This is a genomic window from Nocardia sp. NPDC051750 (assembly GCF_044453135.1).
Taxonomy (GTDB): Bacteria; Actinomycetota; Actinomycetes; order Mycobacteriales; family Mycobacteriaceae; genus Nocardia.
Window position 1 is genome coordinate 456,290 of record NZ_JBITCK010000003.1, and the last position, 57,671, is coordinate 513,960.

Sequence of the window (57,671 nt, forward strand, 5' to 3'; positions counted from 1 at the left end):
CCCTGGTGGTTTCTGGCGCCGATCGGTATCGCGCTGCTGACCCTGGTGCTGCGCGTGGACACTCGGCTGCGTTCCGGTTTCGGGTACGGCCTGCTCGCCGGTTTCGGGTTCTTCCTGCCGCTGCTGCCGTGGACCGGGATCTATGTGGGGCCGGTGCCGTGGCTCGCGCTGTCCACGGCGTGCGCGCTGTATCTGGGGTTGTTCGGGGTGCTGTCCCGGCTGCTCGGCCGGCTTCCCGGGTGGCCGATGTGGCTTGCGCTGGCGTGGGCGGCGGCCGAATGGGGCCGGTCCAGTTTCCCGTTCGGCGGTTTTCCCTGGGGTCGACTGGCTTTCGGTCAGGCGGATGGATGGTTTCTGCCGCTGGCCGTGCTGGGCGGGGCGCCGCTGGTGAGTTTCGCTGTCGTGCTGAGCGGAACCTGCGCCGCCGCGGTCGTGCTCGCCGTGTGGCGGGTTCGCCGCGGCGCCGGTGATCCGGCGGAAACTTCCGGTGTCCCCGGCCCGGTGCCGCGCGCACGCCGGGTGGCCCCAGCTGCTGCCGCTCTGACCTGCGTATTGCTCCCGCTGGCCGGGCTCGGGCTGCGGGCGGCGCTGCCGGGCCCGCTGGAGGGTGACAGCACCATCACCGTGGCGGCGATTCAGGGCAGCGTGCCGCGATTGGGTCTCGACTTCAACGCTCAGCGGCGGGCCGTGCTCGATAATCATGTCCGCCGGACCGAACAGCTCGCCGATGAGGTGGCGGCCGGTCGGTTTCCGGCCCCGGATGTGGTCGTCTGGCCCGAAAATTCCTCCGATATCGACCCGTTGCGCAATCGCGACGCGGCCGCGGTGATCTCGGAGGCGGCGCGCCGGATCTCCGCCCCGATTCTGGTGGGTGCCGTGCTGGTGAACGGGGATCGCACCACCACGAATTCGGTAATGGTCTGGACCGCTGACGGTGGCCCGGGGGACCGGCACGACAAGAAAATCGTCCAGCCCTTCGGCGAATACCTGCCGATGCGCGGTTTCTTCCGGCTGTTCTCCGACTATGCGGACCGGGCCGGTTACTTCGTTCCGGGTCACGGTGACGGAACAATTCGGGCTTCGGGTACGGAAATAGGGATAGCAACCTGTTACGAGGTTGCTTTCGACCGGGCTTTCCGGGATTCGCTCCGGTCCGGCGCACAATTGCTGGCAGTACCGACGAATAACGCGACTTTCGGTGACAGTGAAATGACTTACCAGCAACTTGCGATGTCCAGGGTGCGGGCGGTGGAGCACGGGCGGTCGTTGGTGGTCGCCGCGACCTCCGGCGTCAGCGCGATCATCGCTGCCGACGGAAGCGTCCGGCAGGAAAGTGCGCTGTTCGTGCCGGAAGCGCTGGTCGCGGAGGTTCCGCTGCGGAGTTCGACCACTCCGGCGACGGCTCTGGGGCCGTGGCCGGAGCTGGCCGCCGTGTTCGTCACCGTGGTGGGTGTGGTCGTCGCAGTGGTCCGCCGGCGGGCCGATCGCCGGTTGTCGGATGAATTCGTGGCGACGGCCGGAAGCTGACTGCGGAACGTGTCGGCAGCCGTCGAAGGCGGGTTTGCCCGCACTTCGCCGGAGGTCGAGGTGGTGACCGGAAGTGACCGGTTTATTTTTTGCCCGTCGAGGGTAAACAGAGGCACTCTATGTGCGTAGTATCTAGGCAGCGCTCGGGCTGCCGGGCATGAAGTGAGGCGGTATTCCGCCTCGAAGCGTTTGACTGCGCCGGAATTCGGACACCGTCGTCCGAAAGCTGTTCCGGCTCCAGGTAACCATTCGGTTTCGACTGCCAATCCATTCAAGGTGATGCTCCGAATAACCAGTCGTGAATCACACCCCACGACCGGTATCGGTCGGCCGTGGGCTGTTCGGGGAGTGTCGAGCTGTAGAACGGAGTGATTGATGAGATCGTCGGCCACCGGGGTCGATAACGGTTCGTCGGCAGAACTTTCGGCCGAACCCTTTCCACTCACACCGGCGCAGACCGCGATGTGGTACGCCCAGCGGATCCAGCCGGAGATTCCTCTCATCATCGCCGAGTACGTGGAGTTCCACGGTGATCTGGACACCGGGCTGCTGCTGTACGCGATCGAACGTTTCGGAGTGGAGACGGAGGTCGGGCAGCAGCGCATCGTCCAGATCGACGGAGTACCGCATCAGGTAGTCGATCCCACCTTGCGGCCCGGCTGGGCCCGGGTGGATCTGCGGGACGAGGCCGATCCGCACGCCGCGGCCCTGCGCTGGATGCACGACGACGCCCGGACGCCGACCGATTTCGACCACGACCCGCTCGTTTTCAACGCCGTACTGCGCACCGGCGACCGCGATTACATCTGGTACTCGCGGGCCCATCACATCGTCATCGACGGCTACGCAGCGATGAATGCCCTGGTCCGCACCGCCGAGATCTACACCGCCTACGCCGAGGGCCGGGAGCCCGTGGTCTCGCGCGCCACGCCGCTGGCCGAGTTGTACGGCGGCGAGATCGAATACCGGAACTCCCAGCGCTGCGCCAACGACGGTGCGTACTGGCGCGAGGTGCTCGACGGGGCCGGCGAGGTGGTGAGCCTGTCCACCGTGACCAATGCGCCCGCGGCGGTCGCGGGACGCCGGCTCGCGACCGCCACGTTGAGCGATGCGACCGAGGCCGCCGTCGCCGTGGCGGCCGGACAGCGGGATACCTCGAACCCGGTCCTGTTCACGGCGGCCATGGCTTGTTACGTGCGGTCGATGACAGGGGAGAACGATGTCGTTCTGAGCCTGCCTGTTTCCGCACGCACCACGGTGTCACTGCGCCGATCCGCGGGTGTGGTGTCGAATGTGGTGCCGCTGCGGATCCGGTTCGATACGAGCACCACCGTCGACGACGTCGTGAACGCGGTCTCCCGCCAGATCACCGGTGCGCTGCGGCATCAGCGCTACCGCCACGACGATATCCGCCGCGATTGCGGATACGACCGGGACACCCGCGGTTTCTTCGGCCCGATGATCAACATCATGCTGTTCGCCCGGCCGCTGCGGTTCGCCGGGCTCGAGGTGGCGGCGCACGTCCTGGCCACCGGGCCGGTCGAGGACCTCTCGGTGAACCTCTACAACGCGGACGGTGGCCGGTATCATCTCGATTTCGAGGCCAATCCGCAGCTGTACAGCGAGGAAGAGCTCCGGGTGCACCACCGGCGCTTCCTCGATTTCCTGGACCGCTTCCTCGCCACCGACGTCGACACGCTCGTCCGTGACCTGCCCACCCTCACCGAGGCCGAACACCGGCAGGTCCTCCACACCTGGAACGATACGGCCGTCGAGGTCGAAACCGCCACGCTGGCAAGTCTTTTTGCCGATCGTGCGCAACGTTGCCCCGACGCGGTGGCCCTGAGTTACGAAGGTGCGGCGCTGACGTACCGGGAACTCGACGCCCGCGCGAACCGGCTGGCCCGTCTGCTGATCGCCGAGGGCGCGGGACCCGAGCGCGTGGTCGCGCTGTGCCTGCGCCGCAGCCTCGACCTGGTGGTCGCGATGTATGCCGTGATAAAAACCGGCGCCGCCTACCTCCCGCTGGATCCGGAACATCCGGTGCAGCGGCTGGAACAGATCGTGGGCCGGGTCGGGCCGGTCGCGCTCCTGGTCGCCGCCCGCGATGCCCTCGAACTGCCGGACAACGCCGCGGCACTGGCCGTCGACACGGTCGAACTGTCCGCCCTGGACCCGGCCCCGGTCACCGATGCCGACCGGATCGCCCCCCTGCGTCCCGACCACCTCGCCTATCTGCTGTTCACCTCCGGTTCGACGGGCACACCGAAGGGTGTCGGGGTCACCCATCGCGCGATCATGAACCGGTTGCGCTGGATGCAGCACGAATACCGGCTCGACGGCACCGACGTGGTGCTGCAGAAGACCCCCGCGACCTTCGACGTCTCGGTCTGGGAGTTCTTCTGGCCGTTGCAGACCGGGGCGCGGCTCGTGGTGGCCCGGCCGGACGGCCACCGCGATCCGGCCTATCTCGCGCGGCTCATCCGGGCGGAAGGCGTCACCACGGCGCATTTCGTACCGTCCATGCTCTCGGTGTTCGTCACCGATACCGAGGTGGGCGAGTGTGCCACGCTGCGCCGGGTTTTCTGCAGCGGTGAGGCGCTGCCACCCGCGACGGTCCGGGCATTCCGGGCCGCACTGCCCGGACCGGAACTGCACAACCTGTACGGGCCCACCGAGGCCGCCGTGGATGTGACCTATTGGCAGTGCCCGCCGGACCCGGCCACCGTGCCGATCGGTGCGCCGGTGTGGAACACCCGGACCTATGTCCTGGACAGCACGCTGCGGCCGGTCCCGCCCGGGGCCGTCGGCGAACTGTATCTGTCCGGTGTGCAGCTGGCCCGCGGGTATCTCGGGCAGGCGCCGTTGACCGCCGAACGATTCGTGGCCGATCCGTTCACCCCCGGCATGCGGATGTATCGCACAGGCGATCTGGCGCGCTGGCAGGTCGACGGCGGGACCGCGCGCCAGGGGGTCCTGGAATATCTGGGGCGCACCGATTTCCAGGTGAAGATCCGCGGTCTGCGGATCGAGCTGGGGGAGATCGAGGCGGCGTTGCTGGACGACGAGCGGATTGCGCGTGCGGTCTGTATCGCTCACGCCACCCCCGCGGGTGATCAATTGGCCGCCTACGTGGTGGTCCGTGGCGAGGACGGGCTCGATACGGCGGACATGCGGGCCTGGCTGGCGCGCTCGCTGCCGGGATACATGGTGCCCGCGACGGTGACCGTGCTCCCGGAGCTGCCGCTGAACAGCAACGGCAAGATCGATCGGGCCGCGCTGCCGGCGCCCGGACCCACCGGCAATCGGTTGCCGACCGCGCCGCGCACCGAGGTCGAAGAGGTGCTGGCCGCGATTTTCGCCGAACTGCTGGGCGTGCCCGACGTGGGTATCGACGACGGGTTCTTCGAACTGGGCGGTAATTCGCTGGTGGCGGCCCGGGCAGTCGCGCGGATCAATACCGCGCTCGGTACCGCCCTGACGATTCGCGATCTGTTCGAGGCCGGCAGTATCGCCGCGCTCACCACCCGGTTCACCGTGCACGAACCGGATCTGACCTCCCCGCAACTGGTTCCGGTGCACCGGCCGGAGCGGATCCCGCTGTCCCCGGCACAGCAGCGACTCTGGATCCTCAACCGGTTCGCCGAACACGCGGCCGCCTACAACATGCCACTGGCCGTGCAAGTGGACGGCAACCTCGATATCGACGCCTTGCGGGCCGGACTGCTCGATGTGCTGGGGCGGCACGAAAGCCTGCGCACCACCTTCCCGGATCTCGGGGCGGGACCGCAGCAGCTGGTACATCCGATGGCGGAGGTCCCGCTGTCGATCGAGCCGGTGGCGGTTCCCGGCGCCGAGGTCGCCGGGCTGGCAGCCGAATTCGTCTCCCGGCCGTTCGATCTGCGCACCGAGTTCCCGTTCCGGATCGCGTTGTACGCCACCGATACCGACTGCCATGTGCTGGTGCTGGTGCTGCACCATATCTGCGGAGACGGATGGTCGATCGCGCCGCTGGCCCGCGATCTGACCGTGGCGGTGACCGCGCGGACCGGAGGACATGCGCCGGACTGGGCGCCGCTGCCGGTGCAGTATGCCGATTTCGCCCTGTGGCAACGCGAACTGCTGGGTGAGGAATCCGATCCGGCGAGTGCGCTGAGCCGCCAGATCATCCACTGGCGAGCCGAACTCGCCGGCCTCCCCGACCAGCTCGACCTCCCTCTGGACCGGCCCCGGCCGGCCCACCGGTCCACCCAGGGCGGGCGGTACAGCTTCACGATTCCGGCCGGAACCCGGCGTGCCGCGGCCGAACTGGCGGGCGCGCGCGGTGCCAGCATGTTCATGGTGGTGCATGCCGCGCTGGCCACGCTGCTGTCCCGGATCTGTGGCAGCACCGATATCGTGATCGGTACGCCGATCGCGGGCCGCACCGATCCCGCGCTGGACGAACTCGTCGGAATGTTCGTCAACACGCTGGTACTGCGGACCGAAGTCGATCCCGCCGGCGATTTCGACCGGATGCTCGATATCGTCCGGGAAACCGACCTCAACGCTTTCGCCAATGCCGATGTGCCGTTCGAGCGGCTCGTCGAGGTGGTGAACCCGGAACGGTCGGGCGCCCGCCACCCGCTGTTCCAGGTGATGTTGTCGTACGACAATGCCGGCGAACTCGATCTGAACCTGCCCGGGGTACGGACCGAGGTCCTGGCGCTCGACACCGATATCGCGAAGTTCGATCTGCAGCTCGAGGTCCACGACGACAACTCCGGCGGTGAACTGCACGCCGAGTTCGGTTATGCCACCGATGTTTTCGACGAGCGAACGATCGTATCGATCGCCCGCCGGTTCATCACGGTGCTGGATGCCGCCGTGGGTGCCCCGGACCGCCCCGTCGGCGATATCGATGTGCTGGATCGGCGGGAACACGCGAACCTGGTGCCGCTCGCGGGCGGGCCGGCGGAACCGCCGGTCTCGCTGGCCGAACTCCTCGGCCGGTCCGCGGTCCGCGATCCGGACGGTACCGCCGTGCGCTACCGCGGCCGCGATACCAGCTACCGGGAACTGGACGAGCGGGCGAACCGGATGGCGCGGCTGCTGATCGATCGAGGCGCCGGGCCGGAGACGGTGGTCGCGCTCGCCCTGCCCCGCGGTCTGGACATGATCACCGCGATCTGGGCGGTCGCCAAAACGGGTGCCGCCTATCTCCCGGTCGATCCCGGATATCCGCGCGACCGGATCGCGCATATGCTCACCGATTCCGGTGCCCGGCTGGGGATCACCGGTCCGGATCAGCTCGAGGTGGTGGCCGGGCGGCTGAACACCGTCCGGACCTGGCTGGTGCTGGGCGATCCGGGATTCGAAACGGCGTGCGGGGCGGTATCGTCCGCACCGGTCACCGACGGTGACCGGATCCGGCCGCTGCGGACCACCCACCCGGCCTATCTCATCTACACCTCCGGATCCACCGGTACCCCGAAGGCCGTCGTCGTCACCCACGCGGGGCTGGCCTCCTTCGCCGCCGAACAGTGCTACCTGTTCGGTGTCACACCGACCTCGCGCACCCTGCATTTCTCCTCACCGAGTTTCGACGCCTCGGTGCTCGAGTTGCTGCTCGGCTTCGCCTGTGGCGCGACCGTGGTCATCGCGCCGCCGGATATCTACGGCGGCAGCGAACTCGCGACGTTCCTGCAGGTCGAGCGCGTCACCCACGCGTTCGTCACACCCGCCGCGCTGGCCACCGTCGATCCCGCCGGTTTGGACCGGTTGCGCACCGTCATGGTGGGCGGTGAGGCCTGCGCACCCGATCTGGTGGCGGCGTGGGCCGACCGGTACCGCATGCACAATATGTACGGCCCGTCCGAGGCCACGGTCGCGGCCACCATGTCCGCGCCGATGCGGCCCGGTCGTGCGGTGCCGCTGGGGCACCCGGTGCGCGGTATGCGGCTGTTCGTGCTGGACTCGCGGTTGCGGCCGGTTCCGCCCGGAACCCCCGGCGAGCTGTACCTGTCGGGGCCGGGCCTGGCCCGGGGGTATCACGGACGGTACGCGCTGAGCGCCGCCCGGTTCCCGGCCAATCCCTACGGCCGCCGCGGTGAACGGATGTACCGCACCGGTGACTTGGTGGTCGCCGATCGGTCCGGCCGGCTGCGGTTCCTGGGCCGCGCCGACGATCAGGTGAAACTGCGCGGATTCCGGATCGAACTGTCCGAGATCGACCATGTGCTGTGCACTCATCCCGGTGTGCGGCGGGCACTGACGATCGTGCACACCGATGGGCAGGCCCGGCAACGACTGGCGGCCTATATCGTCGCCGACGCCGCCGTCGAGCCCGCCGCGGTGCGGGCCACGGTCCGCGGCCGGCTGCCCGGATACATGGTTCCCGACGCCGTCACGGTCCTGCCGGAATTCCCGAAGGCCCCGTCGGGCAAGCTCGATCGCAAGGCGTTGCCCGAACCCGAATTCCTCAGCGCGACAGCCACTTCCCGGCCACCGGCGACCGATATCGAACGGCGGGTGGCCGAGGCCTTCGCCGAGGTACTGGGCCGGGAGGTCGCCGGGGCCGAGGACGGTTTCTTCGATCTGGGTGGTAATTCACTGCTGGCCACCCGCCTCGTCGGGGGACTGTACGACCGTTTCGGGGTGGACCTCCCCGTCCGCATCGTCTTCGAGGCGCCGACGGTGGCCGCCCTGGCCGAGCACGTGAGCCGGACTCCGGTGACGGTGCGGGTCCCGCTGGCCCGCTACGATCCGCGCCCGGATCGTCTGCCGTTGTCGCTGCCGCAGCAGCGGCTGTGGTTCCTGAACCGTTTCGCTCCCGAATCCAGCGCGTACAACATCGCCTTCGTCCTCGATATCGAGGGTGCTCTGGATGTCGCCGCGTTGCGCGCGGCGCTCGGCGATATCGTCGAGCGGCACGAGGTCCTGCGCACCGTCTATCCCGATGACGGGCACGGCGCCCAACAGCGGATCCTGCCCGCGGCATGGGCACTGCCCGCCCTGGTGGTTCGCGACAGCGATATCGCCGGCGCGGCCGTGGCACTGCAGGAAACAGCCACCACCGGTTTCGATCTCACCACCGGCACCCCGTTGCGGGCCACCCTGCTGCGTATCGGTGCGGACCGGTACCGGCTCGGTGTGGTGGTCCATCACATCGCCGCGGACGGCTGGTCCCTGGCCCCGCTCACCCGTGATCTCGCACTGGCCTACCAGGCCCGATGCGGCGGGTCCGCGCCTGCGTGGGCACCGCTCGAGGTGCAGTACGCCGATTTCGGGTTGTGGCAGCGCGAGCACCTCGGTGCCGGCACCGATCCGGACAGTCTCGCCGCCCGGCAACTCGGCTACTGGCGTGATCAGCTCGCCGGGCTGCCCGAGGAACTGCCCCTGCCCTACGACCGGCCCCGGCCGGCCACGCCACACCAGACCGCGGGCACCGTGCGCCGCAGTATCCCGGTGCCGGTGCGGCAGGCGCTCGCCGAACTGGCCCGCGCGCAGGGCGTGAGCCCGTTCATGCTGCTGCGCTCCGCGCTGGCCGTGCTGTTGCGCGCGGTCACCGGCGGCCGCGATATCGCGATCGGCACACCGGTCGCCGGACGGTCCGATCGCCGGCTCGACGAGCTGGTCGGCATGTTCGTCAACACCCTGGTGCTGCGTTCCGATGTCGACCCCGCCCGCGCGTTCACCGAACTGCTCCGCGCCGACCGCGATACCGAACTGGCCGCTCTCGCCCACGCCGATATCCCCTTCGAACAGGTCGTTTCGGCGCTGGGCAACGACCCGCGTGCCACCGGCCGGCACCCGCTGTTCCAGGTGGCGCTCACCGTGCAGGACACTCCGATACCGACGCTGGAGCTGCCCGGACTGTCGGTGGACGCGGCCGCGCTGGATATCGCGCGCGCCAAGTTCGATCTCGAACTGCGGGCCGGTGAACTCGGCGAGGGTGAGCTCGAGTTCGTCTACGCCGACGAACTGTTCGACGCCGCGACGGTGGAAACCCTGGCCGACCGGTTCCTGCGCGTGCTCGGCACCATCGCTACCCGCCCCGGCGTGCCGGTGGGCAATATCGATACACGAACGGACGCCGAACGGGACATATTCGGTCCCGCCCGCGGTCCCGCTCCCGGGATTCCGCGGACGATGGCCGGTTTGTTCTCCGCGACCGTGCTCGCCCACCGGGCCCGGCCGGCGCTGTACACGGACGACACCACACTCACCTACTCCGAGTTGGATCGCCGGGCCAATCGGCTGGCGCGTGCGCTGATCGGGCGTGGCCTGGGCGCGGGAGACCGGATCGCGCTCGGACTGACCCGCTCCGCGGATTCGGTGACGGCGATGCTGGCGATCGCGAAATCCGGCGCCGCGTTCGTCCCGGTGGATCCCAACTATCCCGTCGACCGGGTCGCGCATATGCTCGCCGATTCCGGCTGCACGGTCGGGATCAGTCGCATCGGGCACGCCGAGGCCCTGCGCGCCGCCGGCGGTGACCATATCGACTGGCTGCTGCTCGACACCCCCGCCGGGCGCCGCGAAACCGGGCTTTCCGCCGACCCGGTCACCGACGCGGACCGGGTTCGCCCGGTCCGGGTCACCGATCCGGCCTATCTCATCTACACCTCCGGGTCCACGGGTAAACCCAAGGGCGTCACCGCGACCCACGGTTCGCTCGCCGATCTCGCCGATGAGTTCCGCGACCGGCTGGCCATCAATCCTGGCGCACGGACGCTGCATTTCTCGTCACCGAGTTTCGACGCGGCGGTACTGGACCTGCTGCTCGCGGTGGGGTCCGGTGCCGCCATGGTGATCGTCCCGCCCGAGGTGTACGGCGGCGACGAACTGGCCGAGCTCATGACCCGCGCCGAAGTCACCCACACCTTCATCACCCCGGCCGCCCTGGCCACCATCGATCCGGACCGCTGGCCGCTGCCGCGGCTGCGCAGCCTGATGGTCGGTGGTGAACATCTCGGCCCGGAACTGGTGGAGCGCTGGGCGCCGGGCCGGCGGATGTTCAATGCCTACGGTCCCACCGAAACCACCGTGGTCGTCTCGGTGACACCGGTGGCGGTGGATCGCCCCGCGGGCCTGGGTGCGCTGATCCGTGGTGTCCGCGCCCTCGTCCTCGACGAACGCCTGCGGCCCGTACCCACCGGCGTCCCCGGCGAGCTCTACCTCGGCGGGCCCGGGCTGGCCCGGGGCTATCACGAACGGTTCGGGCTCACCGCGGCCCGGTTCGTCGCCGACCCGTACGGACCCGCCGGCGCCCGCATGTATCGCACAGGCGACGTGGTCCGCTGGACGGCCGACGGTGACCTGCGGTATCTGGGCCGCAGCGACAACCAGGTGAAGATGCGCGGGTTCCGGATCGAACTCGGCGAGATCACCGGCGCGCTGACCGCTCATCCGTCGGTGCGTTTCGCCCACACCGAGGTACGCCCGCTGGGCGGGGTGGACCGGCTGGTCGCGTTTGTGCAGCCGGCCGATCCGGCCCACCGGCCCGAGCCGGAGGAGTTGCGTGAGCATCTGGCGCAGCGCCTTCCCCGGCATATGGTGCCGACCGCGTTCGCTGTGCTCGACGAGATTCCGCTGACCCCGGTCGGCAAGCTGGATATCGCGGCGCTGCCCGAACCGCAGGCGCCGGCGGTGGGAGCTGCCGGCCGCACCCCGCAGACCGCCAGCGAGCGGGTGGTCGCCACGGTGATGGGTGAACTGCTGGATACCGGGGTCACCGATACCGCCGACAGTTTCTTCGATCTCGGCGGCAACTCGCTGCTGGCAACACAGCTGGTCGGCCGCCTGGCCGAGGCCACCGGCGTCCGGCTGGCGGTGCGCACGGTGTTCGCCGCCCCGACCGTCGGCGAGCTGGCGGCTCGCCTCGACGGCGAAACCGCCGGGGATACCGGGCCCGCGCTGGTTCGCCGGGACCGGCCGGAGCGGATTCCGCTCTCACCAGCCCAGCACCGGCTGTGGTTCCTCAACCGATTCGGTGGTTCGGACCCGGCGTCGACCCCAGGTGCCTACAACATCCCCGTGGTGCTGCGCTTGCGCGGCCCACTGGACCGCGAGGCGCTGACGACCGCGTTGCACACGGTCCAGGAGCAGCACGAAACGCTGCGGACGGTGTTCCCGGAGATCGGCGGGGAGCCGGTCCAGGTGGTCCGCGATATCGCCGAGGCCGCGGTCCCGCTGCAGGCGTCGGTGACCCGGCCCGACGACCTGCACGCGACGGTCGCCCGGTTCATCGCGCCGGGCTTCGACCTGGCATCCGAAATCCCGCTTCGGGCAGCACTTTTCGTCGTCTCGCCGGATGACCACATCCTGGTTCTGGTGGTCCATCACATCGCGATGGACGGGTGGTCGCTGGAACCGCTCGCCGCCGAGGTGGCCGGAACCTATCGTGCGATACGGCTCGGCGCGGAAACACGACCCGATACCGAGCGGCTGCAGTACATCGACTACACCCTGTGGCAGCGCGAACTGCTCGGGGACGAGGACGATCCGCAGTCGATGATCCGCGGCCGGCTCGACTACTGGCGCACCGCGCTGGACGGCCTGCCCGAACTTCTCGCCGTCCCCGCCGACCGGCCCCGTCCACCCGTTCCGTCCTACCGCGGCGGCACGGTGGAGGAGCGGCTCGACGCCCGGATCCATCGCGACCTGAGCGATCTGGCGGCGCGCCACAACGTGAGCGTGTTCATGGTGCTGCACGCGGCACTGGCGGTGCTGCTGCACCGGCTGACCGGGGTCGGCGATATCGCCGTCGGTACGGCGGTCGCCGGCCGCGGTCATCCGGAGCTCGACAGGATGATCGGCATGTTCGTCAACACCCTGGTGCTGCGGACCCCGGTCGACCCCGGCGACCGCTTCACCGAACTCCTCGACACCGTGCGGGATACCGATCTCGACGCGTTCGCGCACGCCGAGCTACCGTTCGAGCGGCTCGTCGAAGTACTCAACCCGGTGCGGTCCCAATCGCATCATCCGCTGTTCCAGGTGATGCTCTCGGTGCGCGACGAACCCGTGCGGGCGCTGGAACTGCCGGGGTTGAGTATCGAGGCCATGGATATCGATGCCGGTATCGCCAAATTCGATCTCCAGTTCACGCTCACCGAAACCCGCGGCGCGAATCGGGCGCCGGACGGTATCGCCGTCGCGGTGAACTACAGTGCCGACCTGTTCGACGCACCGACCGCGGCGCGGCTCGGGCGGCGGCTGGTGCGGTTGCTCGGCGCGATCGCCGCCGACCCGGACGTGGTCATCGGGGATCTGGAATTGCTGGAACCCGCGGAATGGTCGGCCCTGGCCCCGCTGCGCCGTGCCGACCCGGAGACTCCGGTCACCCTGCCCGAGGTCTTCGCCGCGGCAGCCTCCGTCGACCGGCGGGCGGTGGCGCTGGCCGGAGCGGGCGTCGAGATCACCTACGACGCCCTCGATCGCTGGAGCAACCGGCTGGCCCGGGTTCTCGTCGGATACGGCGTGGGGCCGGAAACCATGGTGGCGCTGGGTATTCCGCGCACGGTCGAATCGGTGGCGACGGTGCTGGCCGTCACCAAGACAGGTGCCGCCTTCGTCCCGGTCGACCCCGGCTACCCGGCCGCCCGGATCAGCCATATGCTCGCCGATTCCGGTGTCGCGCTCGGTCTTACGCTCACGGAGTACCGGTCGCAGCTGGGTGGCGAGACCCGCTGGCTGGCGCTCGACGAACCCGGCATCCGGGAGGAGGTGCTGCACGCGTCGAGTGCCCCGATCTCCGATGTGGATCGGACCGCCCCGCTGCGGATGGACAACCCGGCGTACGTCATCTACACGTCGGGATCCACCGGTACCCCGAAGGGTGTGGTCGTCACCCACAGCGGGCTGTCGAATTTCGCGGCGGAAACCGCGCATCGGTTCGATGTCCGCCCCGGCAGCCGCATCCTGCATTTCGCGACACCGAGTTTCGACGCCGCCATGCTCGATCTGCTGTTCGCCCTGGGCGGCGCCGCGACCCTCGTGCTCACCCCGCCCGGTGTGGTGGGTGGAACGGAGCTGGCTCGGGTCCTGATCGCCGAACGGATCACCCACGCGTTCATCACGACGGCCGCCCTGGCGACCGTGGATCCGGCGGGTATCACCGATTTCCAGCACGTACTGGTCGGCGGTGAAGCGCTGCCGGCCGATGTGGTGGCCCGCTGGGCCCCGGGCCGCGATCTGCACAATGTCTACGGCCCGACCGAGACCACCATCGTGACGCTGATGTCGCCGCCGCTGGTCCCCGACGGTCCGATACCGATCGGCGAACCGATCCGCGGGGTGGCGGCGGCGGTGCTCGACGCCCGGCTGCGGCCGGTGCCGCTCGGCGTCACCGGCGAGCTGTATCTCGCGGGCGGCGCGCTCGCCCGCGGCTACCACGATCGTCCCGGGCTCACCGCGCAGCGGTTCGTGGCCAACCCGTTCGGCAAACCGGGCGAACGGATGTACCGCACCGGCGACCTGGTGCGGGTCCGCACCGGCGCCGACGGCGGTCCCGGGGATATCGAGTACGTCGGGCGGACCGACCACCAGGTGAAGATCCGCGGGTTCCGGATCGAACTCGGCGAGATCGACGCCGCGCTGAGCCGCCATCCGGCGGTGGAGTTCTCGCATACCGCGGGACATCGCACCCCGGCCGGTGCCACCGCGCTGGTGTCGTATGTGAAGGCCGGCCCGGACACCACCGCGGCCGAGCTGACCGCACACCTGTCCGCAACGGTGCCCAACTATATGGTCCCGCAGTCGATCATGATGATCGACCGGCTGCCGCTGACACCCGTCGGCAAACTCGACCGGACGGCCCTGCCCGAACCGGTGTTCACCGCGGCCGAGGGATACCGGGCCCCCGCCGACCCGATCGAGGCGGCCCTGTGCGAGATCTTCGCCGATGTGCTCGGGGTCGAACGGGTCGGGGCCGGTGACGGATTCTTCGAACTGGGCGGCAATTCGCTGCTCGCCACCAAGGTGGTCGCGCAGGCCCGCGACGCCGGTCTCGACCTGCCGATGCAATTGCTGTTCGGTGAGTCGACTCCGGCCGCCCTGGCCGCGCGGCTCGGCGACGGCACCGCGGGTGACGCGATGGACCTCGCGCTCGCCCCGCTGCTGCCCCTGCGCGCGGAGACCGGATCGGACCGGGCCCCGCTGTTCTGTGTCCACCCGGCCATCGGTCTGTCCTGGTGCTACGCCGGATTGCTCGCCGAGCTTCCCGCCGATCAGCCGGTGTACGGGCTGCAGGCGCCGCAGGCGAGCGGTGCACCCGGGTTCGGCTCGATCGCGGAGGTGGCCGAGCACTATCTGACCCATATCCGCACGGTGCAGCCGCACGGGCCCTACCAGTTGCTCGGTTGGTCGCTGGGCGGTCTGATCGCGCACGAGATCGCCGTCCGGTTGCAGGCGGACGGGGAAGAAGTCGCCTCGCTGACAATGCTGGACAGCTACCGGCTCTCCGATGATCTGGCCGGCCACGCGATGCCGTCGGTGGCCGAGATCCTCGGCGAATTCGGTGGTGAACTCGTCGTCGACGGCGCCGAACCGACCCTGGCCGAGGCCGCCGAAATCCTGCGATCGCGACCCGGGCCGTTCGCCGCCCTCACCCTCGATCATCTGGAACGGTTGTATGCCGGTTACGCCGACGGCACTGTGCAAGCCAACGGCTTCCGACCCGGTGTATTCGACGGCGACCTGCTGTTCTTCGCCGCCACCACCGACCCGGTGAATCGCGCCGCGCCGGACCGGCGCCCCGGCGCGTGGGCACAGTTCGTCACCGGCGCGGTGCTCGCTCACGACGTGGAATGCACGCACGCGGAGATGACCACGGCGCAATCGCTCGCGGTGATCGGCCCGGTGCTCCGTGAACAGCTTCGCGCGCGGCTGCGCACATGACCCGCGCGCAGAGAGCGCGACCTCAGCCCGGAATCGAAACGAAGGAGAACGCTCAGTGAAGCCCGCGGTGCAGATCACCGGCCTGGTGAAGAACTACGGCCGGATCCGCGTATTGGATGACGTGGACCTCGAAATACCCGCCGGCACCGTGATGGGTCTACTCGGCCCCAACGGCGCCGGTAAGACCACCACCGTTCGTGTCGTGACCACCCTGCTGCGGCCCAACGCCGGAACGGTGCGGGTCGCCGATGTCGATGTGCTGCACGATCCGGCCGCCGCCCGGCGCCTGATCGGGCTCTCCGGCCAGTATGCGGCGGTGGACGCCAACCTCACCGGCTACGAGAACCTGCGTATGGTCGCGCGGCTCTACGGGATGCCGCGGGACAGTGCCGCCGCGCGGGCTCGCGAACTCCTGCGGGATTTCGGGCTCGAGGACGCGGCCGACCGCCGGGCCGGAACATATTCGGGCGGTATGACCCGGCGTCTCGACCTGGCGGGCGCACTGATCGCCCGCCCGCCGGTGGTGGTACTCGATGAACCGACCACCGGTCTGGACCCGCGGGCCCGGACCGATATGTGGGGGGTTATCGGTGATCTCGTGCGCGACGGCACCACGGTACTGCTCACCACCCAGTATCTCGAGGAAGCCGACCGGCTCGCCGATCAGATCACGGTGATCGACAAGGGCCGGGTGATCGCGCGCGGTTCGTCCGACGAACTCAAATCCTCGATCGGCGGGGATCGGCTCACCGTCACCCTGGCGCCCGATCAGGAAGCGGCGCCCGCCCTGCGGGTGCTCGCCGAAGTCGGCCTGGGCGAACCCGCGCACGAGGCGAGTGTCCACGAGGTGTCGGTGGTGGTCGGGGACGGTTCCCGCACCATGGTCGAAGCGTTGCGCCGGCTCGACGACGCAGACGTGCAGGCCGTCGACGCCCGGGTACACCGGCCGAGCCTCGATGACGTTTTCCTGTCCCTCACCGGCACTCCGGCGCTGCCGGATACCGCGCCGGAAACCAGCGATGTCCCTGAGGAGATCATGTCGTGAGTACCGCAGAAATCGCGGTCGAAGAACCCGAAACCACCGCTCGGACCGAGGAGGAAGCCGCGGATACGGAGCACGCGCCCACCTCGCACCGGGTGCCGAAATCGACCGAGCCCCGGCTGCGGATCTTCCGGGACAGCGCGATCGTGGCGCATCGCAACCTGCTCACCATCATGCGGGTGCCCACCCTGCTGGTCACCGCCACGGTGCAGCCGCTGATGTTCGTCTTCCTGTTCGCCTATGTTTTCGGCGCGTCCCTGGGCGGCGGTGAATACCGGGAATTCCTGATCGCCGGGATCATGGCGCAGACCGTCGCATTCAGTGCCGCGTTCACCACCGTCGGCCTGGCCGGGGATCTGGAGAAGGGCATTATCGACCGGATGCGCGCCCTGCCCATGTCACGGCTGGCGGTGCTGATGGGGCGCACGCTCTCCGATCTGGTGGTGAGCATGCTGAGCCTGCTGGTGATGACCGTCTGCGGGTACATCGTCGGCTGGAGTATCGAGGGCAGTGTGGCCGACGCTGTCCTGGCCTACGGGGTGATCCTGCTGTTCGCCTTCGCCATGTCATGGGTCGGCGCGCTCACCGGTCTGCTCGCGCCGAACGTCGAGGTCGCCCAGAGTGCCGGGCTGATCTGGTTGTTCCCGCTCTCGTTCATCTCCTCGGCGTTCATTTCGGCGCAGACCCTGCCCGGCCCGCTGCGCACCATCGCCGAATGGAATCCGATCACCGCTGTCGCCGCGACCGGCCGGAAACTTTTCGACAACAGCGCGCCCCCGTCGTTCGCGGCGCCGACCGGCTGGCCGGCCGACCATTGCGTCGAATACGCCGTGATCTGCTCGGTGGCGATCCTGCTGATCGCGATGCCGTTGGCGCTGCTGCGGTACCGCCGCGTCGCCAGCCGCTGAATCCGGCGAACACGACAAAGGCCGTACCCGCCGGACGATCCGGCGGGTACGGCCTTGTCAGCCGGTGCCCGGGGTGTCCCGGGCGGTGACCACGGAGCTGTGCGTCAGCCCCGGCGGCGGGTCTTGAGCAGTTCCAGCCGTTCCTTCAGCAACTCCTCGAGCTCCTCTTTGCTGCGCCGTTCCAGCAGCATGTCCCAGTGCGTGCGCGGCGGCTTCACCTTCTTCGCCTCCACGGTGCTGCCTTCGAGCAGCACACCCTCCTGGCCGTTCCGGCACAACCAGGTCGGCGGGATCTCGGCCTCGTCGGCGAACGGGACATCGAACTCTTCACCATTGTCGGTCCGGTACCGGGCGATCCGGCGCGGGGCCAGATCATGGTCGCGGTCGGTTTCGTAGCTCACCGCTCCGAGCCGGCTGCCCCGGAGTACGCGATCTGCCATCTGTACAGGTCCTCTCTGTGTTGTCGGCGCGTTACCGCGCGCGGGTCCGCGGGTTCCCGGCTGCTCGGCCCCGGTTCACCGGATCGGAAACACCTCTCGGCGTATCCACTGCGGTGCACCGGAACCCGGGCCGGGGCGGACCGGTGGGTTGACCCCTGTGCTTGTGCTATCGCGAACCTCGTGGGTTCGCGTTTCGCCGGCCGTTGCGTTCCGCCGACCGTTCGGGTCACGTATGCGAGCCGTTCGCTGTGGTACGAACCCGCGGTTCGTACCGGTCCCGGCCGTGCGCCCTGTTCTTGTCAACGTTCCTGAGGGTCGATCCGTTCCCAGTTCGGGAGAGCCTTGTAATTGTACGGCGTCGCCGGCCGGGCGTTGCGCGGTGTGCGGTGTGTGGTGCTGTGAGAGGGCCTATTAGGGTGTCGGGTCATGTCGCGCCGGTTGCAGTCCTGTCTGTGGTGTGGTCGGGAAATCGTTGATACAGAAGCGGGACGGCGGCGCCGATATTGCCGGCAGTCCTGCCGCCAGCGTGCCTACGAGCATCGCAACAATGTGAAGGGCACTGGGATCCCCGCCGATTCGGTGGTGCTGAGTGCCGCCGAGGCCGCGGCTCTCGCGGACCGCTGGTTCGCGGCACGCTGTGCCGCCGAAGATGTGGCGACCGCGGTCGACGAGGGCGCCGATAGCGCCGAACTCGCGCGCCTCAGCGCTGCCCTGGTCGAACTCGCCCGGGACGCGGAACGGTTGCGGTGAGGGGTGCCGAAACATCCTGTACCGCGAGCGGTGCCGGAACGCCCCGCAACGGTCCCGACCGGATCGCCGGCGTGGACCGCAGGGTGGCCGCGGCGAGGCCCGTGACCAGCACAGAGAGGATCAGGAACGCGAGCAGTGTGGCGGTATCCGGATGGATCAGTGACTGACCGCGCATCGCCTGCCAGAACGTGATCGCCTGGAGACCACCCCAGCCGAGAATCGCCACGCCGACCAGCCGGCTCCGGGTCCGTCCGGGGCGCAGCCGCGGGTGGCGTGCCGCGGACCAGGCGAGCAGCAGGACGATCGCCAGGAGTATCTGGATTCCGTGCAACCCCACGAAATGCGGGATGCGCAGATCGCCGCCGAGAGTGCTCCAGTGAGTGATCGGCATACCGGCGACGGCATCCGGTGCCCCCACCGCCCGCCGGGTGTCCGGATCGACGACGGTATGCCCGGCGGCCAGTTCCACCAGCCGGCCGTCCGCGGTGCGGGTGAGCTGGGTACCGGTGAACCCCATGAGATAGCCGAGCGCCATCGAGATCACGGCCAGGGCCAGCCCGCCGCGAATTGCCCACACAGTCGGCCGATCCGCGCCGGGACGTATCGAAACGATCACGGCGATCAGCAGATTCGCAACGAACAGACCGGGCACGCCCGTGGCGAACACCATTTGCCCGATCTCGTTCACCGCGTCGGTCTCGGTGTTGAAATGGCTGAAGGTTCCGCGCGCGGCCTGGACCACCACGAATCCCACATCCACGATCCCGGTGACCGCGAAAACGGTCCCGAGCCACCAGGTGAAGCGCTGACCTCGGTGCGGGAGCGACAGCAACCAGGCCAGGGTGAGCGAATACAGGAAGAACGCCAGCCCGAATTTGACCGGTTTGAGCCACACCGATTCACCGAGCACCTGACGGTCGTCGAAAAGCATGGCGACCAGGCCGGAAAACACCAGACCGGCCATCGCCGCGGAACAGAGCAGCAAAGGCCGGTGCAGGCGCCCGATCACCCGACATGGATCGGAGGTTGTGGGGCGGCCGGAAGGTTCCGGCACGCCGGGCATAGAGATCTCGGACTCGGTGGCGAGCCGCTTCATGTTCATGGACCGACGGTAGGAACGGAAGTCCGTGCGCGGCGTCCCGCTCCGGAGCGGGGTACCACCGGTACCCCGGTATCGCCGGAGCTGCCGGGATCGGTCGTGGGTAGGGTCAGCCGGGGAAGTTGTTCACATCCATGCCGCGCGCGGCGAACCACGGCATCGGGTCGATCTTGCCGAGACCCGGATGGTGGACCTCGTAGTGCAGGTGCGGTCCGGTGGATTGGCCGCGGGCGCCGACCGTCGCGATCACATCGCCGGCGCGGACCGGCTGTCCGACCTGCACCAGGATGTCCTGCATATGGCCGTACACGCCGACGGTGCCGTCGTCCTGCTGGACGCGGACCCACAGGCCGAAACCGGTGGCCGGGCCGGCTTCGATCACAACGCCGTCGGTGACCGTTTTGATCGGCGCGCCCATCTGGCCGGCGAAGTCGATACCGTTGTGGGCGGTGCCCCAGCGCGGGCCGAAGCCCGAGCTCACGACGGCGTCGACCGGGCGTACGGTGGTGGGCCGAGGCGGTTCGGGGAAGGGGAACGCGACGGGCTGGTTGTCCGCGGCCGGCTTGTTCGGGTCCCAAGCCGCGGGGTCGTGGGAGGTGGCTTGTTGTTCGCCGGGCGCCTCGGCACCCGGGTGCGCGGCGGAGGTCGCGGCGACGGTGTTGATCTGTTCGTTATCGGAATCGGCGCCTGCGGCGAGGAGGCCGAAGCCGGCGCAGAGCGCAGTCGTGGTGGCGACAACCTGCGTCGTTACGCGACGACGGCCGATCGACGGCACCGTGAGCTTGCGGAAAGGTAACGGAAGGGTCACGGGCATGCTTAACAAGCTAGGGGACCGTAACGCAGTCGCAGCAATCCTGTGGCAACCGTCACTGAGGATCAAAAGCCCAGGTCGCTTATAACCGAACGGTAACGAAACCGGAAATTCACTGCGTCTAGCTGCGCAAATGAGACATTTGCCGAGGTTTGACCGGGGGTGTTCTCAATGGAGACACTGTATGAGTGGTCGCTAACAGAGTTGCGCCGCTGATCGCCCTCGCCGACCCCACCCGGCGGGCGATATTCGAAGCGTTGCCCGCCGGGCCGCGATCGGTGGGGCAGCTGGCGAAACAGGTGGGGATCAGCAGTTCGGCCGTATCGCAGCATCTGCGGGTACTCCGGGAAGCGCGCCTGGTGATGGTGCGCCCGGTCGGCAATCGGCGGCTCTATTCGCTGGACCCACGGGGCCTGGGCGATGCCCGCGACTACCTGGAACAGTTCTGGCCGAGCGCCCTCGCCGCCTACAACGCCGCCCTGAGCGATGCCCGCGGCCGCGGATGAGGTGGCCGGTCAGCCCACGCGGCGATATGCGGAGCTGGCAACCCCGGCCTCGGCGCGTCGTTTCTCCAGCTGCCGGTCCAGGGCCGCGACCACCTCGGTGGCGCCGATCTGCAGAAGCCCGGGATCGGGTGTGGTCGCCTCGCGGTCGCCGGTACGGCCCGCCCACAGGACCTCGTGCCGGTTGAGCAGATGCCCCGGTGGACCGCCCTGTGCCGGGGAAGTCGGGCCGAACAGCTGCACGGTGCGGGTACCGAACGCGGTCGCGAGGTTGGCGACACCGGTGTCGCCGCACAGCACTACCGATGCTTCGGCGACGGTCGCCGACAGTTCGATGAGGTTCTGGTTCCCCGCGAGCACCCGGTGACCGGCCAGCCCCGCCCGGGCCGCGATACCGAGGGCGCGTTCGCGATCGCATTCGTCGCCGGTGAGCACCACCTCATGGCCCAGTACCAGCAGATGCCGGATCACGGCCGCCAGCCGATCGGCCGGCCAGCGTCGTGCCGCGGCGCCCGCGCCCACGTGCACGACCACGCTGTCGCGATGGCTGGTGGTGGCGACCGGCGGCACCAGCCCCAGGTTTCGCCGGTCCGCGCCGATACCGTCGAATTCCAGGAGATGGCACCAGCGGTCGATCGGATGCCGATCGTCGTGCCAGTCGGGCCCGGGTATTTCGGGGAACGCCGGATTACGGTAGGTGAGGATTCGTTCGGCGCCGGTTTTGCTGAGTTCCACGATCGGCGTGGCCTCGGCGCCGTGCAGGTTGACGGCCAGCTTCGGCGGCGGCCCGTCCCAGCGCAGTCCCTGCGGATCGGCAATGGGGACCATCTCGTCCACCACTGCGATCAGATCGACGATGGGGCGCAGGCGGTGCGGGGTGGCGAGCACCAGATGATCGTTGCGCCGGGCCCGCCGCAGGGCACGCAACGCCGGAACAGCGGTGAGCAGCTCACCGAGACCGCGTGCCTGAAGCACGAGAACTACCGACACCCGACTCTCCTAGCCACCTGTTGCTCGTCTGCCGCCCCCTCCCCGTACCACCCCGAGGGGTTGGACCACGACGAGAGCATTCCCTGGTTGACTACCCGTGCGGTCCGGGAGCAAACGTGGGCTGATCGCGGCCTGGGTCACATGGTGCGAATCACAACGAGCGCGCGACGGAACGTGTGCGGAGGTACGTAGAGAGCGCGCCGCCGGAGCGAATGCCGCGGTCCGCACGGAACGCATGGCCGGAGCGGATTCGAGGGTCCGCCGCGAGCGTATAGCGGGAGCGGAGTCGGAGGTCCGCCGCGAAGGCATGGCCGGAGTGAACGCCGAGGTGCTCAGTGAGCGCATGGCCGAAGTGAGCGCGGAGGTACGCGTAGAGCGCACGGCCGCGCGGCGGTACGCATATCGGGTCTCGAACTGCCGTGTGCGATCCGATCGAGGACGCTCCGGCCGGCACCGGGCAGCCGGGGACTTCGGTGGGTATGGTTCCCGGCCCGGCGCTTCGGTAATGTCTGCGAGGTCCACAGGGAAGACCGGTGCGAGTCCGGGGCTGTCCCGCAACTGTGAGGTTCGTTCGCGAGCCGAAGCCAGATACCTGCGGATGAAGTACTGAAACGGTGATGATCACGTGGGTATTGATCGATACGCCGAACCGGCCGCCGCACAGCGCGGCCGGTTTCGCATATCCGTGTCGCGTGAACCGCCTGACGCGACGGGAGTCGGATATGCGTGGTGCACCACTGGCGTTGAGTCGCCGATCGTTCCTGGTGGGCAGTGCGGTGACAGCGGGTGCGCTGGCCGTTGGATGCGGGAGCGGCGGTGGCGCCGCATCGGATACGTTCACCGCGGCCTTCCAGGGGTCGGGCGCCGGCGAGGGGATCGATCCGGGCGTGAATACGCTGTTCATCGACGAAGCCCGGATGAAGGCGGTGTACGACGGGTTGTTCGAGGTCGATTCGGCGATGGCGCCGATTCCGCGCCTCGCGGAATCGGGTGAGCCGAACGCCGACGGCACCCACTGGCGGATCGCGCTGCGCGACGCGCGGTGGCACGACGGGAAGCAGTTCACCGCGCGCGATGTGCTCTACACCCTGTCCCGGGTGCTCGGGCCGGCGCCGCAGCGCCCGTTCATCGCCGCGTCCTCGCTGGACCAGGTCGATCTGCCCGGCTGCCGGGCGGTCGACGACCGGACGGTCGAGATCGCCTTGAAACAACCGTCTTTCGAGTTCCTCATCGCGTTATCGGTCTACGGGACCAAGGTCGTGCCGGACGGCGCCACCGATTTCCGCAGGCCGGTGGGGACCGGCCCGTTCGTCTTCGAGTCGTTCGAGGCCGGCCGGCAGTTCACCGCCGTCCGCAACGAGCACTATTGGGGCGGTGCCCCGGAGATCGGCGCGCTGCGGATAGTCAGCGCGGAGGCGGACGCGCGGGTGAACGCGGTACAGGGCGGCGAGATCGACTACGCCGACAACCTCACCCCCTCCGCGGCCCGGACCCTGCAGGGGCGGCCCGGGATATCGGTGGTCTCCACACCCCACAGCGGCATCTATTTCTTCGCTATGAAAACCGATCGCCCGCCGTTCGACAACCCCGATGTGCGCCGTGCGGTGATGCGGATGGTCGACCGGGCCGAACTGCTGAAGGTGGCACTCCAGGGGCAGGGGGAGATCTCCAACGACGTATTCGGCAAGGGCTACCAGTACTACGCCGACTTGCCCCAGCACGAATACGATCCCGACGAAGTCGGCAGGCTGCTGCGCCGCGCCGGTGTGCGTGACCTGTCCTTCGACCTGTTCACCGCGCCCGTCGCCTACGGGTTCGTCGAGGCGGCACGACTTTTCGCCGATCAGGCCGCGGCCTGCGGGGTGCGGGTGAACGTGGTGCTGGGTTCCAAGGACAGCTACTACACCGACGCGCTGGAGACCGGGCATCTCACGATGGGGCAGTCGGGGCCGCTGCCGATTCCCAACCACTTCGCCTCCCGGTTGCTGACGGGGGCGCCGCAGAATCGCACGAAATGGTCCGACCCGGAGTTCGACCGGCTCTACGCCACCGCCCAGGCCACCCGGAGCCCGGAGGCTCGCGCGGAAAAATATCGGACCATGCACGAAATACTGCACGACCGAGGCGGTTTCATATTCTTCGCAACCACGAATTGGCACAGCGCGGCGGGGGAGCGGTTCGACCGGCTCCCCACGGCCGTGCCGAACTCCCACGACTGGGCGCGTTTCGATCAGGTGCGGGTCCGATGACGGGGGCCGAACTCGATCCCGCGCGGGCGCGCTACTGGCTGGACCGCTGGGATCGGCAGCAGGAACGCTATATGCCCGACCGGGAAGCGCGGTTCGAGGTGATCGGGGAGGTGCTGTCCGAACTGCTCGACCGGCCGGACCCGCTGATCGTCGATCTGGGAGTGGGGCCGGGCACGCTCTCCGAGCGGCTGCTGGACCGGTTTCCGGGCTCGGTGATCGTCGGTGTCGACGCCGACCCGCTACTGCTGGCTCTCGCCGAGGCCGTCCACGGCTCACCGCGGTTCCGCACGGTTTTCGCTGATCTCCGTGCACCGGGATGGTGTGAGGCGCTGGGCCTGACACGCACTCCGGACGCCTTCGTGAGCACCACCGCGCTGCACTGGATGAACCGGGAACCGTTGCGGGCACTGATCCGGACGTGCGCCGACGCACTCGCACCCGGCGGAGTATTCGTCAACGGAGATCACCTGTACGAGGGACCGGACGGCCCCCGGCTGGACGCCCTGGGCCGGACGCTGACCGCACGCCGGGCGCAGCGGTGCGGTACCGCGGAGGCCGAGGACTGGTCCGCGTGGTGGGCGGCGGTCGAGGATGCTCCCGAACTCGCCGGACTGGTCCGGTTGCGGGACGGCGGATTCGAGCACAAGGTCCACGATCGGCCCACCGCCCACGACTACCTCGCGTTCGCGCGGGACGCCGGTTTCGCCGAAGCGGGAACGGTCTGGCAGTACGGTGACGACCGCGTCGTAGTGGGTATCCGGTGACCGGTCGGTGACACCGGGAGCGCGGTTGTTCCTGCGCCGGGCCGGGATCGGCGTGGGCCAGCTGGTCGTCTTGCTCGTGCTGGTCTTCGCGCTGTCGCTGCTGCTGCCCGGTGATGCCGCCGATGTCCAGAACAACACCGTCCTGAGCGCGGCGCAGCAGCAGAACGCACGGCATCTGCTCGGGCTGGACGTCTCGCCGGTGACCAGGTTCCTCGACTGGCTGGGGCACGCGGCGCGTGGCGATTTCGGGACCTCCTATGCCGGCAGTGCCGATGTCGGATCGGTGATCACCAGCCCGTTCCTGGTCACCGGATTGCTGGCCGTATCGGCGCTGCTGGTGCTGGTGCCGGTCGCGGTGGTCGCAGGGTTCGCGGCGGGTCTGCGACCGGGTTCGGCGCGGGATCGCGTGATCACCTCGATCAGTATCGGATTCGATTCGATACCCGATTTCGTGCTGGCCGTTCTCCTGGTGACCGTCGTCTCGCTGCGGCTCGATCTGCTGCCCGCGACATTCCTGGGCGCGGATCTGTCCACCCTCGTGGACCGGCCCGAGTATCTGGTGTTACCGCTGGTCGTCACCGTTGCGCGGGTGGCCGCGCCGCTGGTGCGGCTGATTCGCGCCGGTGTGATCGACGTGCTGGACCAGCCCTATATCGCGCAGGCGCGGCGGCTGGGAGTGTCCCGGGTGTCGCTGCTGGCCCGGCATGTGGCGCCCAACGCGCTGGCGCCGGCAATGCAGGAGCTGGGCCGGACCGGTGACGGACTGCTGTCCGGAGTCCTTATCGTGGAGGCAGTTTTCGCGATGCCGGGGATCGCCTCGGAACTGATCGGCGCCATCGGCAACCGGGACGAACCGGTAATTCTCGCGATCGTCGCCATCACCGGGGTGATCGCCATCGTCGTCAACGCGGTGATCGATCTGACCGGGTACTGGATGAATCCACGCGCGGCGGCGCAGGTGCGGCGATGACCGCCCGGCGGTGGATCTATGCGGCGCTGGTCGCGGTGCCGCTGCTGTTCGCGCTGGCCGGCCCGCTGCTCGCCCGCGGCGCGCCCGGCGAGCGGTCGATACCGTTCGGGCCGTCACCGTGGTCGCCGTTCGGCACCGACCGGCTGGGCCGGGATGTGCTGGCCGCCGCGCTGACCGGCGGGCAAACCTTCCTCGTGACGGGACTGGTCACCGTACTGGGGGCCTATCTCGTCGGCTTCTTCATCGGGGTCGCGGCGGCCGCCGCGACCCGGGCCTGGCTGGACGATCTGCTCATGCGCCCGGTGGATGTGCTGCTCTGTATTCCGTCGCTGCTGATCATCATGGTGGCGGCCCTGCACACCCGCGGTTCGGCGGTGGCGATCGCCTGCGCGATCGGTCTCGCGTTGGTGGCGCCGATCGCGCGATTCGTCCGGATGGCCGCCGCCGGTGTGGTGCACGGACCGGTGATGGATGCGCTGCGGATGCAGGGGGAAAGCCGCGCCTACCGGTACGGTCGCTACGCGGTGCGGGAGACGGCGCGGCCGCTCGCCGCGGATTTCGGGGTGCGGTTCACCGCGGCCGTCTACTTTCTCGCCTCGGCGAATTTCCTCGGCCTCGGTTTCGACACCACCTCCACCGACTGGGCGGTATCGGTCGCGGCCAACAAGGACGCGTTGATGATCGCGCCGTGGTCGGTGGTGCTGCCGGGCGCGCTCATCGTGCTCCTGGTGGTCGGGACGAACCTGCTGGTCGATGATCTGCTGTCGGATCCGCGCAGTATCGCGGCGGCCGGTGCCCGGCGGACGGGCCGAGATGCCTGAGCCACTGATCTCGGTCCGCGGTCTGAGTGCCCGTGCCGGGGATACGACAATCCTGAGTGATATCGGATTCGATATCGAACCGGGGCGGATCCTCACGCTGTTCGGCCCGTCCGGCGCCGGTAAGACGACGATCGCCGCGGCCGTGGCCGGCGAGGATCGCCCGGGGATCGAATTGTCCGGTGATATCCGCCGGTCCGGTGATATCCGGGTCGGCTACCTTCCACAGCATGCCGCGTCGACGCTCAATCCGGCCCGGCGGATCGGCGCGGCGCTGGGCGAATTGGTCGCGATACAGCACCGGCGCCGCGGACGGGGCCGGCTGGGCGTGGCCGGGCGGCGGGAGCGGATCGCCCGGGTACTCGCCGCCGCGGCGATCGATATCGACGAGCACGATCTCGACCGGGCATTGCGCAAGTTCCCCTTCGAGTTCTCCGGTGGCGAGCGAGCCCGGCTGGCGCTGGCGCAGGTGCTGGTGTCCGAACCCGATGTACTGGTGGTCGACGAACCGACAGTGGGTCTCGATTCGCTCGCCCGGGCGTCGCTGCTGACCGGTCTCCGTGGCCTGCGAAGCGCCGGAAAAGGCGTTGTGCTGGTCACTCACGACCCGTTCGTAGTCGACCGGCTCAGCGACGACACAGTGTTCGTCCGTGACGGAAGGCTGGTTCCGCCCGCTCCGGGAGATCTCGACCGAGCCGAGCGCCCCGCCGCGCGCCCGCGATCGCGTACCGACCCGGTCCTGCAGGTCCGTGGCCTCACCGTCGGGCCGCGGCGGGCACCGATCCTGCGTGATCTCGACTTGGACCTGCACCCGGGGGAGATGCTCGGGCTCATCGGTATATCGGGCGCGGGCAAGTCGACGCTCGCCCGGTGTATCGCGGGGCTCGCCCGGCCGGACGCGGGGGAGATCCGTGTGGGGGGTGAAACGCTGCCGGTACTGCGTCGGCGGGCGCGGCGCCAGATCGCCGGAATCCAGTACGTCTGGCAGGAATCCGCGGCATCCTTCGATGCGCACCGCGATATTCTCGACCAGGTCGCCGCCACGGGTATCCGGCTCCGCGGGATGGACCGGGCACAGGCCCGCGCCGCCGCCACGGAGCTGCTGGCCGGCCTCGGAATCGCCCGGGCGCAGGCGGCGCGCCTTCCCGCGGGGCTCTCCGGCGGGCAGCTGCAACGTACCGCGCTGGCTCGTGCGCTGCTGGCCCGTCCCCGGGTGCTGCTGTGCGACGAAGTGACCACCGCGCTCGACAGACCTACCGCGGCAATGATTCTCGACCACCTCGACGACTACCGGCGTACCAGCGGCGCCGCGGTGCTGTGGATCAGCCACGATTTGCGCAGTCAACTGGACCGGGCGGACCGGATCGCGGTCCTCGACGGTGGACGGATCGCGGAGAACGGCACACCCGGCGAGTTGTCGAACCGTACCGGTACAGGGGTTCTTTCCCGGCTCGTCCACGCCGACGGGGTCGATCACGTCGCGCAGTCGGGTACTTCGCCGATGAGCGTGATCCGGTCCGCGCGGGAACTGCCCGCGGGCCCCGCCCGATCAGCCTTGCGGCGCCGTTTCGGTTCCGGCCCGCGGTGATCGGGGAAACGCAGCGTGCCGACCCGGATCGGGCCCTTTCGATCCGCGGGCGCCCGGGCAGGCATCGGCGGTTGCCGGATGTGCGGGCGCATCCCCGGTGTCGGTCCACGCCACCCGGGCCCGCTGATTTGCTCGGTGGGCGCTACGATCGTGGGGTTCGTCCATTCTTCGAGCGCACAGCCACTCCTTTGTTGATAGCTCGGCGCCGGTGCGCGGTGTCCCGCAGTAGACGATATGCCGGAAAGTCCATTGCGGCGCACATCGTTGTGCCCTCGCCTGTCACGGCCGGTGTCGCTCGGACACAGCACAATCGAGAGCTCGGCCGGAAACGACGAAGGGCGTGGACCGTGGAGACGACGACCGCTGCGAAACTGAAGCAACTGCGCGAAACTCTGGCAGTCGCACAGGAACCGGCGGGCTCGGCCGGTATCGCCAAACGCGCGGCCAAGGGCATTCCCAGCCCTCGCGAACGGATCGCCATGCTCCTGGACGCGGGCACTTTCGTCGAGATCGGGGCCCTGGTCCGGCAACCCGGCGCCGCCGACAGCCTCTACGGCGACGGCGTGGTCACCGGTCACGGCACGATCGACGGTCGCCCGGCCGTGGTGATCGCCCATGATCAGACGGTGTTCGGCGGGTCGGTTGGCGAGATGTTCGGGCGGAAGGTCGCCAAGGCCATGGATTTCGCTGCCGAGATCGGCTGCCCGTTCGTGGCGATCAACGATTCCGGTGGCGCCCGGGTGCAGGACGCGGTGACCTCGCTCGCCTGGTACGCCGCGATGAGCCGGCGGCAACTGGGATTGTCGGGGGTGGTCCCGCAGGTATCGGTGATGCTCGGGAAATGCGCCGCGGGTGCGGTGTACTCGCCGATCAACACCGATGTCCTGGTCGCGACCGAATCCGCCCATATGTTCGTGACCGGTCCCGAGATCATCCGTGAGACCACCGGCGAAGAGATCACGCTCGAGGAACTAGGCGGTGCGTTCAACCAGGCCCGCAACGGCAACATCCATCATGTCGCGAAGGACGAGGCGGCGGCATTCGCCTGGGTGCGCTCGTATCTGAGTTTCCTGCCGTCGAACTGCTTCGCACAGGGGCCGCTGATCAACCCGGGTCTCGAACCCGAGCTGACCGGCTCCGATCGCGAACTCGATACCCTCATCCCGGATTCCGACCGGGCGGGCTACGACATGTACGAGGTGCTGCTCCGGATATTCGACGACGGTCAGTTCCACGAGATCGGTGACGGCGCGGCCCGGAACATGATCACCGGATTCGCTCGCGTCGACGGCCGTAGTGTCGGTGTGGTGGCCAACCAGCCGCAGGTGTACAGCGGCGCGATCGATGCGCGCGGCTCGGACAAGGCAGCGCATTTCATCCGGCTCTGCAACGCGTTCGGGATACCGCTGGTTTTCGTGGTCGATACGCCGGGCGTCCTGCCCGGCGTCGAGGAGGAGAAGATCGGCGTCATCAAACGGGGCGGCCGGTTCTTCTACGCCGTGGTCGAGGCGACGGTGCCGATCGTCACCGTGGTGGTGCGCAAGGCGTACGGGGGCGGTTACGCGGTCATGGGCTGTAAACAGCTGGGCGGCGATATCAATCTCGCCTGGCCGACCGCGCGTATCGCCGTCATGGGCGCCGAGGCGGCGGTCGGCCTGACCCAACGCCGGCAGCTCGCCGCCGCGCCGGACGACGAACGGCCGGCACTGCGACAGCAGATGGTCGATTTCTACAATGCCGCGGTCGCCACGCCGTGGACCGCCGCCGAACGCGGATATATCGACGCGGTGATCGAACCGGCCCACACCCGATTGGAGCTCCGCAAAGCGCTGCGCCTGCTCCGGGACAAAACCGTCCGGCACGGCCCGCGCAAACACCACCTCATGCCGCTGTAGCGGTCCGCTGTCGGCCAGGCTGCCGCGGATCCCCGGGCAAATGACCAAGGGCAACGCGACCGCCGCGCTCCTCCGAGCGCTTCGCCTGTTCTCAGCATCAGCTCGAGCGCACTCGATGACTCGGCGTCGTGATGGGCCGTGAGGGCCCTGGCCCGACGGAAACGGGCAGGTGCTGCCGGACCCGGCTGCACCTGCCGGAGGGCCGCATGGCGCTGCTTCCGGCTATCCGGCTGGCCGGAGCAGGTCGCGGGCCTCCGCACCGCCGGTGAGGGCGCGGGTGACGCGCCGGGTTATCTTCCAGCCGTCCGGTGTGCGGGCGAGTTCGAATCTGTTCGCGCCCGCCCGCCACACCCGGTAGCCGTCGTCGCGGCGGCGCACCAGGAGCGATTCGCAGACGGCCGATGCCGCGTCGCCGTCGACGACGACGTGCGCCGGTCCGAGGAAATGCGTGCAACCGGCCTCGATCAGCGATCGGTGCGCATCGGATTCGACCATCGCCCGGATCTCCGGACGGCCGCGCATATGCCAGCCCTCCACGTCGTATTCGCCGTCCTCGGTCCACAGTTCCGCCACTGCCGCGGCGTCGCCGGCATCGACGAACGGGCCGTAGGCCGCCACCAGGCGGGTGATCTCGACCTCGTCCTCCAGGCGGCGGATCCGTTCTTCCAAGCGGTTCAGTCGTTCGTCGTCCATACCGGTCCTTCCGTGCTGTCCATCAGAGCTGTGCGGCCGCGAGGTGCAGTGCCGCGAGTTGCGCGCAGTAGTGGTCGATATCGGTGGCGTGCAGGGAACAATTGACCACGGTCGCGCCGCTGTCGCGTAGCCGGCTCAGTCGGCGGCGGGTGCCCGCGGGATCGCCTTCCGGGTCGACTGCGCGACCCGGGTTCAGCACCACCTCGAAACCGGGCGGGGGAGTCACGTCCCGCAGATAGGCAGCGGTATCGGCCGCCGAAAGACCGAACGGGACCCAGCCGGTGCCCAGTTCTACGGCGCGGCGCAGGGAGCGGCGGGTGCGGCCGCCGACCCAGAGCGGCACGGTCGTCGATATCGCGTGCGGATCGACGACGAAGTCGCCGACTTCGCGCCGCCCCCACGCGGCACGTAACTCGGCGAGGTCGCGGTCGGCGGCAGCGCCGCGGTCCGGCCATTCGGCCGCGAGCAGATCGAATTCGGCGCGTAACGAGCCGACGCCCACACCCAGGACCACCCGGCCGCCGCTGAGCCGGTCGAGTGTTCCGTAGCGTTTGGCCAAGGCGAGCGGGTGGTGGTAGCCGAGAACGACGACCGAGGTCGCCAATCTGATCCGGGTCGTCCGTGCAGCCAGATATGACAGTGTGGCCAGGGGGTCCCAGTAGGTGGCACCGCGGGTCGCGGCGTCCGCGTTGGGTACCGCGATATGTTCGGAGCAGGTCAGATGGTCGAAGCCGAGTGCATCGGCCGTTTCGGCGATCCGCGCGAGTTCGGTGGGGCCGGCCTCGGTTTCCCAGGATGAGGCGACACCCGGGACCTGAACCACGATCGGGGTGGACAGGCCGACCCTCACGGCTGCCGCTCCTCGACCGCCCCGATCAGGCGGCGCATCATCCGGTCGGCGCCGAGCACGGCGGCCGCGCGGTCGGGATCGCTGCGGCGGTGCGCCAGCTTTTCGTGCGCGGCCACGATATGCACCGGGCCCTGTCCGAGTGCCGCGAGCCCTTCGGCCGCGACCTCGTCGGGTTCGGAGACCGGCATACCCGGAATGTCGAAATCGAGGCCGACCCGCTCCATCGCCGGGGTCCGGGTGACGCCGAGCACCAGTTCGAGGACGTCGACGCCGTGTTCACGGAGTTCGAGCCAGAGGCTTTCGGCGAAGATCCGCCCGAACGCCTTCACTCCGCCGTACACCGTGTGCCGCCGGGATCCCAGATAACCCGCCAGAGAGCCCACCAGCACGATGCCGCCCCGCCCGCGTGCGCGCATCGGGGCGCCGAATTCGGCGATCAGGGCCAGCGGTGTGGTGATGTTGAGGTCTATCACCTGCTGGAAGGCGGCGAGATCGCCGTCCAGGAAATCGGCGCTGTGCGTATTGGCGCCCGCATTGTGCACCAGCAATCCGACCTCGGCATCGGCGACCGCGGCGTGGACCGCTGCGGTCGCGTCCGGGCTGCTCAGGTCGGTTGCGAGGGTGCGGACCTGCACGCCCAGAGCCCGGCATTCCGCGGCTGTCTCGTCCAAGGGGCCGGCCCGGCGAGCCACCAGCAGAAGGTGGATGCCGGCCTGCGCGAGTCGCAGGGCGATCGCCCGCCCGACTCCCTCGGAGCCGCCGGTGATCACCGCCCAGGGGCCATAGCGCGCGGGGTCGATGGTGGTCATAGCTGTGTCTCCGTTCGAGGTCCGTGGTCCGGCCTCACCCAGTTCTACAACCGGATCCGGAAAAATACTAGAGTGAATTCTAGTTTTCCCTTGGAGGTGCACAGTGCCACGGATAGCGGAGCCGCGGGAACCCGGCCGGCCGACCACCACGAGTCAGCACGCCCGCCGACGGGCCATCCTGCGTGTCGCCGCCCGCCTCGGCGGTGAACTGGGCCTGGAACGCGTTCAGATGTCCGATGTCGCCGCGGCGGCCGGGGTCGCGCTCGGCACGCTGTACCGCTACTACCCGTCCAAACACCACCTGTATTCGGGAGTTCTGGAGGCCGCGGTCGCGGAGCTGCCGCCCCCGGCGGGGCACCCCGGTGATCCCGTGGGCGCGGTGGCCGACTTCCTGGAGAACGCTGTCACCCAGCTGCTCCGGCGCCCCCTGCTGGGCCGGGCGATGCTGGTGTCGGTCAACGCCGTCCGGTCGGCGGGGACGATCGCGGTCGACACCACCATGCGTGATCGGATCATTGCCGTCGCCGGTATCGCCGAACCGGATGCCGGTGATCACCAGCTGGCCCGGCTGGCCGAACAGAGCGCCTACGGCATCATGACCTGGGCCACGGCGGGCCAGCTGGACGCGGCGCAGGCGGCGGCCGATATGCGCCGGGCGTGCACGCTGCTGCTGGCTCCCTGGGGGAGCGCCGTGCCGGCGAACGACGACCGCATGCGAGAGTGACCGGCGCCGTCGGCAGTTACGGCAGCGATTCCGCCGGTGGCTCGGCGGGGCGGCGCCGGCGCTCCCAGGCGCGCGCGAGCAGGATGGTCAATCCGACGTATGCCCAGCCGGCCAGGATGTCCACCACATAGTGTTCGCCGCCGTAGACCAGCGTGAACGCCATCGCCAAGGGGAAGAGCGCCAGCGGGACCTTCCACCACCAGCGCCGGGCCAGTGGCCATAGGGCCACGGTCACGAGCAGGGCGAAGGCAGCGTGCAACGAGGGCAGCGCGGCGACCGGATTGCCCTGGGCCGCCAGCCAGTCGTTGCTGACATCCACCGACACCAGATGGAAACCGAACCCGGTGCCGCGGTGGATTTCGGCCGGGATCACCCCGGCGCGGGCCGCGAACCATGGGGGCGCGGCGGGCAGCAGGACGTAGGTCACCAGACCGAGATAGGACAGCAGCACGATCCGGCGCATGTACTTCGACCAGCGCTCCCGGGACTGCACGTAGAAGATCGCCGCGATCAACCACGGCACCACGAAATGGCTGGTGTAGACCATCCCGGTGAGCAGGGTCCACCAGGGACGTTCGCCGTCGTGGATCAGTTGTTCCTGTAGCCACACCGTCGGAACGGTTCCGCCGAACAACCAGCTCTCCGCCGTCACCAGTTCGTCCACCCGCACCGGCATACCGAGGGTGTTGGCGATACCGCGGGTGTGGTCGTAGACCACCAGCGCGGCGATCAGCGGGACCCAGTCGACCAGGGTGCGCACATGCTCGCGCCACGGGCGATCCGGAGTGAAGGCGGCGATCCCGATGACGATCCACACCGCCTGATAGATGCGGTCGGTCGGCAGCCCGAACACGACCGTGACAACCGCCAACGCCAGCAGATAGGCCGACCACACACTACTGCGCAGCAGCCAGCGCGGCCGTTGCCCGGTCGGCGCCTCGACAGTGGGGGCACCCATCTCCCCAGTTTCCATCAGTCGACTGCCGGGTGAACGGCCGACCACCCGAAAGTGACATATCGATGGAACGACGGTCTGCTCCGGAGTTCACAGGCGGGCGAACGGGCCGTGCACGGCGCCGCGGGTTCCGATTCGGCGAAATTACGGGTGAGACCGGCCGAACCGGCCGGAAAAACCGGGCGAGCTGCCTAGCCTTTCCGAATGGCCGAGGTACGTCCTACTACATCACCCGGCAAGTCGATCGCCGCTGCGTTCGGGATTCGGTGTGCCGGCGAAGTCTTCGTCATATCGTGCTACCCCGTCCTGCCGCAAAGGCGATGCCACCGAGGTAGGCACGACCGGCTGGACAAGGCTCGGGCAGCATGACCCTGGACGAGGTGGCCGCGGACCTGTACGGGCGGATGCCGGGGGAATTCGTCGCCGCGCGCAGCGAACAGGCGCGGGCCGCCAAGGAGGCGGGGGACAAGAAGCTGGCCGCCGATATTGGGGCGCTGCGCAAACCGACGGTGGCGGCGTGGGCGGTGAACATGCTGGTGCGCGCGGCTCCCGGCGAGGTGGAGGCATTGCTGCGACTGGGCGACGAGCTGCGCACCGCCCAGCGGGAACTGTCCGGTGAACAGCTCCGTGTGCTGACCCGGCAACGCCGGCAGGTGGTCGACGCACTCGCCGGACGCGCCGGTGAGGTAGCGGGCGAGCACGGGCATCCGGTGACCGACGCTGTCCTGAGACAGGTCGGCGAGACACTGACCGCCGCACTCGCCGATCCGGAGGTGGCCGAGAAGGTGCGCACCGCCACTCTGGCCTCGGCGGCGAGCTACGCGGGGTTCGGGCCGGTCGAGCCGGACCTGTCGGTGGTCCGAGACGATGATGCCGATACGGAATCCGCCACACCGCGACCGAAAACGGCAGTACGCAAGGGTGCTGCGAAGCGAACGCCGAGCGGGCAGGGCGAGGAGGAGTCCGGGCGCGCGCGGAACGAAGAACTACAGGCGGCGGTGGAGGCGGCCGTGACCGCGGTGGACACCGCCGAACAGGAGGCCCGGCGGGCCGGCGAAGACCTGCGGCGCAGCGAGGAGCGGGTGGCGGAACTGCGTGCCGATCTCGCCGCGGCCGAGGACCGGCACCGGTTCGCCCGCAACGCCGAACGCGCCGCGCGCCAGGAAGTCCGTGCCGCTACCACCGAGCTGGAACGGGCACGCCGGCGGTTGGGATGATCGTATTCGTGCCCGGCCGGGGAACACCGCTCGTCGGCTATGCGTGGTCGGCAAGGGATGCGTGGCCCGCCCGGCGGGCGCAGTGCGCACAACAGAATATCTGTGTGCCCGCCTCGACACCGTGGCCGAGTACACGGCAGCTGCAGTGCGCGCAGACCGGCGCCAGTTCGCTCGCTGCGCATTCGAAACTGTCGAAGGTCCACGACCGGTCGTCGCGGCTGACGGTGAAGGTCCGGGCGTAGTCGTTGCCGCAGGTGTCGCAGATGGCCATGGCTCTACCTTTCGTGGCGCTCCGGATCGGCGTCGTCGATATCCCGCCGATCAGCTGTCATCGCAGGCCGTACCCGGTGCCGACCCGGGCAAACACCGCCCTGACGTGCGGGTGGTGCCCGCACAGGGGCCGTCGGCACCGATGGGTTGATCACCCTCATCGGGTGATGCGATGGTGCCGGTGGTGCGCGAACGTGGCGTCATGCATCGTCGGGAAGCAGCGGTTGTGCCCGTGGTGTCGGGAGCCGGGCATTTCGGCGCCGGAACGGCGGAGCTGTCGTTCGGCGCGGTGCGGGCACTCGCAGTCCCCGGTGGGCCGTTTCCGGACGTGCGGGCAGGTGCACCCGGGTGCTGTCGAATGTGATGCCGGCGGACCCGCCCGGACCGCCGCCACGCTCTGCCGGGCGGGGGGTCGTTCCGCCGTGAAACGAATACTTCAGCGGATTCGCCGGGTCCTGCCCGATGAGCGGATCCAGCGCGCCGATGTGATCGCCGGTTTGTCCGGTGCGGTAGCCAGTGTGCCGGACGGGATGGCGGCGGGGGCGCTGGCCGGGGTGAGCCCGGTGCACGGACTGTACGCCAGTATGGGCGGCCGGTTGTTCGGCAGTTTCGCCACCAGCACCCGGTTGATGGTGGTGACGGCGACGAGTGCGTCGGCACTGGCCGCGGGGTCGGCGTTGACCGCGGTCGCGCCCGAGCAGCGATCTGCCGCACTCATCCTGCTGACACTGTTCGCGGGCTGTGTCATGATCGCGGCCTCGATCCTGCGGCTGGGCCGCTACACCCGGTTCGTCTCCCATTCGGTGATGACCGGCTTCCTGGCCGGGATCGCGGCGAATATCGTCTTCGGGCAGCTGGCGCAGCTGGCCGGGGTCTCGGCGGATTCGTCCATCGCACTGCTGAAAGCCGTGTACGTGGTCCGCCATCCGGGCGAGATCGATATTCCGTCCCTGGTGGTCGGGCTGTTCGCGCTCGGGCTTCTCCTCGTACTGGCCCGGACCCGGCTGCGCTTGTTCGCGGCGCTCGCCGCCCTGGTGTTCCCCACCGCGCTCATGATCGGATTCGGCTGGGATTCGGTGACCCGGGTCGCCGATGCCGGCGCGATCCCGAAGGGATTTCCCTGGCCGCACCTTCCCGATCTGGCCGCGCTGACACCCTCGTTGCTCGGCGGAGCGGCCGCGGTCAGCGTCATCGTGCTCGTCCAGGGTGCCGGCGTGGCCCAGGCGGTACCGAACCGGGACGGTTCACCCACCGATCCGAACCGGGATTTCGCCGCCCAAGGTATCGGAAGTCTCGCCGCCGCACTGTTTCGCGGGATGCCGGTCGGGGGCTCGCTCGGGCAGACGGCGCTCAACGCCACGGCCGGGGCCCACACCCGCTCGCGGCGATCCTGTCCGGGGTGTGGTTGCTGGGGATTCTCGTCGCCTTCGCTCCGCTGGTCGGCAAGGTGCCCATGCCGACGCTGGCGGCGATCCTGATCGTGGCGGCGTCCGGTGCGCTGGACCCGGCCGGTCTCACCGCCATCTGGAGCAGCGGCTCGACCTCGCGGATCGCGCTCGGGGCGACGTTTCTCGCCACGCTGCTGCTGCCGGTGACCGCCGCAGTGGGTATCGGGGTGGCGCTCTCGCTGATGCTGCAGTTGAACCGTGAGGCACTGGACCTGAAAGTGGTCCGGCTGCGAGTCGCGAACGGGCAGCTGGTCGAGGTACCCGCGCCCGTCCGGCTCGCCGACCACCAGATCGTCATCCTCGACGTGTACGGAAGTCTCTTCTATGCCGGTGCCCGGACTTTGCAGGCCAACCTTCCCGACCCCGCGGGTGCGCGTTCCCCGATCGTGATCTTGCGGTTGCGCGGCCGGACCACGGCGAGCGCGACCTTCCTCACGGTGGTCGGCGACTATGTGCGCCGGCTCGACGCGGCCGGCGGCGCCCTGTACCTCAGTGGGGTCGATCCCCGGATCCGGGAGCGGTGGACCGACGAGCTACTGGACGGGCAGGGTGTGCGGGTCGAATTCTTCCCGGCGACCGCGACGATCGGGGAGTCGACGCTGGCCGCCTATGCGGAAGCCAGGGTCCATCTCCGCGAACCGGATACCTGAGCGGGACCCGGCGCTGCCGATGGTTCGTCCCGTTCCCGTTGATCCGTGTGTCCGAGTCGCACGGGGTCTCATGGACCTGCTCCAGCGGGGCGGCCCGGTCGCCGAGTACCGGGCTCGTCTCGCGGCCGGCCGTGTGTACTGGCCGACCTCCGCGCGCCCGCCCGGTTCACCCGTCGAGGATGAGGCTCGCCGAGGGGGCCGGTGGGCACAATCGACGAATACTCGGGCAGGTCGGCACGCACCACCCGCGCCCCGGAGCGGCGGCCGGGTCCGCCGCCGCTCGCGCGTCGCGATGAACCGGATCGAGGGCAGCCATGTCACTGTTGGTCCCCGCACGTCAACGGCGGACGCTCGACGAGCTCACCGACCGGCTCGATCTGGGAACCGGTGAAACGACCACGAAACGGTCCGCCTTCTGGATCATGCTGACCCTGTCCGGCATCATCGCCGCGTCCGGGGTGATCGGTGATTCGACCGCGACCGTGATCGGCGCGATGATCGTCGCGCCGCTGTCGGTGCCGATCCTCGGCGTCGGGCTCGGGATCGCCACGGGTCGCGCGGAACTCGTCGCGCGCAGCCTGCTGCTCGTGCTGGCCGGCATCGTGCTGGTCGTGCTGGTCGGGTTCCTCTTCGCGCAGGTGCTGCCCAATCCGACGAATGTGCTGTCGAATTCCCAGGTGATCGGCCGTACCTCGCCGAAACTGATGGATCTCACCGCGGCGCTGGCCACCGGGCTGGTGGGTGTCGTGGCCATCATCCGGCGCGATGTCGGCGATGTCCTGCCCGGTGTGGCCATCGCGATCTCGCTGGTGCCGCCGTTGGCCGTCGTGGGGGTCTGCCTGGGTTCGAGCGCGCCGGGGCTGGCGCTGGGCGCGTTCGTCCTGTTCGCGTCGAATATGGTCGCCATGATCATCACCGCCACGGTGGTCCTGGTGATCACCGGCTATCCGGCCGAAGCCGGCGCCGGAGCCCGGCGGCGCGGCCGTGCCTACGCGATCCTGGCGGCCGGGCTGATCGTGGTGGCCGTCCCGATGGTGGTGAACTCCCTGTCCTCGCTGTGGGCCGACCAGATCGCCGACGCGACCCGCAACTGGCTGGCCGATGTCCCCGGCGCGCAGGTCACCGATGTCACGTTGCAATCCGATACCGCGACGATCCAGGTGCTGTCGCCGGGTGAGCTGCCACCGGTCGGCAGCCTCGAACAATCGGTGCACGACCTGGTGCCCTGGCATCCCCAGGTCGTGATCGTGCATACGGTCGGCAGCCGGATCGCGAACTAGCGCCCGCGACTTCATCCGATTCGGGTGACGCGGCGGCGCTGCGGATAGGGCATATCTGGTCCACCAGGAATCGGATGAGGAGACTCGATGACCCATACGACAGGTACGCAGCGCAACCCGGTCTCGCAGGGAGTAGCCGCGGTGACCTCCATCGGGGTGGCGGTTCTGCTGCTCACCGTAGGGGTTCTGTCCATTTTCGCCGGTGGTTCCGCCGTAGCCTCCGATGACCTGTTCGTCGACGGCACCGACTATCTCTACCGATTGGACACCACGACCTGGGGCTGGGTGCATATCGTGGTGGGGGCGCTGATCGTGATCGCCGCCGTCGGATTGCTGGCGGGTGCGGTCTGGGCGCGGGTCACCGCGGTATTTCTCGCGGCGCTCTCGATCATCGGCAACTTTCTGTGGCTCCCCTACTACCCGTGGTGGTCGATTGTGGTGATCGCCCTGGACATCGTGGTGATCTGGGCCGTCACCACCTGGCGGCCGGCTCCGCGCTGACAGACAGGCCGGTTGCGGTTCGGCGGCGGTGCACGGGCGACCTCATCCGCCGTGGGTGATGCCGGCCTTGCGCCCGGCCCGCAGGATGACGCTATGACCTACGCATCGGATCTCGGCCCGGTAGAACTGGTCGTTCTCTCCTTTCCCGGTGAACGGATCGACCGGTCGGTGACGGCCGCGCTGGCGGATGTGGTGGACCGCGGTTACGTCACCGTGCTCGATCTCATCTATCTGACGATGGACGACAGTGGGGGCCTGCGCCAGGTCGAAGTCGACGAATCGCTGACCGATATCGGGCTCGACGGGCTCACCGTGGATTCCCGTGGCCTGGTCAGCGACGAGGACCTCGATATCGTGCGGGCCGCGATGGAGCCGGGCACCTCGGCGGTCGTGATCGCCTACGAGGAGACCTGGGCCCGGTCGATGGCCGGGACCGTGCGCGGCGCCGGCGGCGAGGTCGCCCTGCACGTGCAGATACCCCGCGACGCCGTCGCGGCGGCATTGTCGGCGACTCGGTAAGGAGGACTCCCATGGTGTTCCGCGCAGGACGGATCGGCAGGCCGGGGCTGCTCGGCACGGTCGCCCGCACCGCGGTGGTGGCGGGTACGGCGCGCGCGACGGCGAATGCTGTCGATCGCCACGCACAACGGCGGGCGACGGAGAGCCAGGCCTACGCCGCACAACAAGCGCCGCCGCCACCTCCGCAGCAGTACGCCCAACCGGTGCCTTCCCCGGCGGAGACGGAATCGGCGGACCTCGTCGGCAAACTGCACCAACTGGGCGAACTCCATGCCTCCGGTGTGCTGTCCGACGACGAATTCGCCGCGGCCAAACGGCAACTGCTCGGTTGACCGGGCAGGTGGGCGGGAGGCGGTGCCGTGATCGCCCGGCATCCGGCGCGGAGCGGGGCCGTCGAGTCGTGAGGATTGCGTCATGGGCGCGGTGATCGGCGACCTGCTACCGCTGGCGGTCGGTGTGGCGATCTCGCCGATCCCCATTGTCGCGGTCGTGCTGATGGTGTTGTCCCGCAATGCCCGCGTCGCCGGGCCCGGCTTCGGAACGGGTTGGGTTGCGGGCATTCTCGTGGTGACAGCGATCGTGACCGTGATCGCGGGATCGCTCGGCTCCGGTTCCGGCGGTGGGACAGCCGCGGCGTGGATCGAGATCGTTCTCGGCGTCGCGTTGATCGTGCTGGCTTTCACGCAGTGGCGTTCCCGCGCCGATACCGCCACCCCGGAATGGATGCGGGCGATCGACGAGTTCACCTTCGGGAAGGCCGCGGGCCTCGGGGTGGTGTTGTCGGCCGTCAACCCCAAGAATTTGCTGCTGTGTGTGTCCGCCGGGGTCACCATCGGGAATGGCGGGCTCGGCGTCGGCGGCGATATCGTGGCACTGGTGGTCTTCACGGTGCTCGCTGCCGCGTCGGTGCTGGTGCCGGTGGTCGGGTATCTGGTAGCGGCCGATCGCATATCCGGCGCTCTGGCCACCGTCAAGGACTGGCTGCAGGCCAACAACCACCTGGTCATGGCGATCGTTCTGCTGATCATGGGTGCGGCGGTGTTCGGCAAAGGTGTGGGTGGGCTCGGGTGAACCGCGCCGGACCGGTCTGCGTGGCAGCCGGATTCACCCGTGAGGCATGAGTCCGCACACCGTTGCCGTCGGTACCGTCGACCGGGCAGCGTCGTCGAATCGAGGAGGCCGCCGTGGCTGGAACCTTGACCGTATGGAAGTTTCCGACCGAGACCGGAGCCGACACCGCTGTCGCCACCCTGCAGGACCTGCGCCGCCGGAAACTCATCACCCTGCACGATGCCGCGGTCGTGAGCTGGCCCGCGGAGGCACATAAGCCGAAAACGCGGCAACTGCACAATCTGCCCGGTATCGGGGCGCTGGGGGGCACCTTCTGGGGCCTGCTGTTCGGGATCCTGTTCTTCATCCCGCTGGTCGGTGCCGTCGTCGGCGCAGGGATGGGGGCGGTGGCGGGGGCGCTGACCGATATCGGGATCGACGACAAGTTCATCAAGGAGTTGCGGGACCGGATCACCCCGGGTACCTCGGCGTTGTTCGTCCTCACCTCGAATGCGGTATTGGACCGGGTGCACGACGAATTCCGCGGTCAGAGCCCCGAATTGATCTCGACCAACCTCTCGCACGAACAGGAAGCGAAGCTGCGCCGGGCGTTCGCCGAGTGACAGAGGGCCCGTGCACGGTCAGTGTGTCCGCTCGGGCGCCGGCGACCGGTGCGGATCCGACAGCGTCATACTGATGCCGATGAGGAGGCCGACGGTGACGACGCTGATCGCGCCGAGCAGCGGGCCGAGTACCTCCAGAGCCTCGGCACCCTGCGGTTCCGCGGTACCGGGAACGGCGTGGGCGTGCATGGCGGACATACCCGTGTAGTGCATGGTCGCCACCGCCGCGGCCAGCACGAATGCGGCGCACAGTGTCGATACGATCCCCCAGGAGTGCAGGCTGAACCAGAGCGTCGCCGTCGCGGCGACGGTGGCGATCACCAGCGAAAGTGCCACGCGCGCCGGGTCGTAACCGATATGGGCGTCGGTCTGCATGGCGAACATTCCGGTGTAGTGCATGGCCCCGATCCCGAGGCCGGTGATCACACCACCGCTCAGCAGGGTCACCAGTCCGGAGCCGGGGGAGCTCACCAGGAACAGGCCGATACCGACCACCCCGATCGAGAGGACCGCGCTCAGGACGGTGAGGGGAACATCGAATCGGATCTGTGCGCCTTCGATCGAAAAACCGAGCATCGCAACGAAATGCATGACCCAGATCCCGGTACCGCCGAGGGCGATCGCGGCCATGGCCAGCCAGCCGAGCCGGCGCCGCCCGCGGCGGGCCTGTTTGGTGCATTGCAATCCGATGGCACACCCGGTGACCGAGAGGAAATATGCCAGCACGGGCGTCAGCCAGCCCAGTGCGAAATGTTCGAGGTGAAGCATGTCCATCCAAGGTCGTGCCGGGTGTTCCGGAGCCAGTTCGTCGAGATCGACAGTACGACAGGCGGATCGGCGATGTGTGCTGATTGTTTGCCCGAGTTCCCGTGGTTTCGGTCACATTTGCCGTGTGCGACGCGGTGTTTACGCAATCGTGCGTTCTCCTCCTGCTCGATTCGATTGCCCGGATCGTTGCGATTCCTTCTCGGAAGAATCACTGGAAATGCGATATTCCTGGGATGTTTCGGCGTGGGTGAACGGGTACGCGGACGCTCTCGGGAGAGGCCGGGCGACCCGGATTCGACCGCGGATCCGGAGCGGCGGAATTCGCGCGACCCGGCGATAACCGATACATAACTGTGGCCGCTCCGTGCTTGCGGAGAGCGCCCGCGTACCGGACTCCCGCCTCGGCCGATGACTCGGTACCCGGTTACATGTACATCCGCGGATCCGGCTGATAGTCGTGGGGAATGACCACACCGGGTGAGTTCGAATTCGAAGACGTCTACCGTGGCGGCGGCCCGTTCGGGCCCGGCGCCACCGCGCCGTGGAGTATCGGCGAACCTCAGCCCGCGCTCGCCGCGCTGATCCAGCAGGGCCGATTCCACGGCGAAATCCTCGACGCCGGATGCGGCGAGGGCGCGATCTCGCTGTACCTCGCCGAACAGGGCTTCACCACGGTGGGCCTGGACCTCGCGCCGACCGCGATCGAATCGGCCCGCACCGAAGCCGCCCGCCGCGGGCTGACCGGTGCCTCCTTCGAGGTCGCCGATATCACCTCGTTCACCGGCTACGACGGCCGCTTCGGCACCATTGTCGACAGCACGCTGTTCCATTCGATCCCGGTCGAGTCCCGGGAGAGCTACCTGCAATCCATCGTGCGTGCCGCCGCCCCGGGCGCCTCGTATTTCGCCCTGGTCTTCGACCGGGCCGCCATGCCGGAAACGCCCGGGCCCGGTCCCTCCCCGGTCACCGCCGACGAACTCCGCGACGTGGTCTCGAAGTACTGGGCGATCGACGAGATAGAACCGGCGCGAATCCACGGCAAGCTGCCCGCCGGGCTGGATGCCCTGGTCGACAGCCCCATGTTCCGGTTCGAGGGCCTGCGCGACGAGCCCAACGGCCGCAAGTCGATACCCGCCTGGTTGCTGTCGGCACATCTGGACTGACACAACCGGGCCCGGGCGGGTCGGCCGGTTGTGGTGGATCGCCGGTCCGGCCGGCACGTACGCTCGTGGGGATGCCGAGTACCGAACAATTTCCACAGAACGGCACCCTGCTGTGCGACGACCCCGCCGACTCGGCGAGCGCCTGCGGGCTCGGATCGGGTGACCTGTGTATCCCGTACCACCGCGCCCACGACGACACCTGGGGCTACGTCTGGGGCGATTGCTGGCGAGGTCCGGCGCAGACCGGTGGCTATCTCGGCTCCCCGCTGATCCTGACCCAGGAAACCTTCGACGCCTCCGGCGCCCGCCCCATCGAATTCGGCCGGCCGGTGCCCGCTGCGGGTCCGGCCCGGCAACTGTTCGACTACGCGCACAACGCGGACAACGGATTCGGCGTCACGGAGGTTTCCCGTATCCCGAACGACGCCATCGAGATCGACGGCCGCACCCTCGTCCAGTACACCTCGGTCCACACGTGGGTTCCCCCGGACTCCGCGGTCGACGGCTCCGCATTCTCCGGGGTCGCCTACTCCGATGATCAGGGCGCCACCTGGCACGACTTCGACCACCACTGGGACGGTCAAGCGCTCGGCACCGACGGAAACCCCTACGGGATGTGGACGTTCGCCGGGATCGATCCCGACGGCTACCTCTACATCTTCGCCAAACGCTGGAACGGCAGCCACCACTATCGGTTCGACCACGGCCACATCCAGCTCTTCCGTTACGACCCCGCCGATTTCCGCCGCGGCGATTTCGCCGCCCAGCAGAACTGGGCCCACGTCGACGGGGAATGGGGCTGGTACCCGGCGAGCCGATATCCCGCCACCCCGATCTTCGGCCCCGGCAACGGTATCGGTGAGCTTTCCGTGAAACGTATCGGTTCGGCCTACGTGATGGCGTACTTCGACTGCGCCGACCTGAGCATCAAAACCCGTACGGCCCCCCGCCCCGACGCACCGTGGTCGGCGGAGAAAATACAAGTGGTGCACGACCATGCGCACCTCCCGTCACACCGGGGTAAACCACAGCTGCCCAACCCCTACGGGGGCTACATCCACCCAGGGTCCCCCTCACCGTCGAACCTGACCCTGCTGATCAGCCGCTGGAACGGCATCGAAGGCGCCCGTCCCTACGCCGCCACCCAGTGGACGGGCCTGTCCGCCTGACCGTGGTAGGTCGGCAGGACGCGGGCGCTACCGATCCGGCCGGTAACTTCTGTCCCGCAGGGAATTCAGCTCTGATCGGCAACGAACGAAGGCCGCGCCCCGCCTCGGTGGCGGGACGCGACCCCTCGACTGGACCGGTCAGCGATCGGCGCCCAGCAGATCCGCTGCCTTTTCGCCGATTACGACCGCGGGGGCGTGGGTGTGGCCGCGGATGATATTCGGCATCACCGAGGCATCGGCCACGCGCAGACCCTCGACACCGCGCACCTTCAGGTCGGGAGTGACCACGCTGCCGGCGTCGGTGCCCATCCGGCAGGTGCTGACCGGGTGGTACAGGGTGTGCGAATGCCAGGTGAGCGCCTCTTCGAGGGTTTCGTCCAGCGTGTCCAATTCGCGCTTCGGCTGCAAGAAGCGGCCGAGAGCGGGGCTCAGGGGCTGGGTGCTGGCGATCCGGTGGGAGATCCGCAGGCCTTCGAGGAGGGCGGCGCGGTCGGCGCCTTCGCTGTCGGACAGGTAGTTCGGATCCACGAGTGCTTTGGCGGTGGGGTCGGCGCCGGTGAGGGTGACGGTGCCGCGGCTGCGTGGGCGCAGCAGGATCGGTCCGAGCGCGACCGCGTGGCCCGGTGCGATACCGATTCCCTCGTCGAAGAACGGCGCGGGGCCGAAGATGATTTCGAGGTCGGGCAGTTCGAGTTCGGGGCGGCTGCGCACGAAACCGTAGGCCTCACCGACATTGGAGGTGAGCATGCCGCGGCGGCGCACCAGGTAGTCGAGCAGCTGGCGCGGTTTCTCGGCGTCGAAGAGCGTGCCGGAATCCACCGCGAACCCGATGAGCGAGACCAGGTGGTCGGTGAGATTGCGGCCGACCTCGGGGGTATGACGCAGGACCTGGATACCGTGCTCGCGTAGCTGTTGTTCGTCTCCGATCCCGGAGAGCATGAGCAGCTGCGGCGTATTGATCGCGCCACCGCAGAGCACGACCTCCCTCCGCGCGCGCAGGGTGAAAACCTGGTTGCCTTTACGGTATTCGACGCCCACCGCGCGGGTGCCCTCGAACAGCACCCGGCTCGCGTGCGCTTCGGTGATCACGGTCAGGTTTTCCCGCCGCCGCGCCGGCTTCAGATAGGCATCGGCCGTGCTCCACCGTGCGCCGCGCTTCTGCGTGACCATGGTCTGGCAGAAGCCCTCCGGCTGTGCGGAATTGGCGCGTTCGTTCTTGAAACCGGCAAGTTCGGCGGCCGCCAGGAAATCCCGTGTCCACGAGCTTGCGCTGCGCTGGTGCGCGATCCGCAGCGGACCGTTGCGGCCCTCGTCGGGTTCACGCGCCCCCTCGACGGATTCGATCTTCTTGAAATACCCGGCGACCTCGGCGAACGACCAGGACTCGCCGGCTGCCTGGGCCCACTCGTCGTAGTCGGCGGCGAAACCGCGCACCCACATCATCGCGTTCATCGAGGACGAGCCGCCGAGGAGCTTGCCGCGCGGATACAGGATCTGGCGGTTGCCGAGCTCGGGTTGCGGGGTGGTCAGATAGCCCCAGTCGCATTCGCCCTGGAAGAGCTTGGAGAAGGCGGCCGGAATATGGGCGAAACGGTTGCTGTCCTCGGGCCCGGCCTCGAGCGCCGCGACCCGGTTCCCCGGATTCTCGCTCAAGCGAGCGGCGACGACCGCACCGGCGGAGCCGGTACCGACAACGATGTAATCGACGGTGGACGGGAGGGCTGCATCGGCATTCATCGGTGAGTGCTCCAGTCGTGGTTCAGCCGCGCAGGGCGGAGGCGAAGATGGCGGGCAGCCGGGACCAGCGGGGATCGGCGCCGAAAGCGGCGAGCCGCCGGCCGGTTTCCGCGGCGGTCCGATTGGTGACGAACCAGGGCGGCTTGGGGGACAGCGCCCATTCGCGGTGCAGTATCGAACGCGGCGCCGGGCGGAACGGCCCCCGGACGACGGTGCGTTCGATCCGGTCGATCAACCACGCGTTGTGCACGACGCCGATCCCGCTCTGCACATCGTCGAGGGTGTGGCCGGGATAGGCGCCCCAGCTCGCGGTGGGGGTCAGATAACCCACCGCGGTCCAGGCGTTGATCGCGATGGTGCCGTACCGCAGCCGCGCGATGAGCGCGTCGAACTCTTCACCCAGCTCGTCGATGCTGTCCGGGTGCGCGACGATATTGGCGCCCAGGGTGCCGGTGAGCCGGTCGTTCGCCGTGTCCACCGCCGCGCGGGCGAAGGCCGTGCCCGTGCCGGGCAGCTCCACGACCCCGAGAACCGGTGCGAAGTATTCGGTCGAGTACAAAGTTTCCGCCGCCGCCGGGTCCAGTCCGGTGACCAGCAGCCGTTCCCCCCGGGCGCCGAGGGACCGGGCCTCCGGATAAGTGGTGCGCGCCGCGGCCACCCGGTCATCGCTGCCCGGGTAGTAGGCACGTCGTCCCGGCGCCCGATCGAGCGCCGCGGCCAATGCCGCCAGAAATTGATCCTTCTGCGGCCAGTCCGCGGAGACGATCACCGCTTGTGCCGCGACACAGTTGTAGCCGCCGTTGTGCAGCCGCTGGGTCGCGAGATGTTCGGCCTGGAACTCCAGGTCGGCGGTACTCCACCGGCCCGGTAGCACGATCGTCGGGGACACTCCGCCGAGCTCGCTGCTGATCGGTTTCTGCAGCAGCGGTGTGCCGGCGGCCTTCCGTGCCGCCGCGTCCGGGCCGGTCCCCCAGACGATGGCATCGTGGGTCGCGGCGCTCCCGGTCATATGGACGTGCGCGACCCGTTCGTGGTTGACCAGCTGTCCGCCGATACCGGCACCGCCCGTGAGTACTCGGACGACCCCGAGCTCGATGAACGGCGCGAAGATCTTCTCGAAGACCGGGCGCAGCGGATCGGTGACCGGGTTCAGTTTGAGGGCGACGACACGGTTGTGCGCGATCAGTTCGTAGATCGTGTCCAGCGGCGCGATCGAGGTGATGTTACCGGCGCCGAGCACCGCCCCGATCCCGTGCGTGCGGGTGGGATCGAGCTGAGCGAGCCCCGCGTTGGCTTTCGCCGCGGCCGAGCTGACACCCCGCTGCAGCCAGACTTCGGCGCGGAAGCCGCTGAGCAGCAGCTCGTCGTACAGGCCGGTGGGCAGCGCCCGAACGGTCACCCGGTCCCCGGCGGCGCCGAATGTCGCGTTCGCGAGCGGGCTGACGCCTCGCTCCAGCGATTCGAGGGTGCCCGAGACGGCGGCGAGGCTGGTCGCGAGCGCATACGGCCCGGACATCCATTCCTCACCCACCAGCGGCGACGAGGCGTCGAGGCCCTTGATCCGAACGGCGGCGTCGACCCACTCCTGGGCATACTGCCCGGTGAGCGCGCGCATCCGGTCGAGTAGGGCGCGTCTACCGGTCAGCGGTAACCGCGACCATTTCTTCTCGCCCTCGGCGAGGTCGGATATGGCGGCGTCGATGACCTTATCGGCCGCGGGGGCCTGTTCTGTCTGCACGGTGGCACACTCCATCGATGAGGATCACGCGGGAATCCGGACACTACCGAGTGTGACTGTGCTCACGACCGAGCGAAATGTGTCACCGTTGCGGACTTCCCGCTCGGTATTTGTGCCCGTGCACAATCTGGGCGTGGTCTGGATCACGGCCGCTGAGTACACTGCCGATATGACCACGCCCGCACCGGTGACGCCGACACCCGAGGCATCCGCCCTGGCCGCCCGCCTGTCGGACGATGTCGAGGTGCTGACCGATATCCTGGTCGGCCGGATCTCCGTCGCCGACCCTTCCTACGGGCAGTCCGGGCTGCTCACCGAGGAACAGCTGCAGAACACCTGCCGGGAAAACCTGACCTCGGTGATCGGGGCGCTGGCCCGCACCCACCCGTTGCGGCTGAGTCCGGCCCGCGCGGCCGGCCGCTTGAAGGCCGAGCAGGGGATCCCGATCGCCGCCCTCCTGCACGCCTACCGGCTGGGCGGTCGCCTCATCTGGGAAGAACTGACAAAACGGTCCGCCGGGCCGGGCGACCCCCGGCTGCACGATCTGGCGACCCACCTGTGGGAGCTCATCGATCTGTACTCCGACGCGGCCGTCGAGGCCTACCGAGATACCGAGGTCCTGCTGGCGCACTCCGACGCCCAGTTCCAGAGCCGGCTCGTTCGGACCCTGTTCGACGATCATTCCGGGAATCCGGCCCGGGTGCTCGATGTGCTGCGCACACTGGGGATTCCGGAACGCGGCGCCTTCGCGGTCGTCGCGATCGATACCGAACCCACCGCTCCGCTGCCGGGGAAACTCACCGCCGCGCTGGAGAGCCTCGGGATCCGGTCGGTGTGGGATGCGCAGATCGATGCGCATATCGGGTTGCTGTCCGGGGCCTCGCCGGCCGCGATCGACCGCGCCGCCTCGGAGATTTCCGCGTTCGTCGACGACCGGGTCGGAATCAGCACCGTATTCTCGGCCCCCCAGGCCATCACGGCGGCGCTCACGGAAGCCCGCCTCGCTTCGCGGTCCGCGCGCCCGGGGGCGGCCGGTGCAATCCGTTTCGGCGACGAACCCGTCGGCCACCTGCTCATCGCCGTCCCCGATGCGGGTCGCCGGGCCGCCGCGCAGATCCTCGGCCCCCTCCTCGACCTGCCGGCCGCCGAGCGTGGCGACCTCATCGAGGCGCTCGATGCCTGGTACCGGTGCGGCGGTTCGGCCGCGGCCGTCGCCGAAACGATGCACTGTCACCGCAATACGGTGCGCTACCGGCTGCGCAAGATCCGCGACCTCACCGGTCGCGATACCACCGACCCCCGCCAATCCGCCGAACTGTACCTCGCTCTGGAAGCCCTGACCCTGCTCGGCGCCACGAGCCGGTAATGCTGATCTTCGTGGATTCGAGGAATCCACCGGTCCGGCTCCGGACTGGGTGCCTTCCCTCGGAGCCGTTCCGTACCGGTTGACGGAGGCCTGCCGCCGGCCCGGCACTGCCCGCCGCGGGGTGATGGACCCGTTCGATGCGCTGTACCAGGATCTGGCCGATCTCGGGGATATCTTCGGTGTGCGGGCGAAAGCCGACGTGCTCGTCGTCGGCTACCGCGATCAGGTCGCCGCGGCGCGGCGACCGCACCCGCCGGGCAGACGCCGGCCTGGGTGTTCCTGTTCGACAGCGCGACTCCCGAACCGTTCACCTAGGGCCGGACCGCGGCACCTTCTCGGATCATCCGTGAAGCCGGCGGCAGCAACATCAGGTCGACGACCTGACGACTCGTGGACCACGGCCTCGTGGGAGGCCGCGCCGCAACGCGACCCGCAGGCGATCGTGATCGTGATCGTCGACTACGGTGCCGGACCGGAGAATTCGGTGGACGCGAAGATCGCGCTGCTCCGCCGGCAGCCGCTGATGGCGGAAACCATCGCGGTCCGGGAGAACAACATCATCGCCCTGCCGTATGCCGCGCTGGTCGAGAGTCCGCGCAATCCCCAGGCCGTGGTTGCCGTCGCCGAGATCCTTCGGTCGAAGGGGTACGGAGTGGGTCCTCGATGTTCCGGCGGCGGGCTCGGGTTCCGCCGAAGCCGGGTTGGTCCGCCGCTCGGAGCGGACGGTAGGCACTTATTCGCATTGCCGCGCTTCCGGTTCTCGATACGATGAATCGAGAACCTTCTTCCCCGTTGAGCGGATCGGCTGCACGACAATGATTTTCGCATCTGCCCTCGATATTCTGGCGCAAGTGGAGGCCCCGGTTCCGGAGCCGCCGCCCAGTTCGGACAAACTCCTGCAGCTCATCGACTATCTGATCCTGCTCATCATCATCGTGCCGATCGCGGTGCTGGTGTTCGGTGTTCCGCTGATCATCGTGCTGGTGATCCGGTCCAACCGGCGTGCACCGGGTGGGCCCGGGGCAGCGCCGGGTGGCGGCGGCCCGGGTGAGCTGGGGCCGGGCGGTCCCGGGCACGGCGGCTCGGCCGACGGCGGGTACGGCGGCTACAGTAGCGGCAGCCCGGGCGTCTGAACGCCGAATCGAATTCCGGGATCTGGTCACCGGTAGCCGCCCTCGGCCGGAATCAGCAAGTCCGTTGCGCCGGTATCGATCACATGGCCGCAATGCCTGGTCAGCGTGGTCATGAAGAGTTCGTCACCGCGTTCGGTCCGTTCGACGACGACCGAGGCCGCGATCGACATGATCACGCCCATGAAGCTCTGCCGTCGCACCGCTTCCCGGACCTGACCCGGCGCTATCGGCGGATTCGGACCCAGCGCCGCGCAGTAGGCCTGCAGCAGATCGTCGTAGTGCGTCCGGCGGAGTTCGGCCGGGAGTGCGCCGCCCAGGAAATAGGCGAGGTCCGTCAGCGCCGGTCCGGACATGACCCCCTGCCAATCCACGACCGTCAGCGGTCTTTCCGCCTCGGGTGCGCCGAACAACATGTTGTCCAGGCGGTAGTCCCCGTGCACCAGCCCCTGCGGGTCGCCGCTCACCAGTTCGAGGTAGTGGTCGAAGGCAGCGACCAGTGCGTCGCACACCGAACGCTGGTCCGCGGTCAGGTAGTCGCCGTAGCGGTCCAGGAACAGCGTATAGAGCTGCTCGAACAGGGCCGCGTTCAGCAGCGAGCTGCGATCGAGCCAGCCGGCCTCGGTGAGCGACGGTCGCCCGCCGGCCAGCGAGTGCAGGCGGCCGAGCTCGGTCACGGCGAGAAAAGCCTGTTCGGCGGTCGCGCCGAGGATCTCATCGCCCACCACGGCAGGTGCCGCGTCCTCGAGGACGAGGTCGAACGCGCCCGACCCGGGGTCGATGGCGGCGTGGTAGCACGCCGGAATCGGGCCGCCTCCCAGATGCGGCACCAGCTCCCGGTAGAACCGGACCTCGCTCTCGTACAACCCCATCGCTGAACCGGTCTGCCGACTGGTCGGATCACCGGACGCGACTTTAAGGATCACCGATCGCGGCCCGGTCGCACCGGCTGCGTAGTCGACGACGACCCGGTAGCAGTCGCTGACCTGGCTTGTGCCGATACGTTCGTACCGGAAGCCGAGAACTGCGGCCCCCAGTGTCGTTGTGAGCCACTCGCCGGTGAGGTCGGCCGGGCTTGCGATGACCGCGACGTCCGATGGATCCGCCATGGACGAACGTTACCGCCGGAATGTACTGCCGACTGCCGTTTCGAATACATTACTGTTGATCTAACTGGACTGGCGGTGAGCGGTACGGGACAGGTAACGGCTCGGGGGCATCATTTCCGGAGCCGCTAGTCTCGATCCGGTGCCGAGCGACTGCTCGCCACACCGGATCGAACCAGGAGGAGGGACCGATGCCCAGGAGTGAAGGCTCCTCCGGTTGGTTGCGTGAACTGCGGTCCGGGAGCGGGCAACAGCCGGTGCTGGTCTGTTTTCCGCCCGGGGGTGGCTCCGCGTCCAACTACCGTTCTCTCGCCGCGAACCTTGCGCCGGGCCCGGCGGTTCACGCCGTCCAATACCCGGGTCGCCAGGATCGTCTCGCCGAGGACCCCGTCTCGTCGATCGGCGAGCTCGCCGCAGTGATCGCGGCGGCGATGGAACCGATGGCTGCCGGGAGGCCGGTGCTCTTCGGCCACAGTATGGGCGCCACCGTGGCCTTCGAGACGGCCCGGCTGCTCGAAGCCGCCGGGCGAACGGTCGCCGCACTTTTCGTTTCCGGCCGCCCCGACCCGGCATACGTCGAACACGGGAATCTCCATGGTGCGCCGGACACCGAGGTGATCGCCGAACTCGAGCGGCTGGCGAACGACCCGGCATCGGTCCGGATCCTGCGGGAGGAGCCGGGTATCGCCGAGATCGTGCTGCCCGCGGTGCGCAACGACTATCTGGCGGTCGAAACGTACCGGTACGCGGCGGGGGAGCCGCTCGGTTGCGATATCTTCGCGCTGCTCGGCCGGTCCGATCCCACCACGACCCCGGAGCAGCTCGAGGAATGGCGCAATCACACCACCGGGCATTTCGAGATGCGACTGTTTCCCGGGCGCCACTTCTACCTCGACGTTCACACTCGTGAGGTGGCGGATTTCGTGAGCTCGAAATTGATGCTCGTGGACGCACCGGACCCGTAGACCTTCCGGTCGCTGTGCCCGGCAATCGCCTCCGCGAAGCGGCCTCTTCCTCGAGGTCATGCAGACGGTTGTGACGGCGCTGCTGGAATTCGGCCGCAGACGCACCGGTAGTTACGACTCTGTGTAGTAGTGAATCCGGACATCGAGTAGCGTTCCGGTCTATGGAACTCGTCTACAACGTTGTGGTCGTCACCCATCTGCTCGGGATGGCGGCCGTGGTCGGCGGATACGCCGCCGGGCGGCCCGCGGTCAACGAGGTGATGGTGTGGGGTGCGCGGGCGCAGCTCATCACCGGGGTGATCCTGGTCGGACTGGCCGAATCGGTGACCTCACTGGACAAAGACCTGAACATGGTGAAGATCGGGGTCAAGCTCGTCATCTCGGTGCTGGTCGCCGCGTTCGCCGAGATGGGCCGCGCCGACGCCAAACGGGGCAAGGACCCGGCTTGGATGCCCGACGCGGCCGGTGGTCTGGCGATCGTCAATGTGCTGATCGCGGTGCTGTGGACCTGAGCCGGCTCTGTTGACGGCAACGCCCGCCGGCCACCGACGGCCGGCGGGCGTTGCTCGTTCCGGAGCAGCTCGGTTCAGCGGACGAACTCGGCGGCATCACCGGCGAGGTCCAGCAGTGGTTGTGGTGCGAGACCCAGAATCAGCGTGACCGCGGCCGCAACGACGATCAATACGACGGTTGCCCGCGGGGCGACTATGGCCGGGGGATCGGCCGGAGGGTCGGTGAAGAACATCAGCACGATCACCCGGATATAGAAGAACGCGGCAACAGCACTGGCCAGGACACCGACGATCACCAGGAATCCCGCGTCACCCTGTGCCGCGGCCTGGAACACCGCGAACTTCGCGACGAAACCCGCGGTGACCGGGATCCCGGCGAACGACAACAACAGCAGGGAGAACACCGTCGCGAGCCACGGTGCGCGCCGGCCGAGCCCGGCCCAGCGCGACAGCGCGGTGGCCTCGGTGCCGTCGGATTCCCGCACCAGGCTGACGATCGCGAACGCGCCGAGCGTGCCCAGCCCGTAGACGAACAGATAGAAGAGCGTCGACGAAATACCCCGGTCGTTCGCGGCGACCAGAGCGGTGAGCAGGAAACCGGTATGCGCGATCGAGGAATACGCGAGCATGCGCTTCATATCGGTCTGGGTGATCGCCAGCACCGCGCCGACCAGCATCGTGGCGACCGCGACCGCCGCGAGGACCGGACGCCAGTCGGCCGCGATCTCGGCGACGCCGACCTGCAGTACGCGCAGCAGAGCGCCGATGGCGGCGATCTTCGTGGCCGCCGCCATGAACGCGGTGATCGGGGTGGGTGCGCCCTGGTACACATCGGGCACCCAGGCATGGAATGGGACCGCACCGATCTTGAACAGCAGTCCCACGGCCAGCATGGCCACACCCAGCAATGCCAGTGTGGGCGACCCGGATTCGGCCGCGAGTGCGTCGGCGATCCCGGCGAGCCGGACGGTGCCGGCCTGACCGTAGAGCAGCGCTACCCCGTACAAGAAGAACGCCGAGGAGAACGCCCCGAGCAGAAAGTACTTGAGCGCCGCTTCCTGCGAGAGCAGCCGGCGCCGGCGCGCCAGCCCGCACAGCAGATACAGCGGTAGCGAGAGCACCTCGAGTGCGATGAACATGGTGAGCAGATCGTTGGCCGCGGGGAACAGCAGTAGCCCGCCGAGAGCCAGGAGCAGGAGTGGGAACACCTCGGTGGGAGTGATTCCCGCGGTGGCCGCGGACCGTTCGGCGGCGCTGCCGGGGACGGCGGACGCCTGCGGGGTGAAGGCATCCATCCCGTAATCCGGGTCCGCGGCGGCACGACTCCAGGTGCCCGGCCCCGAGCGCGGGCGCGGTAGCGGTCCGCGTTCGGCGACGAACAGGACGGAGAGAATCCCCACGATCAGCAGTGTGCCCTGCAGGTACAGGGTGACCCCATCCACGGCGACCGCGCCGGCCACGGCCGTGGTCCTGGTTCCGGACAGCAGGAACACCGCGACCAGCGCGGCCACCAGACCGGTGACAGTGAGCGCCAACTGGGCGGAATAGCGGCGGGAGCGCGGACAGAACGCGTCCACGAGCACCCCCAGGACGGCCGTCCCGAAAACCAGGAGAATCGGCGCCAGCACGTGGTACTCGATACTCGGCGTGGATATCGATGCGGCCAGGATCTCACCGCCGCGCAGTTCAGCGCTCATGAGGCACACCTCCGGTGTTCGCCGCTTCCGGTTGTGCCGGGACCGGCGGTGGTGGATCGACACTGCCGATGGTGGTGAGGGTCTGGTTCACCGCGGGATCGATGAAATCGAGGACGGGCTTCGGATACACCCCGAAGAAGATCAGCGCTCCGACCAGCGGTACCACCACGACCAGTTCGCGGGGGACGAGATCCCGGAGTCCCTCGTTGCCCTTGGTCACCGGTCCCGTCATCATCCGCTGGTACAGCCACAGCACATAGATCGCCGCGAGCACCAGGGCGCCGGTGGCGAGCACCGCAGCCACCTGATAGCGGCTGAAAGTGCCGATGAGGACCATGAATTCGCTGACGAACGGGGCGAGCCCGGGGAGCGAGAGGGTGGCGAGGCCGGCGATGAAGAATGTTCCGGCCAGGACCGGTGCCACTTTCTGGACACCACCGTAATCGGCGATGACGCGGCTGCCCCGGCGCGATACCAGGAATCCGGCGATCAGGAACAGCGCCGCCGTGGACAGTCCGTGATTGACCATGTACAGGGTGGCTCCGGTCTGGGCCTGACTGGTCATGGCGAAGATGCCCAGCACGATGAATCCGAAATGGGAGATCGACGTGTAGGCGATCAGCCGCATCACATCCGTCTGCCCGATGGCCAGCAGCGCGCCGTAGAGGATCCCGATGACGGCCAGGACGATCACCAGGGGTGCGTAGGTGTCGGTGGCGGCGGGGAACAGCAGCAGGCAGTAGCGCAGCATGCCGAACGTGCCGACCTTGTCCACCACCGCCATCATCAGCACCGCGCTGGACGGGGTCGCGGCGACCGCGGCGTCCGGTAGCCAGGTGTGCAACGGCCACAGCGGCGCCTTCACCGCGAACGCGAACAGGAAACCGAGGAACAGCGCGTTGAGTACCGCGGGCCCGGCGCCGAGCTGTCCGGAGTTCGCGGCCTCCACCACCAGCCGCAGATCGAAGGTGCCCGCGCCGTCGGCCCCGAGATTCTCCCGGACCGTGAGCACGTACAGGCCGATCACCGCGGCCAGCATGATCAGCCCGCCGAAGAGGTTGTACAGCAGGAATTTCACCGCGGCGCGGGAGCGCTGCTGCCGGACGTGCGCATTGTCGGTACGGGGCCCGAACCCACCGATGAGGAAGTACATCGGAATGAGCATGGCCTCGAAGAACACGTAGAACAGCAGAATATCGAGGGCCAGGAAGGAGACCAGCACCATGGCCTCGACCAGCAGGGTGAGCGCGATGTAGGTGTGTGCCACTCGCTTCCCGGAACCGACCTCACGATCGTCGTGCCAGCCCGCGATGATCAGCAGCGGAACGAGCCCGGCGGTGAGCAGGACGAGCACGAGCGCGATACCGTCCACGCCGAGCGTGTAGCCGGCGCCGAAGGCCGGTATCCAGGTGTGGGATTCGACGAACTGGAACTGTTCTCCGCCGGGTCGGAAGGCCACGGCGATACCGAGCGCCACGCCTAGTGTGGCCACCGCGAACACGAGCCCGACCCAGCGGGCCACCAGCCGCTGCGCGGCGGGCAGCAGGAGTACAACCGCCGCACCCACCAGGGGGAGCAGCCAGAGCACGGTCAACCAGGGCACGGCGCTCACCAGATCCTTACGGCCAGCAGGGCGGCGGCCACCAGGGCCGCGCCGGTGAACATGGACAGGGCGTACGAGCGGACGAATCCGGTCTGGACTCGGCGAGCCCGGGCGGACAGTCCGCCGATCAGGGCGGCACAACCGTTGACCAGCCCGTCGATACCGCGGGTGTCGAGGAAGACCAGCGCCCGGGTGAGATGGCGGCCGGGGCGCATGAACGCCGCCTCGTTCGCCGCGTCCCCGTAGAGGTCACGGCGGGCCGCGACGGTCAGCGCGGACACCGGCTCGGGCGCGGTCTCGGGAACCTCGGCGCGACCGTACTGCCGGTAGGCGAGCGCGACGCCCACCGCGACTACTCCGAGTGCCAGCGCGGTGATCACCGGGACCGGCAGCGCGGGCTCGCCGTGGTGTTCGCCCACGACCGGGGCGAGCCAGTGCTGGAGCGAGGAACCCCAGACGAATATCGCGCCGGCGCCGACCGAACCGAGAGCGAGCAGGATCATCGGGCCGGTCATCACTCCGGGGGATTCGTGCGGGTGGGTATCGGGTTTCCAGCGACGTTCACCGAAGAAGGTGAGCAGCATGACGCGGGTCATGTAGAAGGCGGTGAGGCCGGCGCCGATCAGGGTGACCGTGCCCAGGATCGGCCCGGCGATTCCCTCTTCGGCGAAGGCCGCCTCGATGATGCGGTCCTTGGAGAAGAATCCGGCGAACGGCGGTACGCCGATGATCGCGAGATAACCGAGCCCGAAGGTGACATAGGTGATCGGCAGCAGTGTCCGCAGACCCCCGTATCGGCGCATATCGGTTTCGTCGTTCATCGCGTGCATCACCGAACCGGCGCCGAGGAACAGGCCGGCCTTGAAGAAGCCGTGGGTGAGCAGATGCATGAT

45 protein-coding genes and 1 riboswitch (2 of these 46 running past the window's edge) are annotated in these 57,671 nt (G+C 68.6%); of the genes, 29 read left to right on the forward strand and 16 right to left on the reverse strand.

What is annotated here, in order from left to right:
• The 4 genes from lnt to ACIA75_RS15840 all read left to right on the forward strand — a co-directional run.
• Nucleotides 1-1,527, forward strand: partial view of an apolipoprotein N-acyltransferase gene (lnt, locus tag ACIA75_RS15825; protein ID WP_397104309.1) — the 3' portion only. Its footprint begins 144 nt before the window's first position; 1,527 of the gene's 1,671 nt are visible here — the last part of the coding sequence; the start codon falls outside the window, past its left edge; it ends in the stop codon at nucleotides 1,525-1,527.
• Nucleotides 1,528-1,902: 375 nt separating this feature from the next.
• Nucleotides 1,903-15,408: an amino acid adenylation domain-containing protein gene (locus ACIA75_RS15830; RefSeq protein WP_397104311.1), complete on the forward strand. Its 13,506-nt coding sequence runs from the start codon at nucleotides 1,903-1,905 to the stop codon at nucleotides 15,406-15,408.
• Nucleotides 15,409-15,463: 55 nt separating this feature from the next.
• Complete coding sequence (locus ACIA75_RS15835; RefSeq protein ID WP_397104313.1) at nucleotides 15,464-16,453, forward strand: ATP-binding cassette domain-containing protein; 990 nt, start codon at nucleotides 15,464-15,466, stop codon at nucleotides 16,451-16,453.
• A 122-nt stretch (nucleotides 16,454-16,575) separates the two neighbouring features.
• Nucleotides 16,576-17,358, forward strand: coding sequence for an ABC transporter permease (locus tag ACIA75_RS15840; RefSeq protein WP_397105346.1), 783 nt, complete (start codon nucleotides 16,576-16,578; stop codon nucleotides 17,356-17,358).
• 104 nt (nucleotides 17,359-17,462) lie between these two features.
• On the opposite strand, the gene ACIA75_RS15845 is transcribed toward ACIA75_RS15840, so the two are convergent.
• Nucleotides 17,463-17,798, reverse strand: coding sequence for an RNA polymerase-binding protein RbpA (locus ACIA75_RS15845; protein ID WP_357231570.1), 336 nt, complete (start codon nucleotides 17,796-17,798; stop codon nucleotides 17,463-17,465).
• Nucleotides 17,799-18,224: 426 nt separating this feature from the next.
• Between ACIA75_RS15845 and ACIA75_RS15850 the strand changes: the two genes are divergently transcribed.
• Nucleotides 18,225-18,548, forward strand: coding sequence for a hypothetical protein (locus ACIA75_RS15850; RefSeq protein WP_397104315.1), 324 nt, complete (start codon nucleotides 18,225-18,227; stop codon nucleotides 18,546-18,548).
• On the opposite strand, the gene ACIA75_RS15855 is transcribed toward ACIA75_RS15850, so the two are convergent.
• Both ACIA75_RS15855 and ACIA75_RS15860 read right to left on the reverse strand, forming a co-directional pair.
• On the reverse strand, nucleotides 18,499-19,650 hold the full coding sequence (locus ACIA75_RS15855; RefSeq protein ID WP_397104317.1) for a hypothetical protein: 1,152 nt from the start codon (nucleotides 19,648-19,650) through the stop codon (nucleotides 18,499-18,501). The genes ACIA75_RS15850 and ACIA75_RS15855 overlap by 50 nt on opposite strands.
• Nucleotides 19,651-19,756: 106 nt before the next feature.
• Nucleotides 19,757-20,461 (reverse strand): M23 family metallopeptidase, encoded by a 705-nt coding sequence (locus ACIA75_RS15860; RefSeq protein ID WP_397104319.1) that lies wholly within the window; start codon nucleotides 20,459-20,461, stop codon nucleotides 19,757-19,759.
• Between the two features lie 185 nt (nucleotides 20,462-20,646).
• On the opposite strand from ACIA75_RS15860, the gene ACIA75_RS15865 reads away from it, so the two are divergent.
• Nucleotides 20,647-20,964 carry an ArsR/SmtB family transcription factor gene (locus ACIA75_RS15865; protein ID WP_397104320.1) on the forward strand — a complete coding sequence of 106 codons (318 nt, stop codon included), beginning with the start codon at nucleotides 20,647-20,649 and terminating at the stop codon, nucleotides 20,962-20,964.
• 9 nt (nucleotides 20,965-20,973) lie between these two features.
• Here ACIA75_RS15865 and ACIA75_RS15870 read toward each other — a convergent pair whose 3' ends face one another.
• Nucleotides 20,974-21,951: a glycosyltransferase family 9 protein gene (locus tag ACIA75_RS15870; protein ID WP_397104321.1), complete on the reverse strand. Its 978-nt coding sequence runs from the start codon at nucleotides 21,949-21,951 to the stop codon at nucleotides 20,974-20,976.
• Between the two features lie 477 nt (nucleotides 21,952-22,428).
• Nucleotides 22,429-22,566: riboswitch (cobalamin riboswitch) on the forward strand.
• A 107-nt stretch (nucleotides 22,567-22,673) separates the two neighbouring features.
• Here ACIA75_RS15870 and ACIA75_RS15875 point away from each other — a divergent pair.
• From ACIA75_RS15875 to ACIA75_RS15900, 6 genes are all read left to right on the forward strand, one after another.
• Nucleotides 22,674-24,200: an ABC transporter substrate-binding protein gene (locus ACIA75_RS15875; RefSeq protein ID WP_397104322.1), complete on the forward strand. Its 1,527-nt coding sequence runs from the start codon at nucleotides 22,674-22,676 to the stop codon at nucleotides 24,198-24,200.
• Nucleotides 24,197-24,964 carry a class I SAM-dependent methyltransferase gene (locus tag ACIA75_RS15880; RefSeq protein WP_397104324.1) on the forward strand — a complete coding sequence of 256 codons (768 nt, stop codon included), beginning with the start codon at nucleotides 24,197-24,199 and terminating at the stop codon, nucleotides 24,962-24,964. The genes ACIA75_RS15875 and ACIA75_RS15880 overlap by 4 nt, the downstream gene beginning before the upstream one ends.
• Before the next feature lie 7 nt (nucleotides 24,965-24,971).
• Nucleotides 24,972-25,934, forward strand: a complete 963-nt coding sequence (locus ACIA75_RS15885; RefSeq protein ID WP_397104326.1) for an ABC transporter permease — start codon at nucleotides 24,972-24,974, stop codon at nucleotides 25,932-25,934.
• On the forward strand, nucleotides 25,931-26,755 hold the full coding sequence (locus ACIA75_RS15890; RefSeq protein WP_397104328.1) for an ABC transporter permease: 825 nt from the start codon (nucleotides 25,931-25,933) through the stop codon (nucleotides 26,753-26,755). The genes ACIA75_RS15885 and ACIA75_RS15890 overlap by 4 nt, the downstream gene beginning before the upstream one ends.
• Complete coding sequence (locus ACIA75_RS15895) at nucleotides 26,748-28,340, forward strand: ABC transporter ATP-binding protein (RefSeq protein WP_397104330.1); 1,593 nt, start codon at nucleotides 26,748-26,750, stop codon at nucleotides 28,338-28,340. The genes ACIA75_RS15890 and ACIA75_RS15895 overlap by 8 nt, the downstream gene beginning before the upstream one ends.
• A gap of 347 nt (nucleotides 28,341-28,687) precedes the next feature.
• A complete protein-coding gene (locus tag ACIA75_RS15900; protein ID WP_397104332.1) occupies nucleotides 28,688-30,235 on the forward strand; it encodes an acyl-CoA carboxylase subunit beta in 1,548 nt (515 codons plus the stop codon).
• A 222-nt stretch (nucleotides 30,236-30,457) separates the two neighbouring features.
• Here the strand turns inward: ACIA75_RS15900 and ACIA75_RS15905 are convergent, their stop codons facing one another.
• Genes ACIA75_RS15905 through ACIA75_RS15915 form a run of 3 tightly spaced genes read right to left on the reverse strand, consistent with a single transcriptional unit; the run spans nucleotide 30,458 to nucleotide 32,587 of the window.
• Complete coding sequence (locus ACIA75_RS15905) at nucleotides 30,458-30,928, reverse strand: nuclear transport factor 2 family protein (RefSeq protein WP_397104334.1); 471 nt, start codon at nucleotides 30,926-30,928, stop codon at nucleotides 30,458-30,460.
• A gap of 22 nt (nucleotides 30,929-30,950) precedes the next feature.
• Nucleotides 30,951-31,778: a TIGR03619 family F420-dependent LLM class oxidoreductase gene (locus tag ACIA75_RS15910; protein ID WP_397104336.1), complete on the reverse strand. Its 828-nt coding sequence runs from the start codon at nucleotides 31,776-31,778 to the stop codon at nucleotides 30,951-30,953.
• Nucleotides 31,775-32,587, reverse strand: a complete 813-nt coding sequence (locus ACIA75_RS15915) for an SDR family NAD(P)-dependent oxidoreductase (RefSeq protein WP_397104338.1) — start codon at nucleotides 32,585-32,587, stop codon at nucleotides 31,775-31,777. The genes ACIA75_RS15910 and ACIA75_RS15915 overlap by 4 nt, the downstream gene beginning before the upstream one ends.
• A 103-nt stretch (nucleotides 32,588-32,690) precedes the next feature.
• On the opposite strand from ACIA75_RS15915, the gene ACIA75_RS15920 reads away from it, so the two are divergent.
• Complete coding sequence (locus tag ACIA75_RS15920; protein WP_397104340.1) at nucleotides 32,691-33,311, forward strand: TetR/AcrR family transcriptional regulator; 621 nt, start codon at nucleotides 32,691-32,693, stop codon at nucleotides 33,309-33,311.
• A gap of 16 nt (nucleotides 33,312-33,327) precedes the next feature.
• On the opposite strand, the gene ACIA75_RS15925 is transcribed toward ACIA75_RS15920, so the two are convergent.
• Complete coding sequence (locus ACIA75_RS15925) at nucleotides 33,328-34,269, reverse strand: phosphatase PAP2 family protein (RefSeq protein ID WP_397104342.1); 942 nt, start codon at nucleotides 34,267-34,269, stop codon at nucleotides 33,328-33,330.
• 362 nt (nucleotides 34,270-34,631) lie between these two features.
• Here ACIA75_RS15925 and ACIA75_RS15930 point away from each other — a divergent pair, with 362 nt between their 5' ends.
• Nucleotides 34,632-35,483: a hypothetical protein gene (locus ACIA75_RS15930; RefSeq protein ID WP_397104344.1), complete on the forward strand. Its 852-nt coding sequence runs from the start codon at nucleotides 34,632-34,634 to the stop codon at nucleotides 35,481-35,483.
• 37 nt (nucleotides 35,484-35,520) lie between these two features.
• Here ACIA75_RS15930 and ACIA75_RS15935 read toward each other — a convergent pair whose 3' ends face one another.
• A complete protein-coding gene (locus ACIA75_RS15935) occupies nucleotides 35,521-35,754 on the reverse strand; it encodes a hypothetical protein (RefSeq protein ID WP_397104346.1) in 234 nt (77 codons plus the stop codon).
• Between the two features lie 421 nt (nucleotides 35,755-36,175).
• Here ACIA75_RS15935 and ACIA75_RS15940 point away from each other — a divergent pair, with 421 nt between their 5' ends.
• From ACIA75_RS15940 to ACIA75_RS15975, 8 genes are all read left to right on the forward strand, one after another.
• Complete coding sequence (locus ACIA75_RS15940; protein ID WP_397104348.1) at nucleotides 36,176-37,231, forward strand: SulP family inorganic anion transporter; 1,056 nt, start codon at nucleotides 36,176-36,178, stop codon at nucleotides 37,229-37,231.
• The gene (locus ACIA75_RS15945; protein ID WP_397104350.1) at nucleotides 37,207-37,851 is read left to right on the forward strand and encodes a hypothetical protein; all 645 of its coding nucleotides are present in this window, start codon (nucleotides 37,207-37,209) and stop codon (nucleotides 37,849-37,851) included. Before ACIA75_RS15940 ends, ACIA75_RS15945 begins: the two co-directional genes overlap by 25 nt.
• Before the next feature lie 314 nt (nucleotides 37,852-38,165).
• Nucleotides 38,166-39,131: a TIGR00341 family protein gene (locus tag ACIA75_RS15950; protein ID WP_397104352.1), complete on the forward strand. Its 966-nt coding sequence runs from the start codon at nucleotides 38,166-38,168 to the stop codon at nucleotides 39,129-39,131.
• An 87-nt stretch (nucleotides 39,132-39,218) separates the two neighbouring features.
• The gene (locus ACIA75_RS15955; protein WP_397104354.1) at nucleotides 39,219-39,632 is read left to right on the forward strand and encodes a hypothetical protein; all 414 of its coding nucleotides are present in this window, start codon (nucleotides 39,219-39,221) and stop codon (nucleotides 39,630-39,632) included.
• 93 nt (nucleotides 39,633-39,725) lie between these two features.
• Nucleotides 39,726-40,151, forward strand: a complete 426-nt coding sequence (locus tag ACIA75_RS15960) for a DUF6325 family protein (protein ID WP_397104356.1) — start codon at nucleotides 39,726-39,728, stop codon at nucleotides 40,149-40,151.
• A gap of 11 nt (nucleotides 40,152-40,162) precedes the next feature.
• The gene (locus ACIA75_RS15965) at nucleotides 40,163-40,483 is read left to right on the forward strand and encodes an SHOCT domain-containing protein (RefSeq protein ID WP_397104358.1); all 321 of its coding nucleotides are present in this window, start codon (nucleotides 40,163-40,165) and stop codon (nucleotides 40,481-40,483) included.
• 82 nt (nucleotides 40,484-40,565) lie between these two features.
• Complete coding sequence (locus ACIA75_RS15970) at nucleotides 40,566-41,222, forward strand: GAP family protein (RefSeq protein WP_397104360.1); 657 nt, start codon at nucleotides 40,566-40,568, stop codon at nucleotides 41,220-41,222.
• A 113-nt stretch (nucleotides 41,223-41,335) separates the two neighbouring features.
• Entirely contained in the window at nucleotides 41,336-41,824 is a 489-nt protein-coding gene (locus ACIA75_RS15975; RefSeq protein WP_397104362.1) for a DUF1269 domain-containing protein, read from the forward strand.
• An 18-nt stretch (nucleotides 41,825-41,842) separates the two neighbouring features.
• Here ACIA75_RS15975 and ACIA75_RS15980 read toward each other — a convergent pair whose 3' ends face one another.
• Nucleotides 41,843-42,598: an MHYT domain-containing protein gene (locus tag ACIA75_RS15980; RefSeq protein WP_397104364.1), complete on the reverse strand. Its 756-nt coding sequence runs from the start codon at nucleotides 42,596-42,598 to the stop codon at nucleotides 41,843-41,845.
• Between the two features lie 458 nt (nucleotides 42,599-43,056).
• Here ACIA75_RS15980 and ACIA75_RS15985 point away from each other — a divergent pair, with 458 nt between their 5' ends.
• A complete protein-coding gene (locus tag ACIA75_RS15985) occupies nucleotides 43,057-43,755 on the forward strand; it encodes a class I SAM-dependent methyltransferase (RefSeq protein ID WP_397104366.1) in 699 nt (232 codons plus the stop codon).
• A 71-nt stretch (nucleotides 43,756-43,826) separates the two neighbouring features.
• Complete coding sequence (locus tag ACIA75_RS15990; RefSeq protein WP_397104368.1) at nucleotides 43,827-44,924, forward strand: DUF4185 domain-containing protein; 1,098 nt, start codon at nucleotides 43,827-43,829, stop codon at nucleotides 44,922-44,924.
• Between the two features lie 138 nt (nucleotides 44,925-45,062).
• Here ACIA75_RS15990 and ACIA75_RS15995 read toward each other — a convergent pair whose 3' ends face one another.
• Both ACIA75_RS15995 and ACIA75_RS16000 read right to left on the reverse strand, forming a co-directional pair.
• Nucleotides 45,063-46,661: a GMC family oxidoreductase gene (locus ACIA75_RS15995; protein WP_397104370.1), complete on the reverse strand. Its 1,599-nt coding sequence runs from the start codon at nucleotides 46,659-46,661 to the stop codon at nucleotides 45,063-45,065.
• 22 nt (nucleotides 46,662-46,683) lie between these two features.
• The gene (locus ACIA75_RS16000) at nucleotides 46,684-48,414 is read right to left on the reverse strand and encodes an aldehyde dehydrogenase family protein (protein ID WP_397104372.1); all 1,731 of its coding nucleotides are present in this window, start codon (nucleotides 48,412-48,414) and stop codon (nucleotides 46,684-46,686) included.
• Between the two features lie 154 nt (nucleotides 48,415-48,568).
• On the opposite strand from ACIA75_RS16000, the gene ACIA75_RS16005 reads away from it, so the two are divergent.
• The 3 genes from ACIA75_RS16005 to ACIA75_RS16015 all read left to right on the forward strand — a co-directional run bounded on the left by ACIA75_RS16005 (nucleotide 48,569) and on the right by ACIA75_RS16015 (nucleotide 50,898).
• The gene (locus tag ACIA75_RS16005; RefSeq protein ID WP_397104374.1) at nucleotides 48,569-49,765 is read left to right on the forward strand and encodes a PucR family transcriptional regulator; all 1,197 of its coding nucleotides are present in this window, start codon (nucleotides 48,569-48,571) and stop codon (nucleotides 49,763-49,765) included.
• 346 nt (nucleotides 49,766-50,111) lie between these two features.
• On the forward strand, nucleotides 50,112-50,537 hold the full coding sequence (locus ACIA75_RS16010; RefSeq protein ID WP_397104376.1) for a hypothetical protein: 426 nt from the start codon (nucleotides 50,112-50,114) through the stop codon (nucleotides 50,535-50,537).
• A 43-nt stretch (nucleotides 50,538-50,580) separates the two neighbouring features.
• Nucleotides 50,581-50,898, forward strand: coding sequence for a hypothetical protein (locus tag ACIA75_RS16015; RefSeq protein WP_397104378.1), 318 nt, complete (start codon nucleotides 50,581-50,583; stop codon nucleotides 50,896-50,898).
• A 26-nt stretch (nucleotides 50,899-50,924) separates the two neighbouring features.
• Here ACIA75_RS16015 and ACIA75_RS16020 read toward each other — a convergent pair whose 3' ends face one another.
• Nucleotides 50,925-52,004 carry a phosphotransferase gene (locus ACIA75_RS16020; protein ID WP_397104380.1) on the reverse strand — a complete coding sequence of 360 codons (1,080 nt, stop codon included), beginning with the start codon at nucleotides 52,002-52,004 and terminating at the stop codon, nucleotides 50,925-50,927.
• A 188-nt stretch (nucleotides 52,005-52,192) separates the two neighbouring features.
• On the opposite strand from ACIA75_RS16020, the gene ACIA75_RS16025 reads away from it, so the two are divergent.
• Entirely contained in the window at nucleotides 52,193-52,966 is a 774-nt protein-coding gene (locus ACIA75_RS16025; protein WP_397104382.1) for a thioesterase II family protein, read from the forward strand.
• A 161-nt stretch (nucleotides 52,967-53,127) separates the two neighbouring features.
• Nucleotides 53,128-53,478, forward strand: coding sequence for a hypothetical protein (locus tag ACIA75_RS16030; RefSeq protein ID WP_397104384.1), 351 nt, complete (start codon nucleotides 53,128-53,130; stop codon nucleotides 53,476-53,478).
• 74 nt (nucleotides 53,479-53,552) lie between these two features.
• Here the strand turns inward: ACIA75_RS16030 and nuoN are convergent, their stop codons facing one another.
• The 3 genes in view from nuoN to nuoL are tightly spaced (each overlapping or abutting the next) and all read right to left on the reverse strand, a layout consistent with a single transcriptional unit that may run on beyond the window.
• Nucleotides 53,553-55,175 carry an NADH-quinone oxidoreductase subunit NuoN gene (gene nuoN, locus ACIA75_RS16035; RefSeq protein WP_397104386.1) on the reverse strand — a complete coding sequence of 541 codons (1,623 nt, stop codon included), beginning with the start codon at nucleotides 55,173-55,175 and terminating at the stop codon, nucleotides 53,553-53,555.
• Entirely contained in the window at nucleotides 55,165-56,787 is a 1,623-nt protein-coding gene (locus ACIA75_RS16040; protein ID WP_397104388.1) for an NADH-quinone oxidoreductase subunit M, read from the reverse strand. The genes nuoN and ACIA75_RS16040 overlap by 11 nt, the downstream gene beginning before the upstream one ends.
• Nucleotides 56,784-57,671, reverse strand: partial view of an NADH-quinone oxidoreductase subunit L gene (gene nuoL / locus ACIA75_RS16045; RefSeq protein WP_397104390.1) — the 3' portion only. 999 nt of this gene lie beyond the right edge of the window; only the last 888 of its 1,887 coding nucleotides appear in the window; its start codon lies beyond the right edge, outside the window; the stop codon is at nucleotides 56,784-56,786. The genes ACIA75_RS16040 and nuoL overlap by 4 nt, the downstream gene beginning before the upstream one ends.

Bases quoted from the DNA above. Each gene is read 5' to 3' on its own strand.
- ACIA75_RS15830 (WP_397104311.1), top strand. From the start codon at position 1,903: ATGAGATCGTCGGCCACCGGGGTCGATAACGGTTCGTCGGCAGAACTT.
- ACIA75_RS15845 (WP_357231570.1), bottom strand. From the start codon at position 17,798: ATGGCAGATCGCGTACTCCGGGGCAGCCGGCTCGGAGCGGTGAGCTAC.
- ACIA75_RS15850 (WP_397104315.1), top strand. From the start codon at position 18,225: ATGTCGCGCCGGTTGCAGTCCTGTCTGTGGTGTGGTCGGGAAATCGTT.
- ACIA75_RS15855 (WP_397104317.1), bottom strand. From the start codon at position 19,650: ATGAACATGAAGCGGCTCGCCACCGAGTCCGAGATCTCTATGCCCGGC.
- ACIA75_RS15860 (WP_397104319.1), bottom strand. From the start codon at position 20,461: ATGCCCGTGACCCTTCCGTTACCTTTCCGCAAGCTCACGGTGCCGTCG.
- ACIA75_RS15875 (WP_397104322.1), top strand. From the start codon at position 22,674: ATGCGTGGTGCACCACTGGCGTTGAGTCGCCGATCGTTCCTGGTGGGC.
- ACIA75_RS15880 (WP_397104324.1), top strand. From the start codon at position 24,197: ATGACGGGGGCCGAACTCGATCCCGCGCGGGCGCGCTACTGGCTGGAC.
- ACIA75_RS15890 (WP_397104328.1), top strand. From the start codon at position 25,931: ATGACCGCCCGGCGGTGGATCTATGCGGCGCTGGTCGCGGTGCCGCTG.
- ACIA75_RS15895 (WP_397104330.1), top strand. From the start codon at position 26,748: ATGCCTGAGCCACTGATCTCGGTCCGCGGTCTGAGTGCCCGTGCCGGG.
- ACIA75_RS15905 (WP_397104334.1), bottom strand. From the start codon at position 30,928: ATGGACGACGAACGACTGAACCGCTTGGAAGAACGGATCCGCCGCCTG.
- ACIA75_RS15915 (WP_397104338.1), bottom strand. From the start codon at position 32,587: ATGACCACCATCGACCCCGCGCGCTATGGCCCCTGGGCGGTGATCACC.
- ACIA75_RS15925 (WP_397104342.1), bottom strand. From the start codon at position 34,269: ATGGGTGCCCCCACTGTCGAGGCGCCGACCGGGCAACGGCCGCGCTGG.
- ACIA75_RS15930 (WP_397104344.1), top strand. From the start codon at position 34,632: ATGACCCTGGACGAGGTGGCCGCGGACCTGTACGGGCGGATGCCGGGG.
- ACIA75_RS15935 (WP_397104346.1), bottom strand. From the start codon at position 35,754: ATGGCCATCTGCGACACCTGCGGCAACGACTACGCCCGGACCTTCACC.
- ACIA75_RS15945 (WP_397104350.1), top strand. From the start codon at position 37,207: ATGCCGACGCTGGCGGCGATCCTGATCGTGGCGGCGTCCGGTGCGCTG.
- ACIA75_RS15950 (WP_397104352.1), top strand. From the start codon at position 38,166: ATGTCACTGTTGGTCCCCGCACGTCAACGGCGGACGCTCGACGAGCTC.
- ACIA75_RS15955 (WP_397104354.1), top strand. From the start codon at position 39,219: ATGACCCATACGACAGGTACGCAGCGCAACCCGGTCTCGCAGGGAGTA.
- ACIA75_RS15960 (WP_397104356.1), top strand. From the start codon at position 39,726: ATGACCTACGCATCGGATCTCGGCCCGGTAGAACTGGTCGTTCTCTCC.
- ACIA75_RS15965 (WP_397104358.1), top strand. From the start codon at position 40,163: ATGGTGTTCCGCGCAGGACGGATCGGCAGGCCGGGGCTGCTCGGCACG.
- ACIA75_RS15970 (WP_397104360.1), top strand. From the start codon at position 40,566: ATGGGCGCGGTGATCGGCGACCTGCTACCGCTGGCGGTCGGTGTGGCG.
- ACIA75_RS15980 (WP_397104364.1), bottom strand. From the start codon at position 42,598: ATGGACATGCTTCACCTCGAACATTTCGCACTGGGCTGGCTGACGCCC.
- ACIA75_RS15985 (WP_397104366.1), top strand. From the start codon at position 43,057: ATGACCACACCGGGTGAGTTCGAATTCGAAGACGTCTACCGTGGCGGC.
- ACIA75_RS15990 (WP_397104368.1), top strand. From the start codon at position 43,827: ATGCCGAGTACCGAACAATTTCCACAGAACGGCACCCTGCTGTGCGAC.
- ACIA75_RS15995 (WP_397104370.1), bottom strand. From the start codon at position 46,661: ATGAATGCCGATGCAGCCCTCCCGTCCACCGTCGATTACATCGTTGTC.
- ACIA75_RS16000 (WP_397104372.1), bottom strand. From the start codon at position 48,414: ATGGAGTGTGCCACCGTGCAGACAGAACAGGCCCCCGCGGCCGATAAG.
- ACIA75_RS16005 (WP_397104374.1), top strand. From the start codon at position 48,569: ATGACCACGCCCGCACCGGTGACGCCGACACCCGAGGCATCCGCCCTG.
- ACIA75_RS16015 (WP_397104378.1), top strand. From the start codon at position 50,581: ATGATTTTCGCATCTGCCCTCGATATTCTGGCGCAAGTGGAGGCCCCG.
- ACIA75_RS16020 (WP_397104380.1), bottom strand. From the start codon at position 52,004: ATGGCGGATCCATCGGACGTCGCGGTCATCGCAAGCCCGGCCGACCTC.
- ACIA75_RS16025 (WP_397104382.1), top strand. From the start codon at position 52,193: ATGCCCAGGAGTGAAGGCTCCTCCGGTTGGTTGCGTGAACTGCGGTCC.
- ACIA75_RS16030 (WP_397104384.1), top strand. From the start codon at position 53,128: ATGGAACTCGTCTACAACGTTGTGGTCGTCACCCATCTGCTCGGGATG.
- nuoN (WP_397104386.1), bottom strand. From the start codon at position 55,175: ATGAGCGCTGAACTGCGCGGCGGTGAGATCCTGGCCGCATCGATATCC.